This window comes from Spirosoma validum (assembly GCF_014699035.1).
In the GTDB taxonomy this organism is placed as follows: Bacteria; Bacteroidota; Bacteroidia; order Cytophagales; family Spirosomataceae; genus Spirosoma; species Spirosoma validum.
On the sequence record NZ_JACXAA010000003.1, the window covers coordinates 173,015 to 230,685 of the forward strand.

Consider the following 57,671-nt stretch of genomic DNA (forward strand, 5'->3'; position numbering starts at 1 on the left):
TATCTTCTGGTTATTTGGTAATTCGTTTCTGGTCAATGAGTTGGCTTTATGGTGGGAATATCCCATTCAACCAACACCTGCTGATTCATCGGTGCGGGTAGCGGTTTTATTGACTGGTGGCTTAGTAAACGGTATAAAAGAGATTCCCGGCGATAAACAACAGCGTGCTGATTGTTTTTTGCTGGGGCGCGAAGCTGACCGCGCTGGGCAAGCTTTGTATCTTTACAAGACTGGAGCGGTTCAGAAAATTCTGATCAGCGGTGGCTCTGGTAATTTGCCGTTTCAGACCAAAAGTCTGAATGATGAGGGGCAGATGACCGCTCAGTTTCTGCGAGTGGCTGGTGTTCGGCCTGATGATATTGTGTTGGAAAATAAGTCACGCAATACGCACGAAAATGCCCTGTTTTCAGCGCAGATGCTCCAGAAAACCTTCCAAACGAACCGGTGTGTATTGGTAACATCGGCTTTGCATATGAACCGGGCCGTAGGCTGTTTCAAGAAAGAAGGTATTGCGGTAATTCCGTTTCCAAGCACGTTTCTGAGCGGACGGCGGTCATTTGCCCCAGGCGAATGGCTATTGCCCAACGAAACCGCTTTCTTCAATGCGTATTACCTTACTCGCGAATTAGTCGGCTACGTCACGTATAAGGTGATGGGATATATGTAGACCTATAAGGTTTCAAAAACCCTATAGGTAGGGTGTCCAAAATAGAATAAAAAATTAGGCTGACTGGAGTTTTTTGGTTCGTTTAATCACCAGATTTTCAGTGAGGTTATTTCGCTCCCATTGTTGAATATCTTTCAGGAAAACGTTCTCTAGGCTTTTTTTGAAATTAAATGGAGCCGCAGTCGCTGAACCCAGGTAGGTATACAATGGCATGACCTGTACGAAGCCGGTTACCCCATAAAGTGGATTGGGCGATTTTTTTGCTTTATACATCCCGATAAGCGATTCGATCACATCAGAAGAGGCATGCCAACTAGGGCCCTCTGCTCTTGATTTACCACTCTCTTCACTTAGATAACGGTCAATCGCATGGATTAACTGGCGGGTTCTCTCATTGTTACAGTTTAGATGCCTGCCGATGATCGAGCGGCAAGTTTGGGCGGTCTTTCGACAAATCCCTTTTTGTTTGAGTTCGCGCTGCAACTGGTTGATACAGTCAATCACCTCGGTCAACTCCTCGATAAAAGAACCATAACGGGGAATGAAGCTAAAGATCTGCTGCTCGTGGCTGGTTAAGGTATGGAAATGCTGGAGCATCCGGACAGACCAGGCACAAATGGGCGACAGATTGAGGAAGCGGGCCAGGGTTCGTTGCTTGGGCGGCAGCAGATAAGCGATAGGCTTCATTATTTCACGAAACCGCACCTGCGAAACTTCCTTCATATAGGCAATGAATTCTGGATCGTTTTTGTAGACGCGCTCCAGTAACATCCCCAGAGTATGGCCCACATCCCGGATATGGACACAGCCCGAGTCTCGGATAGCCTTGCTCAGGCTGGATCCATTGTCACTGATAATGTAGCGGGGAGAAACTCCCAGTTTTTGGATGCTCTTGGCCAAGTCTTGCGCTATCTTTTGGCTGTTCCAGCTAGGTTGTACGCTGATGTTGAGCACGCATACATCTTGATGAGTAGTGGCAAGGGGCTCGGTCTTCTCAGCCTTTATGCCAAGGGTGAGCAACATTTTCTCGCTGCCTATCATCATGCTTTCATCCACAATCATGGCATAATCGCCCTCGTTTTCACCAATCGACCCAGGGGGCTCTTTGTAAATAAAATAGCCACTCTTTTTCACCCAGTTCTCAATCGAATTGCGGTTGGGTACACTGGCAAACTCCCACCCCAAGGTTTCTTTGAGAATGGAAAGCGTTTTGACCACTCCCCTGAACCCACAGCCGAGCTTTGTGTAAAGCTGTACGCTCAGCGAGACGACTAATTCAGGATATTTATGCCGCTTTATGGGCTGTAAAACCAGGCCTTTGTTTACTTTTTTTTTAACTCCAGGGCCAACACCTTATTCTTCTGCTGGCTGTCTTGTAGGTTCTGCTCCAGCTTGCTAATGGCCTTATCTTTCTGCTTGACAAGTAGTTTCAAGCGTGTATTTTCTGCCGCCAAATCTATATCCTTTGCCAAAATAGTAGCTTTGTTTATTGTGGGTGATAATAATAAACAAAGCTACTATTTTGGCTCAGATTCAAAGTAGGCTTTTGGACACCCTACCCTATAGGTCTGTCTTGATGCGTTACACACTCAGAATTTTTACCATTCGGAGTAAATCCTCACTAATTGGCTTGGGTAAGCGAATAGTATCCCGGAAGGGCGTGTAAACCAACTCATTGTTAACGATGCCTGCCATTACATTTTTTTCGCCATTCATTAAGCCTTCCAGCGCGCCCAAACCTAAACGACTGGCCAGAATCCGGTCGTAGGCGGTTGGAATACCTCCACGCTGAATATGACCCAGCGTGGTTACCCGCATATCAATTTCCGTTTGAACCTGCTGGCGAATCTTCTCTGATATCTCAACGGCATTGCCTTCTTCCTCACCTTCCGCAATGACAACAATAGAGGATGACTTCTGACGGCTCCAGCCCGATTTCAGTGCTTCAACAACTTCTGAGATAGGGGTTAGTACTTCGGGTACCATCACCATCTCTGCACCACCGGCAATACCCGATTGAATAGCAATGTATCCGGAATCGCGCCCCATTACTTCAATAAAGAAAATCCGGTCGTGTGAATCGGCCGTATCGCGAATCTTATCGATGGCTTCCAGAGCGGTATTTACAGCCGTATCAAAACCGATTGTGTAATCTGTGCCGTAAAGGTCATTATCAATCGTGCCCGGTGCGCCAACGGTTGGGATGCCGTATTCGTCATAGAAAAGGGTAGCGCCGGTGAACGTACCGTTACCGCCAATGGCCACCAAGCCTTCTATATCAAATTTTTTAAGCTGCTCGAACGCTTTCGCCCGACCTTCGGGCGTCATAAACTCTTTACTACGGGCCGATTTCAGAATGGTACCTCCTCGCTGGACAATGTTACTGACTGAGTGCGAAGACATCTGAAAAATATCGCCATTTATCATCCCGCTGTACCCCCGGCGGATACCGAACACTTCGATGCCGTGATAGACCGCCCCTCGGACAACCGCCCGGATGCAGGCGTTCATACCCGGCGCGTCGCCACCCGAGGTAAAAACAGCTATTCGTTTCATAGGTTGATTCTATTTTTAGAGAATTTCACAAAAAGGTTAGGTGGGTACCCGTAATAAACCCCGCAAATTTATCCGCATTTCCCAATCAAAAGATATGTATCCGGGAATTATCCCATTGTTTTCACACAAATTTCACAAAACATCACCAATTGACCTTTTATAAGCTTTTTGAGAGAAAATGTCAGCAATGTCTATGTAGAGCGAAATATTTTATCGGGGAAATGAAATTATACCAAATGTTTACCTCATATTGAACCTGCTGGCTCTTATAAGAATCTGAATATGATTACGTATTGTTGTCAGTAAGCCAAAGTGAGTTACCAAAACTTTAAACCGATCCATAAGTGATTTACGATGTTGTTGTACCGATAAACCGCCCATTAAATACCTGCACAAAATAAACGGCAGAAATTCGATGGTTTGAGCGGCTTTCAGACACCGGATTTCCCAGTCCAAATCAGCGCTTAGGTTATTTGTCAGATAATCAGGGGCAATCGACCGTTTCGGAACAAAAGCCTGATGACAAACTTTCATGCCAAGGCTCATATCCTGCCAGGTCAACTGTTGAGGAAGAACATGTGGAGTTACCTGGCTTCGTAAGCCAACCGGAACTGTTTCCCCTCCTTCATCCCGAACAAAAAGTGCATCGCTGTAGTAAACGTCAGCCTTTGTAGCACTAATTTGGTCTAACAGCTTCGATAGGGTTGTTGAATCATACAATTCATCACCCGCGTTCATAAACCAGACGTATTGTCCCTTCGCCCGATGCAATCCTTTGTTCATGGCCTCATAAAGGCCCTTGTCGGGCTCCGAAATCCAGTTCGTAATATGCGTTTCGTAGCGTTTAATGATGTCTATCGTCCCATCTTTCGATCCTCCATCAATCACGATATATTCAAAATCGGTTTCCTGCTGAGCCACAATACTTTGAATTGTGCGCTCCAGAAACCGCTCAGCGTTATACGTAATCGTGATGATGGAGACTGTTGGCATCGGCGAAAGAGTGAACGAGTAGTCTTACTCACTCATCAATTTTTGATACAGTTCAATATGCTGTCTTGCTACTACGTCTTCCGAAAACCGGCTTTCGGCGGATTGCCGGGCATTCTGACGTAAGCTTTCCGGATTCTGGTGAGTTAAGACAAAAGCCAGTCCGTCGGCCAGTTCCTGCGCTGACCCGGCATCAGCCAGATACCCGTTTTGTTGATGATCAATCATTTCGGGAATGCCGCCCGTACGAAACCCCACGACCGGCGTTCCACACGCCAGTGCTTCAATGACCGTATTTGGTAAATTATCTTCTAAAGAGGGCACCACCATTACGTCTGTTGCATTGTAAGCCGCTACAATGTCGTCTTCGGTGGTTAAAATGCCGAGGTGCCGAACTGGGTAAGGCAACTCATTAAATAAATAGGATCGTCCTTTGCCAAATATCAGAATTTCGGGGGTTAGATCGGGATGTTGCTGATTCAACAGTACCAGAGCTTCGGCGAAATACCGAAAGCCTTTACGCGTGTCCGTTACGTTGGCACTGCCAAATAATAGCCTTGGTTGGTCAGTGTTGGGTAAATCGAGTTGGGCATTCGCTTCCGTGCGGTCAATAGGGCAGAACGCATGTTGATCGATGGCATAAGGAATCACCGTAAAAGGAAAATCACGTAGCAACGTACTACGTTTGGCCTCGTTTGTCAGCCAGTGACTAGGTGGTGTAAAATGCACCTTAGCCTTTTTGAAAATTGCCTCTTTCTGTTTAAAAACGCGGTACGACAGATCTTTTTCGTCTGGTTTTTTAAGATACGGACAGTGATGGCAATGCGTTAGAAAATGATCGCAACCACGCGAGTAATGACAACCACCTGTAAACGCCCATTGATCGTGCAGAGTCCAGACGATGGGCTTACCTAAATCGAATAGCGAACGCAATCCGTCAAGTGACAGAAAACCGAAATTGATCCAATGCAGGTGTAATACGTCCGCTTGTTGAATGGCCGGATGAAAGTCGAGGTTTGCCCCGAATCGGGCTGGCGAAAACTGAAATCGTACAGAAGGATCGCGTTCCTGCGGCAAAAAATAGAGTCGTTCGGCGACAAAACGACCGAAAGCCGTTTGTTCCGCCAGAAAATTATTGGCCAGATACGTAACGCCGGGCGCTGGTCGGTGTGGTTCAAGCCGTTTGGCTGTGCCGACCAGTATCGTACTTTCGACCGCTGTACCTGTCCATATCTGCTTTTGCAGGGCCCGATGCAGCCGATTGGCGGCCACGGCGGCCCCACCAAACAGATGATACGTACTTAAGTGCGTGACTCTCACCGACCGAAGAGTTTATCGAATTTTTTGACTACCTCAGGCCAGAAACCCAGCCCGAATACTCGTCCCCAAATTCGCCGACGTGAGTAGCTTTCCATCTCGGCAAAAATCGGATCTGAAAACCGGCTTTTGGCTTTCTGCGTGAGAATGAGCGCGAAGCCATGCTGCTTCAGCGTTGTAGCAAATACCCAGCCCAGCAATAGATTCCGCTGAGTTAACGTAGCGCCATCGGCAAAGCGATTGAGGTACGTCATTTCACCCCAAACGGCGCTGTTTTTAAGTGAGAACAGGACGAACTTTTTCAACAACGGCTGACTCGTAAAACTGTCCAGCAGAGCAGGTGTGATACGTGGTGATCCTTTCGGAAGCAGTTCCGCGAGCCAATGACTCTTTGTTTCTTCCATGAATTGCAGGACCTGGTAAAGCTTGTCCTCACCATCATAAATCGACGCGATGCCGGGTTCAAATTCAGCGGTTAGCACACGCTGAATTCGGTTTTCCCCAAGATTACGAAACAGCCGGAGGTCGGTTCCCTGTGAGTCGGTTTTGAACCAGTCGACCTGTTTGATTTTCAGACCATCGAGCGTCGAGCGCAGGCTGCGCGTTTTGAGCTGAACGACCTTTGTCGGTTCGAACTTTGGCGCAAAGGCATATTCCTGAATCAGATCGGGTCGGGGACGTAACAAACTGGAACAGTGGGGCGATGCGGTCAGATAAAAATCGGACGTATCGTCTTCCGATTCCGTACCGGTAACAATATGGTTGAACGTGTACAGCTTACGAAAATGACTCGACTCACTTTCGACATAACCGAAATCGCGGTCGTCGGCGTCGAAGGCGATGCAAACGGCGTATTTGGCAAAGGGTTTCCAGCGCGCATGTAATTCGCCTGATGCACCAACATCCACCAAAACAGGTGGTTCGGTCTGGAATTCAGGGCGGGAAAGAATTTTATCAATCATCTAGTTAGACGTCATTGATTGTCATCAAATGGTCATTCGTGGTCACTGTTCGTCATTCTTTGTTTTGACGGTGCATGACAAGTAATGACTACCGATAACCACAAACGACTATTTTCTGTACGCAAAGATATTCAATTGCAGGTCCATGCTGTCGTTCCCTTTGTAACGATGATTGACCAATGGCGCGTGGCGGTACTGACTGGTGTTGATATAATACCGAAAACCGCTTTCTTCCAGCACCTGCATTACGTCGGCCAGCGTTTGGGGGTGATCGAGGTACGCGTGAAATTCAACGAACAGATTCTGAACATGGGCCAGCGCGTCGCGACAATCGAGTAATACGTCGGTTTCAGCGCCTTCAATGTCCATCTTGAGCATGTCGATACGTGTTTCACGCAACAGATAATCGCGAAGCCGCACAGAGGGCACCAGCTTCCGATCCGTTTGCGAGAAGATGGAGGCTGAATCAGCCTGATCGCTGCCAAACAAAATACCCTCGTCGTTCGTCCAGACGGCCTTGGTAATGACCTCAACGTTCGAAATCTGGTTTTGCTTCAGGTTATTCTGCAATAGCTCGCTGATGTGCTCATCCGCTTCGAATACCACGATTCGGGCAGTAGGATACGTCTGTCGGAAATACACAACGCTCGTGCCAATGTTGGTGCCACAATCGAAAATGACGGGAACTGAACTGGTTGTGTAGAATCGATAAAACTCATCGACGAAAATCTCCCGAAACTGCCAGATAAACGACAACGCATCAGGAACCCGAAATTGATAACGACCAAACGTAACGTCGGTAGACTGATTACGGGGCCTGTTTCCATATCGTAGTGCCAACCCCAGCAACCGACGTCCTTCCACCGAACGTAGCAGTCGGGCTGTTTCAGTAAATAAAAATCGAAAAACCCACATATATATTCTTGTTTTGTCATGCTGACGAAGGAAGCATCTTACACTTCGCTTATATGAACGTAATGAAGCTTTAAGATGCTTCCTTCGTCAGCATGACAAAAACAAATCAGTAGTTATTTCTGTAGAAACCGTTTTCTAAATCCCGCTACGGTCTGATTAACCTCTGACGATAGTTTCAACCCAACAATTAACCCACCAAACAAGGTTGTGATTAACGCTGACCGCCAGGCAATATCAAACACAAAGCGCCACTTTGGATCACCTGAACTCGGGTATGAAACCTGCACCGATAGCCACCAGACAGCAGCGGCCAGAACAATAACTGCTACGTTACGCCAGGTAAACGGCTGCATGCGAAACGCAAAGCCGACAAACAATGTCCGGGCGAGGTTATACAACAAGGTTGCCAAGGCACCACCAATAGCCGCTCCGTTGATGCCAAAACGCGGAATCAGATAATAGTTGATAGCGATGGTAAAAAACGTTAGCGCCACAAAAAACAGCGAATCGTAAATATAATACCGTGAGGTGTTCAGAATAATACCGTTAATACCTGTTGCCATATCGATCAGTTTGCCCAGACCCAGCCACAGAATGACATAGTAGCCGGCTTCGTAACCAGCAGGCAAAAACTGAAAGACGTTGGGTAGATTAGCCGCGACGCCCACGAAAACCAGGCAACCCGCAATGAGCTGATTTAAACAGCTTTTGCTATAAATCTTCGTAATGTTTTGCAGATCGTTACTCTTCCAGGATTCGGCAATGAGCGTCCCCGAGACTTTGTAAAGCGCCGTGGCCGGAACCGCAATAACCGTTGCAAAACTGGCCGCAATACTGTAAACCCCTGTAGCCGACAAACCCAGTTCCTTCGCGTTGTTAATCATCACCTTATCAATGGTCAGGATAATTTGCGATGATAGGGCGGTGGTAAGGGTCAGGGCCGCGTAGCGCGTCAAGTTTCGACGTAGTTCGGGGTCCATCGCAAAAAAGCGACGACGAAGAAATAACGATTCGTCGCGGGCAACGCTGAAAATCATGAGAACTGTTTGCAGAAAAAACGCCAGCAACCATAATCCTAAAAACTGCGGAAACGTAACCCAGCCTAACCAGTACGTTATCCCCGCCAGCAGAATCAGAACCCGTTGCACAAACTGTTGCAGCAACGTACCTGTAACAGGGTCGTAGAGCAGCCGGGCATAATTATCGAAAACGGTGAAATAGACCGTAAACAGCGTCAGCGGAATCAGTAAGTAATAATAATCAACGAACAAAGGCGACTGCCCCTGATTATTCTCGATAATCCACGGTCGGGCTAGCCACAGTCCCAATACGCATAGCCCAAAACCAATCAACGTCGTCAGGCTAGTCATGAACAGGTAGCCGTTATGCTGACGCTCGGCGTTTCGGAAATAAGGAAAATAACGTCCACCGGCTCCATTGGTACCCAGATTAGAGAGTTGAGCCAGCACCAGCGACAGCGAAATTAGCAAACTCAACAGACCGACCTGCGCCTTGCTGAACAGATTTGGAAAGAAAATTCCCTGCGTCAGAAAGCCGACGGCTACCCCGGCGTAGGTGTAAACCGAACTTTGAATCGTTTGCCGTTGGATGATACCCATGTAGTGAATGAGCGAAAGAGTGAAAGAATGAAAGAGCGAAGCCATTCGGCAGGTTTTCGCTCATTCATTCTTTCACTCTTTCGCCTTTAATTAAGCTCCACGCTAACGCCGTTCCGGCTTCAATGTCCTGCGTGGCAGTTTTGCCGATAATGTCGTCGTAATAGCGGGTATGCAAACCGTTGGCGGGACGGATGCTGCGGACGTTTTCAGCCGTAAATAATTCGCCTTCTTTTACGGGTTTCACTACGTACAGTGACCGCTTAAATTGCAGACTTTTTTCTTCTTTCGCTGTCAACGTATAACTGACTTGTCCCATCGCCAATTGCGCCCGTTCAGTTTCGATAACGAGGTTTTTTAATTCGTCAGGTTCCAGCGAAAAGGCTGAATCAACACCGCCATCTGCCCGACGTAACGTAACGTGTTTTTCCAGAACGACCGCGCCGAGTGCCACAGCCGCTACGGCCGCGCCAATGCCCATCGTATGGTCGGAAAGGCCCACGGGTACGTCGAATAGTTGGCGCATGTGCGGAATCGTGAGCAGATTAGTAGTCTCGGGTGTGGCGGGGTAGGTGCTTGTGCATTTGAGCAGGATCAGATCTTTGCAGCCATTGGCACGTAACACCTTTACGGATTCGTCCAGATCCGCCACCGACGCAACGCCCGTACTCATAATGACCGGCTTACCCGTCTGCGCTACTTTTTTGAGCAGAATATGGTCGGTATTTTCGAACGATGCGATCTTGTAAAGCGGTACGTCGAGTGATTCCAGAAAATCGACGGCAGTGGTGTCGAATGGCGAGCTGAACGCAATCATACCCCGCTTTTGAGCGTGTTCGAAAATGGGTTTATGCCACTCCCAGGGCGTATAGGCTTCGGCGTATAGTTTATACAGATTTTTATCGGCCCAGAGCGATTTGGCATCCCGAATGTAAAACTCCTCCGACGCGCCGTTGAACGTAATGGTATCGGGTGTGTAGGTCTGGAGTTTAAGGGCGTGAGCACCCGCATCCGCAACGGCATCCACGATTTCCAGCGCCCTTTCGAGCGACTGATTGTGATTCCCCGACATTTCGGCGATAACGAACGGTCGGTGTGCTGGACTAATTGTAAAGTGAGCAACCTGAATCGGTTGGGTATTCATCATAGTAAATCAAACCGCTTTGAACCGCAAACACACCGTCAGGAATGTTCAGTTCGATAAGGTTTTTATGTAGAGCAGACTCGGCTTTTCCTGGCCGGGCATCCCAAATTTACCGCTTTCGCCCGACAATCTGAAACCAGCCCGCTCGAAGGCACGTATCGACGCCTGATTCTCGGGTTTGATGTAGGCATGAATCGTGACTTCGCCCCATTGTTTGCGGCAGATTGTGCAGCCCCGTTCAATCAATTGACTTGCCAACCCTTTTCCTCGCTGGCTCGTAGCAACCGATACGCCAATGATCACTTCATCAGGCATGTCGGCGACGGGTGTCCGCTCAAAGCGCACCTGTCCAACGGCTTTTCCGGTTTCATTTTCAAACACCAATAACAACGTATTGGCATCAGCCAGTTTGCGCGTAAACCAGGCCGTATGCGTTTCTAATGAAATTGGCGCGGAGTTGAACGACTGCCGCCGGGTATCGGGGTCGTTGGCCCAGTCGAAATAAAGTTGGGCGTCGGTAAGTCGGGCGGTTCGGTACGTAAGCATGGCAGTAGAGGGACGATCCTGTCTGGCGAATTACGCACTTAATTCCTGAAATAATTCCCGGAATCGTTCGGGCGAATGACCGTCGAAAAAACGACGCTGATTGGCCAACGTTTCGTCAACCATTTCCGGCGAAAACTGAAACGACTGAATCGACAAACGGATCATTTTATCTAACGCAATGACCGGAATCGAACGGGTCAGCAGCGTCGGAAAATTAACCGAAAGCGCCAGTTTTTCTTCGGATAAAAATTGCGCTATCTGATTCTGGTTATCCGCTGTCACCACCGCAATCAGTGGACGATTCACGGCGCAGACTTCATACGCAATGGTGCTACAGGCCGTAATGGCTAAGCTGCATTGCTGCAATTCATCAACCATTTGTTCCGCCGTCAGATTTTGCAGAATCGTCAGATTTGGGAGTTGATTTTTAAACGATTCGATAGTTGTCTGATCTGGATGAAAAGGACCAAGAACAATATGAACCGGCAACGTAGCGTCAACCTGCCGAATGGCTTCCAGCACGGTTAGCGACGTATTGTTTGGGTCAGCGCCACCCAAGCTAACAAAAATATGACCGTCAGCTGGAGGTGCACCGAAACCTTCCGGCCGTAGAAATTCGGGACGAAGTAGCGCGTAGTGCGGACCTAGCTGAAATTTCGTGTAGTCTTCGGCGTCGTATTGGCTTTCGGCAATACTTCCCGCATGATTAATCACTACGTCGGCTACCTGATTTCCCTGGATCAGATCGTCAATAAAAACCAGCTTCTTCGCACGTGCCCGAACGGCCAACTGAAACGCTTCATCGAATGAGTAACCGTCCATTACGACAATATCTTTTTTCTTGATTTGCATTAAAAAGGCCACCTTGTCGGCCGAACCGGGTAACGCAATCACCTTCAACCCTACGGTTTCGATCAGTTTCCGAACCGTTGGCGTTGGCTCGGTAATGGCAAAGCACATCGAGAATTCGCCTTTCAGCATATCGGCCAGGGCCAGACAGCGCATTACGTGGCCCATCCCGATCTGGGCATTGCCATCCGCGCGAAAAAGAAGTTGAGTCATGGATTTATGGATAAGCAGGACCGCCCGTGCGGTAAAATGAATAACGATCTGTAGGGAAGATTATTCAATTTGGTTAGGATTTGGATTGTCCTGCATGGTTCATTTTATACTTGAACTCAGCCACTTGCCAATCGTCTTCTGTATCAATATCATGCGCGGCTAGTTCAGAGATAATAATGCCGCCCGAATTACCGGTAATCAGGCGGTGGCTTTGCTGAAAAGACGCTACGTTGACAAAATAAAACTGTCCTGCGTCGTGATAAGTGGGTTCCAGATCCTGTGAGCGTGTCAGCGCGTGTTCAGGATTAACCCAGTTCACCTTCTGATCGCGCAGAAACACCGCCCGCTGAATAGGAAAACCGAATCGTTGTACGGGATAGACGGTATCGAATTTTTTTTCGGTTAGTGTCGAAAAGGCCTGACGTAGTAAATCAGACGTAATAAATGGAGCGGTCGGGTAGAGGCAGCAGGCATAATCGAAAGTCTGATTTTGCTGTTCATACTGACGTAGCACTTCGGTCAGTACGTCGGCGGTGGTAGCAAAATCGTCGGCGGTTTCGGTGCTGCGTAAGAACGGAACGGAAGCGCCAAAGTCCTGGGCAATCGCTGCAATCTCTTCGTCATCAGTCGAGACCATCACCTCTGTGAACAAACCTGATTGTACAACCGCGTTAATCACGTAGCTAATAATCGGTTTACCCAGAAACGGACGGATGTTTTTACGCGGAATGCGTTTGCTGCCACCCCGCGCCGTAATGATCGCTACGTTGCTCATCAAGCGGTTTTTTCGAGCAGATACATGTAATCGACGTTGCCGCTTTCACTGGTGTTGACGTACGGATACAGCTCCTGTTTAACCAGCTTCAGCGATGGATGCCGTTGCTGGAACAGAGCCGCATAATCCGCTTTCCAAAGAAACCCTTCGTTACCCCGGTATGGAATAGAACTTAGCTCAGGACTGTAGTACTCAAATCCCCAGATGTATCGACGGCTACACCGAACCATCTCGTCCATGATCTTGGGCAAATCGTCGGGGGCAATGTGAATCAGTACGCCATTGGTACAAACGACATCGAAAAAATCATCCCGAAACGGCAAATCGAACCCCGATCCCTGAATGATATTGATATGCTGCGTAGTCTGTTTCGCTTTCTCGACGGCATAGGGCTGGAGTTCAACGCCATACAAGTTCGTAAAGCCAGCATCCTGCAAACCACGTAGCTGCATACCCGTATTGCAACCCACTTCCAGAATACGTGTTTCCGACGACCAACCCGACGCAAAACGGGCGTTCATTTCCGACTTGGTGAGGCCCCAATTTTGTTGGTAGAAGTTGTCCCATTCTTCGCGGTCGCGGGTGTTGCGGTCGGTGTATTGCTGGCCGAATTCACCAGACCAGAAAGTTTCCTGTTCAGTTTGTTTCATGAGTGGAGTGGGTTAAGATTTTACGATATAACAGGGCGTTACGGCAAATGGCAGTCGTTTCACCACTACGTTCTTGCCTGTCAGAAATTCTTCAACGGCAGCATTGGCGCCCGGAAATACGTTGGCATAATCGTCCAGCATAATGACGCCACCCGGCACAACCCGATCATACAAATGGTCAAGCACGGCTTTAGTCGGCTCATAGACATCGACGTCAATATTCAGCAGACTGATACGTAGTTCGGGGTGTTTTTCCAGATAAGCGGGTATCGTCTGACGAACATCGCCCTCTACCAGGTCAACGTTCTGGCCGACACCTTTATGATTCAGTACCGTCGTGAGTTGGTCTACGCTAATACCTTCGTCGCCCGAGTCGCTAATGAATTTCTCCCGCCAGGTTTTGTCTGCTGTAAAATCAGTGTCAGGAAAACGGCCAAACGCGTCAAAACCGATAATCTTTTTCGCCGTCGGATTGCTCATCAACTGCCGGAACGTAGCGAATCGAATCAGTGATGCGCCTTTGAATACGCCACATTCAACGATAGCACCGGGAACGTCAAGCGTCAGTTTATACAGTTCATAATGGGCCATCACTTTAGCCATTCGGTTCACATCCGACGCCCAGTAATAATTATTTTCGTACTCGAACGAACGCGAAAAATCAGGAAGTTGAATCATTAGGTATCGCGGACTTCAGTCCGCACTTAGCTATAAAAATACGGACTGGAGCCAAACGCGGCCCGCTCCGTGGTATCTTTAAAATAAATGGTCGGCGGCTACGGCACCGTTTGGATGAAAATCAAAATAATACCCGTTTAGAAATGGGTTGTCGGCACGTGCGGTCAGCCAGCCGCTGGCCTCGCCAAAAAAATGCCGAAGCTCATCATCCTCAGCCATCCGTATGGTGTACAAACCGTTGGGTGAAACAACGGCTGTGCGCTCCAGAACTTGAGCATCGGCTTCCCGATAAAACGACAGCGTTACGTTAGCCAACCGGTCGTATTGCTGCAACGGAGCCGAATTAGTGAGCACAATCTCCGAGTTGCCAACGTTGACAAACGGCGCCCATTTGAACGTACCGGGTTTATTCAGACTGTTTGGATTGCCGACCTGGGGGGCAAAACAAACATTGCTTGGCAAGACTGATGCGCGTCCGTGCTGGCCTACGTTCAGGCCAAATTTTAAGCGCGTCGGAATACGTGTCGCATCAGTCCAGTGAGCAATTAATTGGGCAGTTTTAGCGGCTTCAGTCGAAATGCCTATCTGTTTTGCCAATTCCCCCAGATCAATCTGAACGTACTGACTATCAATTGAACGGAATTTATACGCGTCTAACGCTTCACCCAAGAACGTACCGTCAGCATCGAAAAACCGGAACGACAGCGTAAAATCCGATGGCGAGAAAATGGGATAAACGACCAGTTTTGTAAAAAAGTCGTTGGTCAGATAAAGCGGAATCGATGTCGACGAATCCAGAAACCGCTCATCCTGTCGTGGCCAGTATGCTCGCTTATCGTCTACGCCCGAACTGTCGTAATACGAGTGTGTAATACTGACGCTCTGGGCGTTTTGGTCAAGATTACCTACTAGAAACCGCGGAAAGAATCCCGAAAAATTATGCCCGAACCGAATCATACCCGGCTCATCGCCTAGAATGCTTTGCAGATCGAGGTAATCTTTTAGATACAAAAAAACAGTTTCATAGGGTTTTAGTGAAGGCAACGTAAACGTACCGGACGTAGTGTGGTGTTGCCCATCCACAATTTCATAAGTCACCTTTGGTTCTTCAGCAGGCAATGGCCCATTGGTAAAACTCAGAAAGGGCGCTAGTCCATCACGACCGTAAATATCGAAACCCGATTCGCTGACCTGATATTCGTTGTTCTGTTGCAGGTCTTCGATGTCGTTATAAATCCGGCCTACCGTGTGAACAACGCTGCTGGAATTTTCATTGAAATAAACCAGCACAAAAGCCGGATACGGAAACACAAGATCCTGCGTCGAGAAAACTTCCAGTTCCAGTGAGCCTGTAAACTCCGAAGGTTCGCCTGCCTCTTGTAACAGCTCTGTATATTCGCTCATCTGTACCGACCAGGCTTTAGCCGAATCGATCAGTACATATTTCCGAGAGAGCAACGTACCAGCCGCATTTCGTAGCGTATAGAGCAGGCCTACTTCCCAAATGTTCCGCTTCAGGAGCCAGTAGCCCATGAAAATGACTTTGCTGGAATACGTATCGGTGTGCATCACCGGGAAAATGGCTGATGAACGTAGTACAGGTTTGCGGTTGGCGACTAACGTTTCGCCCGCACTCTGGGTAGCCTGAAGATGACTTTGGTAGGAACGCATCGTGTTTACGTAGTAAGATTCTACCGAACAGATTTAAGAAACGTCATGACGTTTTCAACAACGTAATCCTGCTCATCGTTCGTCAGCGTTGGGAACAACGGCAGACTCAGGCAGTGCGCATAATAGTTCTCCGCATTCGGGAAATCGCCCGGCTTCCCGCCCAGCTTTTGGTAATACGGCATCAGATGAACCGGTACGTAATGTACCTGCGCCAGAATATTTTTGGTCCGCAAAAAGTCATACAACCCTTTGCGGTCGGGCGTCTGCACTACGTATAGATGATACGCATGGCCAACCTCCGTTGGTGGAACGATAATCTGCACCGGAAGACCATTCGCTGCGGCTTCCGCAAACGCAAAATCATAGCGAGCAGCCAACTCACGACGACGGTCGAGCATCGCATCGGCGCGGCTTAATTGACTTAAGGCCAGCGCTGCCTGAATATCAGTTAAGCGGTAATTGTAACCCAACTCCGGCATCTCCATGTACCAGCCACCCCGTTCGGGTTCGCCTTCATAGGGCGTTGTGAAATCCGCAGGTTTGTTGGTAATTCCGTGCGTACGGAGACGTAGCAGGTGTTTGTACAACGACTCGTTGTTCGTGGTAATCATCCCGCCTTCGCCAGCCGCAATGTGTTTGACTGGATGAAAACTGAAAATCGCCAGATCAGCCAGCGAACCATCGCCACAACGGTGTTCGGGTCCGGTTTCACTGATGAACGTAGCACCCGGCGCATGGCAGGCGTCTTCAATGATCCACAAACCAAACTCATCGGCCAGTTCCCGAAACGCAACCATATCCACCGGATACCCTGCAAAATCGACCGGAATAATGCCCGAAAAATAACCTGCCGGATGGCTTTCTAGTAGAGCACGTACTGCTGTAGGGTCGAGCAGGACTGTATCGGGATTTACGTCAGCAAAATAGACGTCACCTCCGCAATACCGAACGCAATTGGCCGAAGCCGAGAACGTAATGGGTGTCGTAATGACCCGCGTACCCGGACCAACGCCTAATGCCATACAACATAGATGCAGGGCAGCCGTCCCATTCGATACGGCAACGGCATATTCCGAACCGATATACGTAGCAAATGCCTGTTCAAGCTCGCCAATTTTCGGACCTTGTGTCAAATAAGGTGATCGTAGTACGTCGTTTACGGCGGCAATATCCTCGTCTGTAATATGCTGACGACCGTATGGAATGGGTTGATGCATAGTATGTAGAACGGGTCTTTAGCCCGTTCAGCCGCTGAAGGCGGCTAAAATAATGAATCGGAAATTAGCCGCTTTCTGCGGCTGAACGGGCCAAAGACCCGTTCTACACTTGAAATGTTGGGTCAACGTGTTCCCGGATTTGCTCCCGTAACTGTTCAACGTTAAGCCAGTCTGTATTCGTGCCGGAGTTGTATTTGAAGCCCATCTCAGCCCGTTTGCCATTGAACGCTTTTAAATAATCGTCTACATTCCACGAAGGTGTGGAGGGCGTAATAACGTAGTACCGATCCGTTTCTACCGTGTTTAGCGAGTCGGTTTCAGTAATCATTTCCTCATGAAGTTTTTCGCCCGGTCGAATGCCCACAATACGTTGTTCAGCGTTAGGCGCAATGGCTTCCGCTACGTCAGTAATGCGGTAGGAGGGGATTTTCGGAACAAAAATCTCGCCACCCCAGGCGTGTTCCAGCGCGTAAAGCACCATTTCGACCCCTTCTTCCAGCGAAATATTGAAGCGGGTCATATCGGGATGGGTAATGGGCAGTATGCCATCTTTCCGCTTATCGAGGAAAAACGGTACGACTGATCCGCGTGAGCCGATTACATTACCGTAACGTACCACCGAAAACCGCAGATCGCGGCTGCCGCGCATGTTGTTGGCGGCCACAAACAGTTTATCAGAGCAAAGTTTGGTGGCTCCGTACAGATTAATGGGTGCGGCTGCTTTATCGGTCGACAGGGCTACGACGCGCTTCACGCCATTGTCGAGGGCGGCATTAATTACGTTTTCGGCCCCGAACACGTTGGTTTTAATGCACTCCATCGGGTTGTATTCAGCCGCCGGAACCTGCTTCAGCGCAGCCGCGTGGATAATAATGTCTACGCCTTCGCAAGCGCGCTTGAGTCGTTCGGCATCGCGCACGTCGCCAATGAAAAACCGGATGGATTTGTATTTCGATTGCGGGTAATACTGGGCCATCTCGAACTGTTTCAGTTCATCGCGGGAGTAGATGACTAAGCGTTTTAAGTCTGGATAGCGCTGGTACACCATCTCGACAAATTTCTTGCCGAAGGAGCCGGTACCGCCCGTAATCAGAATGGATTTATTAGTAAGATCAAGCATGAATCAAGCAAATACAATGGAGCCAGTCAATTGGCGATTTCCAGATTGCTCTAGTTGGTTAGAAAAAGACCATCGTCCAATTGGGTTGGCAAAGTTAGCCTATCTGAATCGCATGAAAAATAATTGGTTATGAATAAGCGGCCAGGCAACGTCGACTTTAGGGAGTTAGTTAGCTGAAAGTCATCGAAAAGCCAAAAAATAAAGCCAGACGACCTAAGTCACCTGGCTTTTGGGTTTCGCTCTTGATCTGTATTTTATCACTAAACTATTTTCTCTTGAGCGAAAGACAACGATATAACGCAGTAGCCTATCAGATTGTTTTCTGTTTGGGGGAAATTTGTGATTTTTTTGTGATTTAGTTTGACGGATCGCCTGCTGCCTGACTAAGTGGTTGGTTAATAACAACTCGCTCCAGAGCATCGATATAACTTTTGCTACTGGCATTCAACACCCGAACCTTGCGGTAATCAGCATAGTCACGCAGAACTTCATAGCCCTTGAATACTTTGTGCAGCGATAAAAATTGGCTGGCCATTGAAAAAGTTTTGGTGCGGTGAGCATCGCTATAAACGGGCATATACGCTACATCTTTGGCTTTGTCATAGAAATGGATCTGCTTGATCTCTAGCTGATTCGTATCACTGATCCGTATCTGTTCGTGCCAGGACGTATCAGCACCAAACAGGAAAATCTCGTCGAATTTCCGGTTAACCATCAGAAAGAGAGCCGCAACGATAACGGTCTGCGCCTGAAGCATGCCCAGATTAGTGTCATACAACCAGTACCGAAACCATTGAAAACCCTGAATGACGGTCGGGTTAAAATAAATCAGTTTAATGCGTGGATTCCCTTTTTCGATTTGCTGAATAAAATACGATCCCTTCGCCAAATTTGGAATGTATAAGCACATAGGCCAGTCGACCTGCGTGATCAGTGCTTTTAAGATTTGGTGCAGATCCTCACGGCCAGTAGTCGCGTCATGAAATGTAAATGCGTTGGGATCGGCAATAATGTAGTTGGCCGGACGTAGTCGGGTAAAATACTCTGTGATGGCAAAACCATTGACGACGATCAGTTCGGTTTCCAGTAAAAAATCGAGGTGATTAGCGAGCGAATCATTTAATGATGGACCATTGCCAAGCACTGAACAGCGCGCGTTTTGACGTTCGGGCAATTGAACTCCCCACCGTGACCGGAGCAGCACTTTCGCAAAGGATAAGATTGATGTTAACAGGTTGGAAACGAAAGCCGCAACCGAATTAAAAACCGTTTCAAGCATTATAATCGACCGAAAAAAAAGTCATTTTATCCGGTAAAATTAGCCAATAATGAAAGGTTTCAATATCAGAAATGCTTTTCAAAAACAAACTTTGGCGACTCCTGTGCGCCAAGATTCCGTTTAAAGCGCATTAAGCTATGTTTGGGTTGATTGTTCTCGTCAAGTGACGTCCCTAAATCCAGTAGTCGTATTCCCTGCTGCTGACAGTACGTGTATAATCCATACGTTAGCATAACCATCGGGCTGAACGTTCGATAATTGGAATGGGAAGCGGGCAGAAACGAATACAAAATATCCTCACGTACACGTACTGCTACACTTAAAGCAGCCAGTCTTGGACCATCGTTGACCATAAAAACCAGAAATTGGTTGGGAAATGTCTGTAGCAAATTAGCCAATTTATCAGGGCAAATGGTGAGTTCGTATCCTTGTTGCTGTCGAGTTTCCTGTAAGAAATTCACTATGTTGGCTACGTTTGGCGATGACCAGTATTGAAAGTTAAGACCGGCTTCAGCACATTTGCGTAGACGCCGACGTTCGGCTGGTATGAGATTGTCAGTAAAAATTTCAGTAGTTACTGGCAGATAGAATGTCTGGTTCGTTTCAACTACCTGAAAACCAAGGGTCGATAGTTTTGCCAATAACTGTTTCATTTGCTGGGGCGCATAGCAATATGGATAATTGACAACGCGTAACGTAGTGGCAAAAACGGATTGAGCGGCTTCGATTATCGTCTGTAGAAAGGTATCCAGGACAGATTCGGGTAAATTTTCGGCAAATTCAATCGAGCCAAACGGAGCCGCTTTGGGGCTTACTGCTACGTTATTATCCAGGAAAAAAGCACAGCGCGCTTCGGCTTGTTGGCTACGTTGGTTTACGGCTGTGAGTAGATAAAACGGTTGCGTAGACTGTTGCTGGAGATGTTCAGTTTCGTTAAAGAAAAAACCGGGTTGGCAGAAGTTGGGAATATCGGAAGGTTTTGGATTACACTGGCAGATAATTTGGTAACCAGTCATGCACAGATAAATTTCTTAGAAATTTGGTTTACAGCGTTTTAGCTGGCCATAAACTAACTGAATAATGCCGTCTTTCAGGCCCAGGTCGGGTACGACGATTTTGTCGGCTCCAGCCCATTTCATAACGGCAATGTAAATTCCGGCAGCGGGCACGATCACATCGGCCCGGTCGGCGTTCAGGCGAAGTTTGTTAATCCGATCCTCCAGACTAAAACCGGAAATAAAACTCTGCATCCGTTCGATTTCGGCAAGCGTCGTTTCTGTATCCGATATTTTTGACGCTAGATTGAACAGTTTGCTGATGTTGCCACCTGTGCCTACAGCCGTGATTTCCTGCGACGTATCAATGTTATCCTCGACCCAGTCTTCCATTTTTCGCCAGGCGCCTTTCGTTTCTTTGCCTTCCAGCAAACGTACCGAACCAATCTTGAACGACTTGGAATTGATCTTCTGACGATTGACGTACACGTTCAACTCTGTACTACCACCGCCCACATCAATGTGCAGATACTGCCGGTCGTCCAGCGCCTGTACTACTACGTTGTTGATGAGTTCGGCTTCTTTCTGACCGTCAATGATGTGAATCTTGATTCCTGTCGTAGCTTCAATACGTTTGGCAATCTCATGCCCGTTGTCGGATTCGCGCATAGCCGACGTAGCACAGGCCATGTATCCTTCTACCTCATGTAACTCCATCAGCAGCTTATAAGCCTGCATCAGTTTCGTGGTGCGGACCTCGCTTTCTGGCGTTAATGCGCCAAAATTAAACACATCATGACCCAGACGTAGTGGAAACCGAACGTACTCGACACGTTTAAAGCTAACAATACTGTCGTTGTGCAGGACGGTGGAGATTTGCAGTCGAGCTGCGTTAGAACCGATATCAATAGCTGCTAATTTCATTTGTCAATGAGTGATTAAATGAATGAGGGATTGGGTGAGTAGCTAAGGCAACCCTTATTCGCTCATTAAAATCGGCCAAAGATAGTCTATTTTAATGTTGTGCGAACCAGGCACGCAGATGCCCATTATTTGACCAGAAACTAAGTCCGTGTGGGTGCCGTGCTACGTTTGCCAGAAAAATCCCTTACTTTTGACCCTGTTTTTCAGTCTACCATTCCATGACCATATTAGGTATTTCTGCTTTTTACCACGATTCGGCAGCTGCATTGATTGAAGACGGCCGGATTATTGCCGCTGCTCAGGAAGAGCGGTTTACCCGTAAAAAGCATGATCCGGGGTTTCCTACAGAAGCGATCAAGTACTGTCTTCAGTATAGCGGTGCCGATATTAATAAATTAGATGCCATTGTTTTCTACGATAAGCCCATGCTCAAATTTGAGCGGCTTCTGGAAACCTACTATGCATTTGCCCCTAAAGGAATTCGGTCATTTTTGATGTCGATTCCGGTTTGGCTGAAAGAAAAGTTGTTTCTGAAACGGCTGATCCGGGAAGAGTTAGAGAAAATAGGATACAAATCGGCTAGTAAAGTCAAATTACTTTTTCCTGAACACCATCTCTCTCATGGGGCCAGTGCCTTTTATCCGTCTCCATTCGAGCGGGCGGCTATTCTGACCATCGATGGCGTGGGCGAATGGGCTACAGCGTCGATTGGTTTAGGGGAAGGCAAAAATATTTCGATTCTGAAAGAGATGCGGTTTCCGCACTCGCTCGGTCTTCTGTATTCTGCGTTTACGTATTTTCTGGGTTTCCGGGTTAACTCGGGTGAATATAAGCTAATGGGCTTAGCGCCCTACGGTGATCCGTTTTCACCGGATATAGACCGGTATATCAAAATCATTAAAGATAAACTAGTCGATCTGCGGCCCGATGGGTCGATCTGGTTGAATCAGGAATATTTTGATTACGCTACCGGCCTGAAAATGGTGGATGAAGGCAAATGGGCCGATCTGTTTGGCTTCCCAAAGCGCCAGCCCGACGATGAACTAAAAGATTATCACTGCAATCTGGGGCTGGCCATTCAGCAACTGACCGAAGAGGTCGTGCTCAACATGGGGCGCGAAGCCAAACGACTGACTAATGCCGATGCGATCGTTATGGCGGGTGGGGTAGCCCTCAACTGCGTATCGAATGGTAAGCTTCAGGCGGCTGGCATTTTCAAAGACATCTTTATTCAACCCGCTGCGGGTGATGCGGGTGGTGCATTGGGCGCAGCCCTGGCAGCCTACCACATTTATTTTGGCAAAGAGCGAGACGTAACGACCGAACGCGATGCCATGCGCGGCTCTTATTTAGGGCCAACGTTCTCTGATCTGGATGTGGAGCTGATGGCCTTGAAATACAAAGCTGTTGCCAAGCATTACGACGATTTCGATGAATTAAGTCGGGATGCCGCTAAATTACTCTCCGAAGGAAACGTAGTGGGTTGGGTGCAGGGCCGGATGGAGTTCGGGCCAAGAGCCCTGGGTGGACGTAGCATTCTGGGCGACCCTCGTAATGCTGAGATGCAGAAAAAGTTAAACCTGAAAATCAAATACCGCGAGTCGTTCCGTCCGTTTGCGCCCTCGGTGCTGGCCGAAGACTGCGCGGAGTATTTCGATTACGATGGTATTTCGCCCTACATGCTGCTTGTGCATCCGGTCGCTGAAAAACGACGGACGCCCGTGCCTGCCGATTACGCCAGCTTTCCGTTACGCGAGAAACTTTACTACCAACGCTCTGATCTGCCGTCGATTACGCACATTGACTACTCCGCCCGGATTCAGACTGTCCATAAAGACACGAATCCACGGTATTATCAGTTAATTGACTCATTCAAGAAACTGACGGGCTACGGCGTGATTGTGAACACCAGTTTCAACGTGCGGGGGGAACCCATCGTTTCGACGCCAGATGACGCTTACCGGTGTTTCATGCGTACCGAAATGGATTATTTAGCAGTTGGGAATTTCCTGTTCGACAAGCGGCAACAGCCAGAATGGCAGGACACGGACAACTGGAAAGAAGAATTTGTTTTAGACTAACCAAACGCGCTCACCGAACAATTTGTCCTGATGGGTTCAAAACTTGTATCCAGTGTTATTCGCTTACTGTTTTTAGGTTTCTTAGCCTTTCTATTTTACTACGGCGATCATTTTCAGGTGCGTCTCGATTATCCACATCGGGGTGTTTTTGATAATATTTTCGTTAGGCTAGGTAAAATCAGCGTTATTCTACTCCTGCTGATTGAGTTACTGCGCATTTATTACTATGGCATCGTGAAAAACGATAAAATGCCAAAACCCCTGAGTAATCTGGCTACGTTATTTGTCCCAATCGTATTATTATTTGCGGCTCTGGAAATAGGGTTTATGTTCATTGCGCAAAGCCAGGAGGGTGGCCTAACGCTGGCCTCTCACATCTGGTTTGAACGCTACTGGCCACCGATGACAGGCGACTACCGGGATACTCCCAAAACTGATACGTTGGGGAAAAAGAGAGTATTGGTCGTAGGGGATTCATTCACGGCAGGGCACGGTCTCAAATCGCCCAATGATCGTTTTGGTAACGTATTGGGTGAAAAATTGGGCGATAAACAATACGTTACGTATAATCTGGGGATATCGGGCTCCGATACACGGGATGAATACAAACGGCTGGCGAAATTCGGAGTAAAGCCCGATGTGCTGGTCCTGCAATACTTTCCAAACGACATTGAAAAAGTGGCTCACGATCATGGGCTAGTCCCATCGGGGTTCACGCCTTATTCCGACGTACCGCGGGCTTTCCAATCGTTATTTATTAAGTCGTACTTATTTAATTATTTGTATTGGCAGTTCCCTCACGGTAATTTTGCTCCGTTTGATAATTATGCTCGCACGGCCTACGGTACGCCAGCCATTATCAACGACCATTTAAGCGACCTCAATCAGTTTGTTGAGTACGCAAAAGCGAATAATTCCCGGCTTTACGTTGTGTTGTTTCCGTTTGTTCATGACATCAAACGATCAGCGGAGTACACAAAGCCCGTCGTTGATTTCTTTCAGAAAAACAACGTACCGGTTCTGGAAGTCGGTAAGCTGATTGGCGATATAGACATAAAAGATCGGGTGGTAGGCCGTAATGACGGACACGCCAGCCCGCTGGTAAATCAGCGTGTTGGTGAAGCTTTGTTTAAACTGGTGCAGTCAAATCCAGGTGTTGCTCAATCGTCCTCAGTTAATTAGTTTTAAACATAACGAACGAATGGAATTCTTACAGGATATTTTCAAATTTCTGAAACAACGCAAAAAGTGGTGGTTGGCCCCAATGATTATTTTATTGTTACTCATTGGCGTTCTGATTGTTATCGGTGGTGGATCGGCCGTTGCTCCGTTCATTTACACGTTGTTCTAAGGTATGGATGTTATCGAGAAAGTAAAAGCCCAGTTGGTTATCGTGACTGGCCTGGTTGTCTTGTATTTTGTGTTTAAGTCGCCCTGGTGGCTGTACGGTGCCGCTGCTGTTGGGATATTGAGTATAGCCATTCCTGCTGCGGGTGACCTGATCGTAAAAGCCTGGTTCAAGCTGGCGGAGATACTGGGGAATATCAACGGCAAGATTATTCTGTCGGTCATGTTCTTTGTGTTTTTATGGCCCATTGCTATGCTGTATCGCCTGACGGCGAAGAATCCGCTGGCCATAAAGCGTACCAATGATTCGTCATTTTACACGGAACGAAATCATCTTTATAACAAAGAGGACCTGGAACAAACCTGGTAGCCTAGCTACCATAGAGTAGAAATTGAATTATTTTGGGCACATCACTTGTTGGTGTGCCTTATTTTTTGTTTACTTTTGTTTCGAGCTTATCCAGAAAGACGGAGGGAAAGGACCCGAAGATGTCTTGGCAACCAACCAATTCGAGGGAATGGTGCCAATTTCCGCCCGGTCGATAACCGGGATAGATAAGTTAGCCATCGTTGCTACCTATCTCTCTTTCGATAAGCCCTCTTTGTTTTTTGGACTTTTTTAAGCGTGCTGGTTGTTGTTAATGTCAGCAACTATGCTTTGCACTACTGGCTTTGAAAACTATATACGAACATCTCCGCGAACGTATCCTCGTCCTTGATGGGGCGATGGGGTCCATGATTCAACAGTATAACCTCACCGAAGCCGATTATCGGGGTGAACGGTTTCAGGACTGGCCCCACGATCTGAAGGGGAATAATGATCTGCTGTCGCTAACGAAACCGGAAGTCATTCAGGAAATACACCGCCAGTATCTGGAAGCGGGAGCCGATATTATTGAAACCAATACGTTCAGTGGTACGACCATTGCCATGGCCGATTACCGGATGGAGGGACTGGCTTATGAGCTTAATTACGAATCGGCTCGAATTGCCAAAGAAATAACGGATGAGTTTACACGTCAGAATCCGGATAAGCCGCGTTTTGTGGCTGGGGCTATGGGCCCAACAAACCGTACGGCTTCGCTATCCCCTGATGTCAATAACCCAGCGTACCGGGCCGTTACGTTCGATGATCTGGTTGAAGCGTATTATGAGCAAGTGAGCGGACTGGTCGAAGGTGGGGCTGACTTGTTACTGGTCGAGACTATTTTCGATACGCTCAATGCGAAGGCGGCTATGTTCGCCATTGACAAATATTTCAATCTAAATCCGCAGCAAACGGTACGTCCCATCATGATTTCCGGGACGATTACGGATGCCAGCGGTCGGACACTATCCGGGCAAACGACCGAAGCGTTTCTGTATTCAGTATCGCACTTACCGTTGCTAAGCGTGGGGCTGAACTGTGCGCTCGGTGCTGAACCGATGCGGCCGTATATCCAGACACTTGCTAAGGAATCGCCCTTCTTTACGTCGGCATACCCAAACGCAGGTTTGCCAAATGAATTTGGTGAGTACGATGAAACGCCGGATATGATGGCGTTGCAAATTGAGGATTTCATTAAAAGCAGCTTCGTTAATATCGTTGGCGGTTGCTGCGGGTCTACACCCGATCACATCCGGGCTATTGCGAAGGTGGCGGCTAAGTACCCGCCCCGGCAGTTGCCTGATCCTGAACCGTATCAGAAGCTGAGCGGTCTGGAACCTCTGAAAATTACGGAGCAAACGAACTTCCTGAACGTTGGCGAACGCACGAACGTAACGGGTTCGAAGAAATTTGCCCGACTGGTCAAGGAAGGCAATTACGATGAAGCACTAAGCATTGCCCGCGGGCAGGTCGAAGGTGGTGCACAAGTGATTGACATCAACATGGATGAAGGGATGCTGGATTCCGTGGAGGCTATGACCACCTTCCTGAACCTGATCGCTTCGGAACCTGATATTGCCCGCGTACCGATCATGGTCGATTCGTCGAAATGGGAGGTAATCGAGGCCGGTCTGAAGTGCGTGCAGGGCAAAGCCATTGTGAACTCGATCTCGCTCAAAGAAGGCGAAGAAGCGTTCATCGAACGGGCTAAACTGGTGAAGCGTTACGGGGCAGCTGCGGTCGTGATGGCGTTTGATGAAACCGGCCAGGCTGACTCCTACGAACGACGTATTGAAATCTGTGAACGAGCGTACCGAATACTGGTCGATAAAGTTCAGTTTGCGCCCCAGGACATTATTTTCGACCCAAACATCCTGACTGTTGCGACGGGAATCGAAGAGCACAACAACTATGCTGTTGACTTCATTAACGCTACGCGCTGGATTAAAGAAAACCTGCCACTGGCGAAAGTAAGCGGGGGCGTATCGAATATATCATTCAGCTTTCGGGGGAATGATGTCGTTCGGGAAGCCATGCACTCGGCCTTTCTGTACCACGCCATTCGCGCTGGCATGGATATGGGTATCGTAAACGCCGGGCAACTGGAAGTGTACGACAACATTCCGAAAGAGCTGCTTGAGCGTTGCGAAGACGTATTACTCAACCGTCGGGATGATTCGACAGAGCGATTAGTTGAGTTTGCAGAAACGGTGAAAGCCAAAGGCAAAGTATTTGTTCAGGATGAAAGCTGGCGGCTCGAACCCGTTCGTGAACGGCTTAAATATGCGCTTGTCAAGGGTATCACGGATTATATTGATCAGGACGTAGAGGAAATTCGCCAGCAAGTTGAACGGCCCCTGCACGTGATCGAAGGTCCGTTGATGGATGGCATGAACGTAGTCGGTGACCTATTTGGCGAGGGTAAAATGTTCCTGCCCCAGGTCGTGAAGTCAGCGCGGGTAATGAAAAAAGCAGTTGCTTATCTGACGCCGTTTATTGAAGCGGAAAAGTCAGGGGGCGGCTCGTCAAACGCAGGAAAAATTCTGCTGGCTACGGTCAAAGGCGACGTTCACGACATTGGCAAAAACATTGTTGGAGTCGTTCTGGGCTGTAATAATTACGAGATTATTGACCTTGGGGTAATGGTACCGACTCAGAAGATTCTGGACGCAGCGCGTGAACACCAGGTGGATATTATTGGTCTAAGCGGTCTGATTACCCCCTCGCTCGATGAAATGGTTGGCGTAGCGAAAGAAATGGAGCGGCAGGGCTTTACGTTGCCGCTACTGATCGGTGGCGCCACTACGTCGCGGATGCACACCGCCGTTAAGATCGATCCTCATTATTCAGGGCCCGTTATTCACGTACTGGATGCCAGTCGCAGCGTGCCCGTTGCCGGACGACTTGTGAGCGATACGGAAGGGACAAAAGCAGAGATTTTTCGTGAAATCAAGGCTGAATACGTTAAAATGCGGGATGACCACGCCCGACGTCGGCAGGAAAAAGCCAGTCTGACAATTGATAAAGCCCGCGAGAATCGTACGAAAATTGACTGGAGCCAGTTTGAGCCAACCAAGCCGACATTTCTGGGTAATCGCTATTTTGAGGATTATGACATTGCTGAATTAGCAAAATACATTGACTGGACGCCATTTTTCCAGACGTGGCAACTGAGCGGTAAATACCCCGCCATTTTCGAGGATGCCGTTGTTGGTAAGGAAGCTAAACTGTTGTTCGATGATGCGAATCGGCTTCTGAAGGAAATCATTGACGGAAAACTGTTGAAAGCAAAAGCCGTCGTTGGATTTTTCCCCGCTAATTCAGCCGATGACGACGTATTGCTTCATGATTTTGACGAGCAGACGCGCGATATTCCCTGCGAACGGCATGGTTCTCATCGACATATTGAATATAAAATCAGTCGTGCAGAGTCGAAGGCTTCCGTTAGTCCGGCTGGTGAGTTGATTTACGATACCAAGACGGTGTTGCATTTCCTGCGTCAGCAAAACCAGAAAGCGCCGGGTCTGCCTAACTTCTGTCTGTCGGATTTTATAGCTCCGCTCGAAAGCGGACGGGAAGACTACATCGGTGGCTTTGCCGTAACGGCCGGTATCGGTATTGAAGCGTTGCTGGATAAATACGAACGCGACCACGACGATTACAACAGCATTATGGTAAAAGCCCTTGCCGATCGCTTAGCCGAAGCGTTTGCTGAACGAATGCACGAACGCGTTCGCAAGGAATTCTGGCCGTATGCTACGGGGGAAGTGTTGAGTAACGAACAGCTTATCAAGGAAGATTATCAGGGTATTCGGCCAGCACCCGGTTATCCTGCCTGCCCTGACCATACCGAAAAAGGTACCTTGTTTGAGCTATTAGATGCTGGCAAAACGGGAATTGAACTAACGGAAAGCTACGCTATGTATCCCGCATCGTCGGTTAGCGGGTTCTACTTCTCACATCCTGAGTCGAGATACTTTGCCGTTGGTAAAATCAATAAGGATCAGGTCACTGATTATGCGCAACGAAAAAATATGCCTCTTGAGGAAATTGAGCGATGGCTGGCTCCGGTGCTGAGTTACGATGCGTAATTTATTGAGAAGACATAAAAAAATCCCCCGTGACAGGCCATATCACGGGGGATTTTTTTTATGCTGGATTGAACGCCGAATCCAAAGTTTAAAAATTTATAGCATAGATTCGCATTCATTGCGTCTCTCTTTTTTACTATCAACTTATGTCAATTAACAAGTGGCTGATTATTGGCTTGGTGTATTGTGTTGTTACGTTGATCAACATCAATAAAGCCTATCACATCGATGATACGTTCCATTTAGAAGCGGCCAACTGGATCAGACAGCACCCGTTACGTCCCATGTCGGGATTTATTAACTGGGACGAAAACAAGGAGCCGATGTACATGGCGAATCAGCCACCTTTATATTTTTATTGGGTAGCAATTGTGAGTAGTTTATTCGGAACGGGCGAACTAATTCTACACTTTTTTCAATCAATTTTTACGCTTCTAGCATTAGTCGCTTTTTTCAAAATAACTGAACTTTTAAACCTGAAAAAAGGGCTATTATTAACATCGCTTTTGGCGTTTTGCCCTGCGTTTTTAATCAATCAGAATTTGATGGTGGATATTCCACTCTTGTGTTTTGACTTATGGTTTCTTTACTACCTACTTCAACAGGACGTTCCATCTGAATCGGGCCGTTACTGGAAAGCCAGCCTTATTTTAGGTTTCAGTTTACTGATCAAATACACGAATATTCCTTTATTGGTTGTTCTGTTGATTACGCTGCTCTGGCGCAGGCAATATCGCCTTTTATACGTAGTACTTATTCCTGCTGCTATTTTAGGCCTTTGGTCGTTATGGAACTACGTTGAATTCTCATCAATTCATATTGTTAACAGACCACAAAATCAGAAAACACTGGCCTTATTTACTAAAAATTTACTTGATTTTATTACGTGTCTGGGGGCTATTTCTCCATTTTCACTAGCTTTTTTTGCGGGTTATTTATCCCGGTATAAACTCAGTACGTTACTAATTCCTGTTGTCGCTTTATCATTTATTGTCTTAACGATTGCCACGGTTAAAGATCGGATATTCATTTTAACATCGAATGATATTTTATCCACAGTTTTTTTAATAAATGGTCTACTAACTATAGTATTCGTAGTCGGCAGTGTCTGGCAGAACAGTTTTGTTCGTAATACGTCAATTGATTCGGTAGATGTAATACTGATTATCTGGATAGCTGCGGTGAGTGGATTTGTTATTCTATTCGCTCCGTTTATTGCCAGTCGCCACGTTCTATTAATCATTCCACCCGTACTATTATTGGGAGGCCGTTGGGTCGATACAATTTCTGCAACGAATGCTGTGCAAACGGTTTTGGCTACGGCTTCTATTACAATAATCCTCGCCGTATCTGATTGGCGATTTGCGGATTTTTATCGTCAAAAGGCGAAAGAAGCCGCAAGTATAGTACCCCGTCAACATCGTATCTGGACCGCTGGGCATTGGGGTTGGCAATGGTACGCTCAACAGAACGGGTTTAAAGAAGTGCAGGCCGATTCAATGCAATTCCGGACGGGCGACTATTTAGTGCAACCCCAGGGAATCGACAGCCAGCGAATTCCTGACGGTGTTCGTCTTCAACAGGTCAATTATCTAACCTCTCCTTTCAGTTGGCTGACCTTTATTTCGACCAGTTACTACAACTGTTTTTACGGTCGTGGAGCGGCCTGGGCTTATTCCCGGTTTCCGATCGATACGGTCAAAATATACAGAGTTGCCGTAGTGCCCATTAAACAGAGCCCGGCAGTAGAGTAGGCCATACAGAAACGAGACTTATGGTGTAAAAACACCTGCATATATGGTCCGTGTCATAAGTAGTCTATTCGTCGTTCTTCTACTGGTTGGTCTGACTGCTCCTGAACCCACGCTTCAATTCAAACGCTATTTTGTCGCTGCTGAGAGCTACGAATCAGTCGGTGTATTCGACGTAGACAAAAATGATACGCTCGATATTGTGTCGGGCGATTTCTGGTACGAAGGGCCTGACTTCCGGCGTCGGCATCTGATTGGTAATGAGCCGCGTAAGGATCAATATTTTGACGATTTTTCGACTATTCCCATGGACGTCAATGCCGACGGCCGTATGGATTTCGTAACCGGTGGCTGGTTTGACCAAACGCTACGTTGGGTGGAGAATCCAGGCAATGGCAAAGCCATGTGGCCATTGCATGAAATTGGGAAGGTCGGTAATGTCGAGACTACGCGCGCCTGGGATATCGACGGCGACGGCAAACTCGAAATTGTACCGAACAATCCCGGACATCCTCTGAAGTACATCAAGCTGGTCAGTCCAGGTGAATTTAAAACGATTACGGTAGCCCCAAAGCAGGGGCATGGCCTTGGCTTTGGCGATGTAAATGGAGATGGTCGGGGCGATTTGATCATCAGTGATGGCTGGCTCGAGGCTCCTCAGGATCGTACGTCCGGTTCCTGGACACTCCACGCTGAGTTTGCTCTCGGAACGGCGAGTGTTCCCGTTATCGTCACCGACGTTAATGGCGATAAACGTAACGATCTGATCGTAGGGCAGGGGCATGGCTATGGATTACACTGGTATGAACAAACGCAGGATGGCAGTGGCAAACGCAACTGGACGAAGCATCTGATTGACGATAAAAACTCGCAATACCACTGTCTTGAGTGGACCGATATTACCGGCGATGGTCGTCCGGATCTGATTACGGGCAAGCGGTACCGCGCCCACAACGATGGCGATGCTGGTGCTTATGACCCGGTAGGTCTATATTATTTCACCTGGGATACGTCGAAAAAACAATTTGTGAAGCACGATATATCCTACGGTCCAGCTGGCGTTGGAAAAGGTACGGGCATTTACTTTGCCATCGCTGATTTGCACAAGACAGGTCGTAAAGACATTGTCGTGGCTGGTAAGGACGGTTTGTTTGTCTTTTACAATGTCGGAAATCTGAAAAAATAATAGTCTTTTAACCTATCTATATAGTAGTTTTCTTGTAATTTTATCATTCGTACAATTTCTCTTCCGTAACTTATCTATTTATGCAACGTGCTCAATTAAAGGAGTTTTATGGCTATGGCCTCATCTTACTTGTACTGATAAGCGTTCAGATTTATTCCGTCTATGTGGCTTATACCACTGACCTATCGCTGACCTGGCAGCATTATTTGGGCTTTGGCGCTACTACGTTGGCAGGCATACTTTGGGCGTTTCGCAAACCCCAATACTTGTTTTATGCGCTCGGTTTGACCTTGATTCTGGGCTACGAGAATCTGCTGGGTTTTACACCAACGCTTGATTTTACCTCGACACGCTACTACGTCAACAGCATTGCTTTTCCGATATCGTATCAGGATTTTTCGATGTATATGCTGCTCATCTGGGCTTACGTAGCGCATAGCCGTCTGCGAACGATGATGCAGTCACTATTTGTAAAAAACCTTTAAGAACAGCACATTTACAGCAGGCTTGTTGACCACGTAGTATTTCTGTCCTAAAACAATGCGTCGTTTGGCTCATAAAGGCTGTTATCTTTTATTACGTTGACTGTACAACCAATGTTGACCGCTTACGTAATGAATTGAATTGAAAATGTAAGTATGCGTATCTTCAATTCTGTATGAGTCGGTCAGGTCAATCATAAGTTCGACTTACATGAATGATGAGGAAAGCCAGCGGTTATCATCAAGTAGCCTTAAAGATTATCCTGGTATTGCTTGTTTTGCGAACTATATCCGCGCAGGCCGATCATATCATTGGCGGAGATGTAAGCATGCGCGCTATTGGAACAACACCCGGTCTGTTCCGCTTGCAGCTAAACCAGTATTGGGATGCTACAAAAACCAGTACTGCTAACCAGGATCGCTCGGTAAGATTGCTGATCTATCGCAAACAGAATCCAATACTCGTTGATAGCGTTACGTTGCTTTTACGGGAAACACTACCCCTTACATTTGATAACGCGGCTTGTGCAAAGCTACGTCAGCTAAGCTTTGTGCAAGCATTATATTATGATACGCACCAATTTGATTCCAGGCAGTTCACCGATCCGGGGGGGTACTATATTGTGTGGGAAAGGTGCTGCCGGAACAGTGCGCTGACGAACGTAGATGCAGCTGCAACGGCCGGGGTAGCCATGACATTTTATCTGGAATTTCCTCCCATGATTAAAAATGGGACAAACTTCAAAAACTCGGCCCCTGATTTCCGCTTACCTAATGGCAGTTACATTTGTATCGATAAGCCATTCACGTTTAACGCCGATGCCACCGACGCTGATGGTGACCAACTGCGCTATTCTCTGGTAACACCCCTGAATGGATACACCAGTCGTTCAAACCCAGTCAGCACAAACCTCGCTCCCCAGACTAATTACCCTGCTGTTATGTGGGCACCAGGGTATAGCCTTACCAACATTATTCCGGGAAATCCAGCACTAACAATTAATCAGGGTACTGGGCAACTAAGCGTCCGCGCTTCTCAGGAGGGTTTATTTTTGTTTACGGTGCAATGCGAAGAATTCCGGAATGGCGTACGTATCGGTGTGGTCCGGCGTGATTTTCAACTGCCTGTCGTTGACTGTTCGAAAAATACCCCACCTCCTGCTGTTGTTGTAGCTAACGGGAAAGTAGCGACTGAATTGACCTTGTGCAAAAGCCAGCCGTTAATACTCAGTGTTGAAAAGAATTCGATATGGGCCTATCAATGGCAGAAAGACGGAACAAACCTGCGTGGTTCAACGGCTGATACGCTACAAGTTAGTGAGTCCGGGGTATACACGGTCATTAAAAGTCAAGCGAGTGTATGTGCCAATGACACCATATCGCAGGCGATAAAGGTGACACTGCTGGAAACCCGATCTGTCAGTCTCTCACTAACCGCAAAGCCTTACTGTACAGGTGATACTGTCACTATACAAGCAGAAGGGACCCCCGACACTCAGTTTCGATGGCGCAGGAATGGAACTGAACTAGTAGGGGAGCGGTGGTCTTCAATACGTACTACGCAATCGGGTTCATACAGCGTATTTATAACTTCCGCGTCATCCGTTTGCAATGGGCAGGATAGTGTTAATGTAGTCATTAATACTCTACCAGCTGTTCGGCTTAACGCATCGGCGCTGGTATTTTGTCCAGGTGCAACCGTTCAACTAATTGCCAACAGTAATCAGAGCGGTTCCCGATACGTCTGGCAAACAAATAACGCCAGATTAACGGACACGACCAGCCGCATCGACGCAAAGCAGGCAGGAACGTATCAGGTAACTGTAGCAGCACCATCGGGTTGTACAGCTATATCCGACAAATTAACCCTTACCCAGTACAGTACGCCTGCTGTACAACTGGATTCCATTGCGCCAGTATGTGGTACGGGCGGCCCCATTGTGCCACTCAGTGGACAACCGGCGGGCGGCACCTTCTCGGGGGACGGGGTGCAGGGTAATCAGTTCAATCCGGTAACGGCAGGGGTGGGTCAGCACAAACTAATCTATACCATCATCTCGGATAAGGGATGCCAGGTTACCCAAAGCCGTTCTGTTACTGTGTCATCTGGACCGACAATAACTGGGCAGACTACTTACGGTATCATGAAAGGCAACAGCGTGCAGCTAATTACCCAGACTAACGAGCCTGTTCGTCAGTATTTCTGGGAACCGCCTGCATCGCTGTCACAAACCAATGTGGCTAGCCCAGTGGCTACGCCAACAGTGACAACCAGTTATCAGCTAACTGCCGTTGGTCAGATAGGGTGTCCATCAACATTTACTACGGTGGTCGAAGTAACGGAACCACTCTACATTCCATCGGCATTTTCGCCGAACGCCGATGGCGTAAACGATTCATGGGTGATCCCGAATATCAGTGCTTTTCCCAAATGCGAAGTGTCGATTTTTAACCGCTGGGGCGAACTGGTATTTTATTCAAGGGGCTATTCGCAACCCTGGGATGGCACCTATCAGCAGACTTTCGCTCCGATGGGCAGTTATACGTATCAGATTCAAACGGGAGCTGTTGCTCAACCTTTCACGTATCGGGGCCAGCTGAGTGTTATTCGGTAAACGAATGACGTCATGGTACCAACTGGTTCTTCAATCATAACGTCGTTCGTTTATGAGCCTCATTGTCGCCAGTACGGCATCTCGGCTGAGCTAAATAGCAGTTTACGGGTGATTCCTCCCTGTACCTGCCGATTGATTTCGACCGAGTAAACAGATCGCGTTTCAGTGCCTGTATTGTCGGTATTCGTAAAAATGATTTGCGCACCGTTCGGCGAAAAGCGAGGTTCTAAATCATTCGTACCCGATGGTTTATTCTGGTTGTTCGAATTCTGGGAGGTCTGGTAAGACGACAAGTTGACCAGGCGATTTGTTGTCAGATCGAGCAGGTAGATCCGGGCATCGAGCTGGCGACCCTGCTCGTTCATAAAGCCACTTGAGTCTGCGGAAAAAGTCAGCTGTCGGCCATCGACCGAGAAAACAGGATTTCCAACCCGGTTCGTTTTCTGGCTGTAGACTATTTTGTAGTCGGACCCATCGGCCTGCGAGGTTGCCAGTTCATTATCGTAGATGCTGGTGCCTGTGGTGCGGGTAACGATTCGATTTCCTTGGGGCGTCCAGTCGCAACCGGCAAACACGCGTCCGGAGGGAGCCTGAGATACGACCCGCAGGCCTGTTCCGTCAGTGCGCACAGTAAATAGCCGATCATTGTTCGGGTACAATAAGTAAGTGCCATCCGGTGACCAGCTAAACGACAAGTCGGTCGGGTAGAGCCCGGCGATCGGAACTGTCGTGACCTGTCGCTTGTTGCTGCCATCCGAATTCATCACGAACAAATGCAGATCAGTATTGACGTTGGAGATATAAGCGATCTGCTGTTTGTTCGGGCTGACGATCGGACGCCAGTTACTGCCTTCGCTCGTAAACTGGGCTGCATTACCTGTGGCGTTCGACGCAAATATTTGATACCGTCCGTTTATTCTTCGGGCGAACAGGTAGCTGTAGTCAGGATAAGCCCCCGTAGCAAACGACCAGATAGACCCATTCACGGTATTCACACCGTCTTTCACGATCACCTGCCATAAATAGGTTGTGTTGTATTCCAGATTCGATACAACCAGCGTATCAACTTTCAGTCCCGTATACGATGAAGTAGGCGTAGAGACGCCGGACTTGTACAGCAATACATCATACGTTAAACTATCGCGGTTGGGGTCTGTCGCTTTCCATTTAAGCGTCAGCGTCGTCGATTGCGTAGAGCTGTTGAGACCTGGTGAAACAAGAGTGGGTGCCGTAGGAGGACGATTCTGTGATTTATCGTCGCTGAGCTGAATCGTGATCAGAGGAGACGCATCCGCCGTAGCCGAAACTGTGGCGACCTGTGTTACGTAGCCTGTTTTAGAAGCTTGGAGGGTGTAACTCCCCACCAGTACGCTGTCGAACCGAAAGTTACCGGACGAATCCGTACTGACGACCCGGCTGGTGGGCGAAAGGGTGACCTGTGCATTTCGGGCAGGCTGTTGATTGGCATTATAGACCACCCGACCCCGCACGTTGGTGTATTGAACAGGGTCTACGTATATGTCTTCATTACAACCCCAAAGGACCAGCAGTCCAACAAAAAACAGGGATAGATAGTGTAGCGATTTCATTGGAATCATGACTTTATGAGCTTGATGCAAACGATTATTTTTTGGGAGCGGCCACGGGCTTAGTGACTACGGGGCGGTTTTTGGCTGGGAAACGACCGACATGGATGACCAGGCCAAACGTACCGCGCAAATAATAATCGTTGCGGGTGCCAGCTACTCTACCGTCTAAAGCATCGGTAAAAGGCTGGTTGTACGACAGGGTAGACCGAAAACCGATCACTTTACTGGCTGAGAACTGAATGCCTGCCCCTGCCTGTGCCTGTAGATAGCTGGCCCCCTGCAAATCGAGCGCTGAAGAGCCTGCGCGTGATACAACCCCCGCACCGGCGTAGAGTAGGGGAGTCCAACGCTGATAAGGCATCATTCGAAAAATCAGGTTTCCTTCAAGGGAGGTGATGTTGGCAGAAAAAGCACCTTCACTGGCCAGTGTTCCGGTAGCGGCATTGAGCTGAATCCCAACAACAGGCGTAATGTGAAAATCCAGCGACGCTCCATAAGCACCCTTGTATGTACGGCGGGCATAATCGCCATAATAGCGCATGATACCCGTGTAAGCAGAAAGCGTCAGGAAGGGGGGAGCTACTTCCGGGCGCACGCCAAATACATCGGTTTCGCTCATGACGGCTTTGTCTTTGTCATAAGCGTCAATCACAGTTTTCATGGCGCCCATCGATTTATCGGCTGCTGACCAGAGACCGTCTTTGGTGCCTTCGATGATGAGTCCTTCAACAGCTTTCTCGATGGCTTCCGTAACCGCCATCTGGCCCGGCTCGGTCGTCGTGAATCCGGTCTCGGTTTCGAGTAGCCGTTTGAAACTGACGTACCGAAAAAGGGTAGCGTTAACTGTTTGTGACAGGATGGTCTTGGAGGTGTATATCGTTTTCAGAATCTTACCCGACTTAGTCGATACGGCTCGCAGGTAAACAGTCACCCGGTCCTGACGGTACTGCGTGGCTGCGCCAGCTCCGAAATACTGCAGACCAGCGCCCCCCGTAATAACGTTCGCATCGTATGATACGACCCCACCCTCAAGGATAATCCCGGCGAAGAGCAGCGGAGGAAGGTTTTCGCCCTCTTTAAACTGGGCTACGCTCGAGCGAACGATTTTCCGTTCGTTGAGCAGATTACTGATGTTCTCCCGTTCAATGGCCACGAACCAGCCGCTTTCTTCGAGGGCTTTCAGCAAAATATTCGTAGTACCCTGGGTTACGGCTGTGGAGAAAGTTGATCCAGATTCGATCTGTTTGTATTGACCTGTGAGGTCACGAAACTTATAGACAGCAGCTACGATTTTTTCCTTGACAGGGGGTAGCTGGTGCAGGGTTGTCGTGCTTGGTGTTTCTTCACCCAGACGGGCCCGACGAGCTTTTGTTGGCTGATGAAAATAAGCCGTACAGCCCGATAACAATCCAATTAAGCTGCTCAGGATAAGTGCCTGAACCGCTCTGGCCAGATAGCTTTGCATGGTATGGTAAAAAGAGGCAAGTGGCCGGATAAAGCCACGTAGCAAAGGAGTAAAAGGAAGTAGATCAGAAGTAAGGAATGGTAACGGACGTTTCTCCTCCTTTTCCATCAACAATCCGAACGATTACGCCTGCTGCATCATTGGAAATATCGACCTGAAAATCACCGAATTTGTACGTGCCGGGCTGTAGGGTTGTTTCGCCAAACTGCTTGTTTATCAAACTGCTTGTGATTCGACTAAGTAGCTGGCTCTGAAGGCTCTGAGCAAAATTATTCAGCGTATTATTGCTGGATGAGGACGAAGTCGTCGTTCGTCTGGTTGACGGATCAACGTTTCGGTCCTGCGCCTGCGCCTGGCTAAGCATCCAGGAATAATTAAATGTGTTACCCCCGAAATTAGGATTGTTCGGGTGGTAGACAAACGCCTGAGCCAGTGCGCAGACCGGCACACTAATCAGGAGAAGAAAAGAAAGGACAAGTTGTTTCATGGTTGAAAAAGAATATTGATGACGTCTGCATCAGAACATGCCGCTGCCACGCTGATCTTCACTTTCAAGTGAGCGTTGCACTTCCTGATAATTCAATACATATTGATTGATTGTTTCAGCCGCATTATTGGCATACAGTTCAAGAATTTCCTGTCGTATCTGAACGTAGTTTTGCCAGATCAGCTGGTCGTTCAATGACACAGATATGATGCTGGTGCCAACGCCGAACGCGGGTAGTTCGTCGATAGTAACGATGAACGCATTGAGATCCAACTCAAGGTTTGGCGTTATTTTCTGAGCTGTATCAGCGGCTGCAACTGGTCCGACAGCCTTGGGTAATTCGGCATAATGCCTGAAGAACGCTTCGTAAAAATCACGACCAATTTTCGATCGGGTATTATCCAGCAATAAGGTTTCTGTTCCTTCTTCAGTGATCACAGCCTCATTCATGGTCTCCTCGATGAGCTTCCCATCAAGCTCAGGGTCCTGGGCGTAGCAAACAGACGTAAAGCTTAGTAAAAAACTGAAAAAAATGTAGCGTAACGAATGCATGATTAATTGCCAATAACTTTTCCCTGCTGTATGGTAATGGATGCTCCCCCCGTCTGTTCGATGTGCAGATTCGGAATACCACTCCCCTGAAACAGGTTTGTATTGTCGAGGGTCAGTGAGTTGTTCCCGTATCCCTGTTTTACTTCAAGGCGTTCGTTATTTTTCTGGAGGCCCTGCATCTGAATCCGATCGCCCCCATCCTGCGCTAATACGTACTGATTGTTACTGCCGTTCAGCCCGAATGAGATCGAATTTCCGGTACCTGTCTGGTTAAGAAGCACGCTGTTATTGACTCCGGTCAAGGTTGCATCTACAAAATTCAGGCCTGTATACTGATTGACCTCTAGTCGATTTTGCGCACCAGACAAGACCGACAGCATCGCCGTATTGGCGCCACCTTCCTGCCGGGTGACAACTTCATTTTGCGAAGAGGCCGCAGGAAGACTGGCCGTACTCAAGCGTAGTGTAGCTTGTGTCTGGGTCGGAATTGTCGGTAAATTCCAGTAGGCATCCAGCGTACCACCTGTTACCAGATTGGTCTGAGCTTCAGCAAATAAACTAAAAAAGCAGAAGACAACTAGAAGGTGGCGGCTCATAACGATGAGGCATATTTTTTAGACTATAAAGATAATAAATATTAGAAATCATAAGAAAAAAATAGAACGATCGAATGAAATAATCTTCCGGTAAGAACTACGCTTATTTATTGATTACGGTATAAACAACTATTTTCCATGACCAGTTGTCCGAGTTCAGACTAAGCGGGTCATGGAAAAACTAACAAGTCAGTTTATTTAGCTAATTCGTTCTACTCTTTCGGCTTTTTTCGATCCACCTTCTTTTTCCGATCAGTTACGTTGCCGCTGGATTGATAGACACTGATGGAGTTGCCATCTTTTGTCTGATTGATGATCGTTTCGCCTTCGCCTGACTGAGTCGCGTTGACTGAATTCTGGGAATCGGTCGTGTTGGTATCGGCATTTCCCTGATTGATGGTAGCGACATTGCCCGAGCCTGACTGAACGACCGATACGTGGTTTGAAGGACGAGCACTTGCCTGATTGATAACCGACGTATTGCTGGCCCCCTGCTGAATAACAGAAACTTCATGAGGGCCGCCTTGTTGATTGATTACAACTGAATTTTGTGCTAGAGCCGTTGTGCCGCTCAATGCAGCTAGGCCGAGAAAGATAATACGTTTCATGATTATTGTTTGTTGTTATGGTTAAAAAGCAAAAGTATGCTTTAATTACTCGACTGGTTGATCATCAGCATGTTACCAGACCCAGCCTGGATTACATGCGCTGCGTTCCCGGTTCCGGTCTGACTAATATACAACTTATTATCGGACCCTATCTGTCGGGCCATTGTATCCGCATTCAGTCCGGCAACAATATTTCCATTTCCTGATTGGTTGATCATGGCCATGTTATTCGCGCCGATCTGCTGATTCCGGCTGATGTTGTTCAGCTTCTCCTGTATGACCGATGTGATATTCCCGCTCGACAAACCGTCTTCATAAGACCCCTGGAATACTTCCGCCAGATTATTACCATTCCCTCCGCCGAAACTGTTCTGATTCTGCACAATGCTGGTCTGACTGGCTGTGCTCCGGGTCTGACGGATCAGTGCTGTATTTGCCGAGCCCGCCGGATACTGATCGACGTAAGCGTTGCTGTTGCTGACCGATAGCGTCTGATAAATCTGGGCATTATGTCCATCACCAGACTGCCCAATACGGGCTATGTTATCGTGACTATTGATGCTTTGGTCAATAACCGCTGTGCCGTTGTTGACGGGTATCCAGCCATTTGGGTATTGCCCTGTCGGGCCGTCGCCCCCCATGTTGATCGTTGCCGTATTGTTATTGGAGCTTTGAAGCTGGCTAATTCGGGTTTCTTTATTGTTATTTCCGTATTGATTTAAATACGCTTTGTTATTAGAGCTGAAATAGTTTTGTAAGATGCTGGTAATTAAATTGTTGTTACCCTGCTGATATAGAGTAGCCGTGTTGCCAACCGCGCTTCCGCCACTGGTACTTTGCTGTTCGATCGTTCCTTTGTTGTTGTTTCCATGTTGCGTGAGAGTCGCTTTATTTTCTGATGATGTGTAGCTCTGTTCGATCTTAGCCTGAGAGTTAGTGCCCTGTTGACTGATGGTGGCTGTGTTGTAGGAACTGGAACTACGCTGCCAAATCTCAGCAGTGTTACCATGGCTGGACTGGTCGATCTGAGCATCATTGAAAAAGCTTTGTTTTTCTTGAGCAATGGCCGCTCTATTATCCGAAACGGCATTGTTCAAAGAGCCCTGTCGGATCTGTGCGTTGTTGCCTTCCGCTTCTTTGCTTTGGCTGATGCTTGTCTCCCTGTTGCCGGTACCGTATTGATCTATAGAACCGTAATTGCCACTGCTGTAAATCTGCTGATCGATTACAGAAGCATTACCCGCGCCCTGTTGGAAAATAGTGCCGTAGTTTCCTGTTCCTACTATGCCTAAACCCGGCGACGTACTGCGAAAAGTCGTTCCTCCGCTGTTGCTCGCCTGATTGATAGCGGCCGAGTTAGCTAGAGATGCTAAAGGGCCGCCCCCTTTCTGGACAATAGTTGCTTGATTATAAGCCGACCCATAATCCTGAAGAACGTTGGCAATCTGATAGCTACCCGATTGGTCTGTCTGCATCTGATTGTTTTTGTTACGTATATTATTGGGGTTACTGCCCTGCGTAACTGTAGATATTAGATTCGCACCAGACTGACTTTGATGGCTGGTCTGGTTAGTACCAACCTGATTAAGCGTAGCGGTATTCTGCGCATAACTCTCGGCCACAAAAACCAACAAGGCGAAAGCAGTAAGAACCTTTTTTTTCATGATAGGGAGACTATAAACTAAATATAAAGGCCGCTAAATCCTTCAGACTGCTTACTGACACTGTTTCGATTTGTTGCTTAAATGACTTGGTGAGAATCCTGTTGAAAGGCGCCGTTTTGTGTGGTCGTGCTTTTATGCTCTGTGCCAGACTGGTCTATAGTAGCTTGTTTCGACTGGCCAATCTGCGAGCTTGATGAGTTGTTATTGTTCCCATTTTGATTCAAAGTCGCGTTGTTATTTTGAGCGAAACTGCTTGTAGCAACAGCAATCGCTGCTATACCGGTGAGGATTATACGTTTCATGGCAAAGTTTGGAGAAAGCAGCGATCTGCTGCAAAAGGAGAGGATAAGGAACCAAACGCTGTACCCAGGAAGAGCAGTAAGTTAAACCAAAGCCTTTAGCTACGTTTACGCTGACCAGGGGGCCAGTTACTTTAAAAGAGTACCCGTAAAGAGTACCCTTTTAAAGCGAATTATAGCAAAAGCAAGTATTTCTAATTAGGGAGCAACACTGCCTTGTGTGATTTTGCCGACGTTACCCGTACCATTCTGACCTACCGAAGCCGTGTTAAAATTACTGTTCTGGCTAATCATGAGGCTGTTAGACGTGCCGATCTGAGTAGCGATGTCGCCACTCAACCCTTTGATTACGTTGTTGTTGCCAATTTGAGAGAGGTCAGCAGTATTCAGAACGCCTGTCTGCCCAAGCTTAGCTGTATTCAAATTGCCTTTCTGCGTAATGGTAGCCGTGTTCCCATCGCCAGTAGTCGCATCACCCTGCTTAATATATGCTACGTTTTTTTCACCGGTTTGAGTAAATGTAGCATACGTGCCTCCCTGACCGCTAACGTTATCGGCCTGGTCGAGTGTTGCTTCGTTGCTCGTACCGTTTTGGGTGAAGTTAGCCGTAGCCGCCGACCCGCTGTAGCTCGCCTGCTCAGACGTGATCTTGTTTGACGTTCCCGTTTGAGTCGAGTAAGCGTACGAACTTCCCTGTAATTTCTGAGTAAAGCTGGCCGAGTTCGTTGTTCCGGACTGCGTAGACTGCAGGTAATTACCAGATCCTATCTGGCTAGAGGTCAGGATATTACTACCCGCTCCAGACGAACCGTTGTTTTGTGTAACTAAGGCCTGGTTTTGGCCAGCTTGTTTTATTGTTGCTTGTTGGCTATTTCCAGATTGATCGAGCGTAGCTTGGTTTTGAGCAAAAGTAGTGCTGATTGCACAAGCGATAGCGAGGGAAAGAAATACTTTTTTCATGATTTGTAAAAGGAGTAAATAAAAATGGTTAAAATGAAAAAGATGATTTTTGGGCGGTTATCCGCCACACCGTAGGGATACTTCACTCAGCAACCTGATTGTTGACCAATCAATCCGGGTACTTTAATTGTCGTCCGTTCCATGTAGTCCTTTGGTAAGGGTTCAGGCTTGATCATTCCGTAAGTAATTCTCCCTGTTTGGGCTGATTGATACGTAGTGATCGTCGTTGGGAAACCATGTCGGCATCCGCATGCTCATCTTACTTTCTATATAATTTGATAACGAAAGTTCTATTTTGTAAATAAGTTCTATAGATTTTGTATGATGTAGTTGTAATTGACTAGTCAAAACCAGTATATCACATGGGTTCTCGAACAGGTAGGCGTGTGATTACTTAGGGAGTATTATATCCCATTGAACCGCTCAGGCCAAAAAATAAATCAGGAAACAAATTGATGAAACGATGATTCTACGATCAGAGAGATACGAGAATGGAGTAAGGCAAGCGCCAGGCTTTGTACCTATAAAGCAAATGATTGCAGTCAGAAGTTGTCAAGGAAAGTTTCATAAAAAAAGAGGATGTATAAGCCAAGTCAATTGTAACTTATCTGTATTAATACTGAGTAATGCAGATTTGATAAACTGATTTAGCTTTTGGTTATGTCAAAGGTATACAGCCTTTTTTGAAAAACAATTGTTATATTGAATCTAGGTATTTTCATAAAATTATAGACATGCCTGCTTTTGCTGAATAGTCTACACCATTTTTTTATTATATGAAGAATAACCATTTCTATAACTTACTGACTTTCAAGTCAGATAATCATTTAGTCAATGTTCATCTATGTATACTATAATAAGATAATAAATTAGTTATTAGTGTACTCGTACCAGGCTATGTAGGTAAAATCTAGTGACCAAATTTACTAAACGGTACTACTTTTATAAATTAATGCATACTGTTTTCAAACAAAATGAAAAGATATCTGTATGTATAAGGGAAGTGATAATTTGTTAATTAAAACTACTTTTATTGTTAAAAAATAACTTAACAATAAAAGTAGTTTTCTAATTTAAATAACAATAGACAAAAAATGGTGCCAATCATATGCTACTATTAGTATTAGTTTTAGGGAAATTTTGTTTGAATTTTACACTTACGGAGCCAGTTGTTTTTATCAGAAATAGATATGAGTTTGCCTGAGATTTAAATCTGTTCAGTAGCAAATGTTTCTTACATTATATGAATAAGCGAAAGCCGTTTGTTTATAGACCACGATCGGCACTTGACGAAAAAATCAGCCTAACACAGAGCAGACAATCTGTATGGTGTTGGATTAAGAAAATAGCGTCCAAACGAAAAGCAGATCATACTGGACAATCTGCTTTTCGTTTGGACGCTGGACGCTTACCAACAGCACTGATCAATGTAAATAACTGTATTAAAGATACTGTGGTATTTACCAGGTTCGTTTGCTCATTACTTTGTCCAGTTCGGGGCGGGTCATCGTGCCCAATTCTGGATGCTGCCCCAGCCATTTAAGAAATTCCGTTTTGATTTCGTCGGTCCACTGGCTGTCGATCTGTCCGGTTGTATACCGTCCTGACTTGACTGTTTCGAAGCCAAACTGATCTTTGCGGGTAACAAACTCACAGGTCGTAACTACCTGTTCGGCCATATGCGCCGGAACAAAAAGCACGCCCTCCCGTTGCGCAATCACCAAATCGCCTGGCAATACCATCGTGCCGCCAATACGTATCGGCGAATTCAAGCCCATTAATACCATTTCTTCCAGAAAAGACGGGTGAAAATCGCGGACGAAGGCATTGAATCCTTTAATGTTCTGCAACTCCTGTAAATCTCTGGCGGCTCCGTTGAAAATGACGCCATTGCCGGTTTTGCTAAAAATAGCATTCCCTAACGTAGCGCCGACGAGCGTTCCGCCACCGATTTTACCAAAGCCGTCTGCTACGTAGACATCGCCCCTGGTAAGCACTTCGATGGGCCAGGTATTGGTGTTCCCCTTCCTACCTTGTTTGCTTATGCCACGCTCTTTGATGTTTTTTTCAACGTCGGGTCGACTGGGCATGAACATAGCCGTAACGGCTCGACCTGCAACCACTACGTCGTTGTGAATGACTTTCCAGTTGCCTTCAAACTGATTGGTGTAGCCTTCGTTTTTTAAAACCGTCCAGGCGTCGTCAATGCCGATATTCCTGGCCCGTTCAATTAGCGCATCCGGAATTTTAGGACGCCCATCCGGAAAGCGCTCGCCTTTCCACTCGGAGGTTAAAAACGTCAATTCATCTTTCGGCATTGTTTGAGCGAACGTAGCACCTTTGACGAAAAAAATGGTAATGAGAGAAACTAAGAGAGCAATTCTGGACTTCATCGATCGGATAAATTAAGTAGAGGGTAACCAGTAAATACGAAACACAGAGCCACAAAGATCATAAAGGAATGGTTCGTATTTTGTGTTCTCCGTAACTCTGTGCTGAAAATCGGATGCTACTAATGACCTTTTGCTAAGTAGGCTTCTAAATCTTTTTGGGTGATCGCTAATTTCTTGGGGTATTTGGCAACCCAGGCCCGGAACTCATTCTTGATTTTGTCTGACCAATCGCCGTGGATCTCGCCCGATGGGTATTTGCTTTGCTGAAGAAGCACGCGTTCAAACTCGTCACGTAACCCCGTCATCTCCGAAGCGGATACCAGTCCTTCAACCAGATGGGCCGGAATGAACACGACACCATATTCGTTCGCAAATACGATATCGCCGGGCAGCACCGTAACATCACCGACACGGATTGGCGCGTTGATGGAGGTAGGGGTCATGTCTTTGATGTATGACGGATCATGGCCTTTTACCCATGCATTGAAGCCTTTCGTGTCTTTCAACTCCTGCATATCCCGAATCGACCCATAAAAGATGACGCCCTTTCCCGTTTTGCCGTAAATCGCATTCCCTAAACTCGAACCAATCAACGTACCGTCTTTAATTTTTCCATACCCGTCTGCTACGTAGACATCGCCTTTGGTTAAAATATCAATCGGCCAGATGTTAATACCGCCTTTCTGCGAACGACCTTCGGCTTTACCCTGGGCCCTTACCAGACTGTCGAGATCGGGGCGAGTAGGCATAAATTGCGCCGTCACGACGCGGCCGGTCATGGTTTCGCCGGGCTTAAGAATGACCCAGTTCTTCTCGACCTGATTCCGGTAGCCTTTGTTACCCAGATAGCCCCAGATTTGCTCCAGTGTGCAATTCTGTAATCGTTCCAGTACTAAATCCGATACTTTCGGACGGCCATCGGGTGTCCGTTCACCTTTCCAGTTGGCCGTTAAGGCGGTTACGTGTTCGGGCGATGAGCCTACCCGTTGGGCCTGGGCGAAAAGGCTGCCCGAAAGAGTGAGTGTTAGTACAAATAAAGTTCTTTTTATCATCGCTTTTTGGGGTCAACGAAACGAAGTTCAGTGGCTATTGAGATGGTAGAAACAGGGCTATACTGCGTTAAAAGAAACGTGGTTTACACCCACAAAAGACGGCTGGATAAGTAAAATACTGCCACTCGCTTATTTTATAGAGGAATAGCCAAAAAACAGACGACCTTTTGCCATGAAAAACTTTTTATCACGCTTAACCCCACCACCATCGGCCTCCGGCGACGCGCCCAACCGCCGGGATTTCATACGTAACGCGGGCTTAGGTGGTCTTTCGCTGGGGCTGATGTTCGACAAAATGCCCGGACGATTCGCTGCTGAGCAGGAAATGGAATTTATCACCCAAAAGGTAAACCGCTTTGCCAAACCGTCGGAATTGAAAATTACGGATATGCGGGTGGCTGTCTTGCAAGGTGTACCCTTTAGCAGCCCGATTATTCGGATTGATACAAACCAGGGACTTGTTGGCTGGGGCGAGGTTCGCGATGGTGCCAGCGCCAATTACGCGCTGATGCTGAAAAGCCGGATTCTTGGCAAGAACCCCTGTAATGTAGAGCAGATATTTAAGCAGATCAAGCAATTTGGCGGACAAAGTCGTGCCGCTGGGGGCGTTTGTGGTGTTGAGATGGCTCTTTGGGATCTGGCTGGTAAAGCCTATAACGTACCGGCTTATCAACTCCTCGGGGGTAAGTACCGTGATTTTATCCGACTCTATGCCGACACGCCTGAAGCAGATACCTATGAGGGGTTCGCCCAGAATATGAAGAAGCGTAGAGATCAGGGCTATACGTTTCTGAAGATGGATTTCGGTATTGGTATGCTGGCCGACCAGCCTGGTTTGTTGGTAAACGCCAATAACTGGAGCGTAAAACGGCAATGGAGTGATAATGAGCCTGGTAAACTTGGTAACTATGCCAACACAAAACATCCGTTTACGCGTATTCAGGTTACCAAAAAAGGACTGGATAAATTGGTGGAACACGTGGGTAAAGTGCGCGACATTGTAGGCTACGATATGCCTTTGGCCGCTGACCACTTCGGCCACTTTGACGTAAACACCGCTATTCAGATTGGTAAAGCGATGGAACCGTTCCGACTGGCGTGGCTCGAAGATCTTGTTCCCTGGTTCTATACCGATCAGTGGAAGCAAATTACGGACGCTATCGATACGCCAACGCTGACCGGCGAAGATATTTACCTGAAAGAAGGGTTTATCAAGCTGATCGATGCAAAAGCGATTGATATGATTCACCCCGATCTGGCATCGTCGGGTGGTTTGCTTGAGACCAAGAAGATTGGTGATTATGCCGAAGAAAAAGGGATTCCAATGGCCATGCACTTTGCCGGTTCGCCAATTTCGATGATGGCCAATGTTCATTGCGCAGCTGCTACCGAAAATTTCGTAGCGCTTGAGCACCACGGCGTCGACGTTGTTGGCTGGGAAGATCTGATTACGGGTATGAAACCGATTACGGAGAAAGGTTTTGTTAAGGTTCCCGATAAGCCCGGCCTCGGTGTTGAACTGAATGAAGAAGTGGCTAAGAAATTCCTCAAAAAAGGAGCAACCTGGTTTGCGCCAACTGATACGTGGAATACAAAAGATTCGGCGGATCGGGAGTGGAGCTAGAACGTTGGTAATTTGCAAAAGCAATCAGGGAGCTGCATGTGCAGCTCCCTGATTGCTTTTTAAGGCTTATTTCAACAGATCTTCCAGCGCGTTCGTCAGGTCGCTGAACTTGTAATTAAATGACGTTTCTTCAGCGATACGCTTATTCAGTACGTAGTTGCCGCCAGTAACCACAATCGCCATTTCGCCGTAAAGCAGTTTAATCGCAAACGTTGGGATGTTGGGCAATAGCATCGGGCGATGTAATACGTTGGCAATGGTACGTGTCATGGTTTCATTTGTGACGGGATTGGGAGCTACGGCATTATAGACCCCTTGCCAGGTGTCGTCGGTTAGCGCGGTGCTGAACAATCGACAAAGATCATCAAGGTGTATCCACGAAATGTACTGCTGACCTGATCCAATCGGTGCGCCCGCGCCTAATCGAACGGGTTGGGCTAATTTAGGTAAGGCACCTCCATCGGTCATCAGCACGACGCCGATCCGAAACTTTACGGTACGTATGCCCAAGGCGGCTATCCGATCTTCTGAGCGTTCCCAGGCCCGTACGACTTGCGCCAGAAAATCAGTGCCTGCAACGGTCGTTTCGGTGAGCGGGCGGTCGTCGGTGTCGCCACCGTAATAGCCGATGGCCGATGCGCCAATGAAGGCTTTTACCTTATTGGGGTGTTCTTTTAGTGCTTTTGCCAGCAATTCAGTTGATTGCAGCCGACTGCCAAGAATTTCATCTTTTCGCGTGTCAGTCCACCGGGAATCGGCAATACCTTCCCCCGCCAGGTGAATAATATAATCGGCCGTAGTAATAGCTTTCGGGTCAATAGCTCCCTTCTTTATATCCCACTGATACACCGTTACATCGGGTATCTGTTTGTCGGATCTACTAAGCAGTGAAATCTGGAATCCCTGTTGACGAAGTACCTGGGTAAGTCGGCGACCGATTGAACCGGTGCCGCCTGTGATTAAAACGGTTTGACTCATAATTACATAGGGCGGGTATGTAAACGAATAACCGAGGCAGGGGGGATAGGGTTTTAGTTAAATTCTAAACTTCATATAATCAGATTAGTAGCCGCCAGACAGGTCGTTTAGTTTTGATTAAGCTTCATAAGCTATTGACAGAATGGTTCGCTTAAGCAACAGGACGTAGCTGACCTGTGCAATGACTTACTGTCGCTGCGTTCCTGACGATTCGTTTTTCTGGCTGTATTATCAAAAAAGTCAGGCTAGATCCCACTCTTTAGGTAAGCTCATCTGGCGGGCATAGTGCGCTGGAGCCGCATAATTAACCCAGCTAAGAAGTTTATTAATCTCGTCGGCAAATTCGATATGATAATCCGGATCGAGTTTAGCGACTTTTTTTAAAACCTGCTCGGTACGTTTGGCAACGTATTCGGCGGCCTTGTCGGTGCGTGAATTGTATTTTTGGAGTAGGTGAGCGTTCCGTTCATAGAATGTATTGAGCATGTAGAGCATTAACTCAACTTCACCGTATTTATCTTTCGTAACCTTCAGATGGCGGCTGATATAACCACTAACGGTCCGCATGTCCATCATGAGCCAGCCTGCCGAATCGGCGTGGAGGTTTGCCGTACGATCGATAAATTCCCGAATCATAGTACGTCTTTCGTCAACGGTTTTTCCCTGCTCTACCAGCTCGAACTGAAGTCGTTCGGTCAGCACGGCGTCTTTCGTAATCAGCCGTAGTAATAATTTATCTTTTTCCGTGCCCGGCATCCGGACAATGGCTTTTTTGAGATCAGGATCAAGCGCAGGCATCTTTAATGAAGAATGTAGAATGAATAGTGAAGAATATGATAGCGAGTACGGATTGACAAAAGTATTTATTCTTCACTATTCATTATACATTCTTTACTGTGCTAAACGCCCACCATGTCGCCTTCGTCGGCGCGGATTTTATCTTCGATGTAGGCGATGATTTCGGAGGCAATGTCAATACCAGTAGCCGTTTCAATGCCTTCCAATCCCGGAGATGAGTTGACTTCCAGCACCAACGGACCTCGTTCGGACGGAAGCATATCGACACCCGCCACTTTCAGGCCAAGCGCACGGGCCGCTTCGATCGCGGTTTGTTCTTCATCGGGGGTAAGCTGAATCATCATGGCATTCCCACCCCGATGGATGTTGGATCGAAATTCACCTTCGAGCCCCTGCCGTCTCATGGCACCGATCACGCGCCCACCGACCACAAATGCCCGAATGTCTGATCCTTTCGCTTCGGCCACAAATTCCTGCACCAGTACGTTTTTTTTCAGCCCGTAAAACGCTTCGATGGTCGATTTGGCTGTTTGTATCGTTTCTGCAAGCACAACACCGATGCCCTGGGTACCTTCCAGCAGTTTAATAACAACGGGTGGCCCGCCGACTAGCTTGATAAGCTGCGTTACGTCGCCATTTCTAGGATGGTTGGCAAAGATCGTTTTGGGTAAACCGACGCCTGCTTTTGAGAGTACCTGCAAACTGCGTAGTTTATTTCGTGACCGGGTTATGGCTTGTGATTTCGCAGTTGTGAAAACTTTCATCATCTCAAACTGTCGGACTACGGCGCAGCCATAATCGGTCACCGAAGCGCCGATACGGGGAACAATCGCATCCAGGTTGTCCAGCTCCTGCCCTTCATACAGAACAGAAGGCTTGCCCCCTTCAATCATGACCTGGCAGTTCAGATGATTGACCACAAGCCCTTCATGGCCGCGCTTTGTGACAGCTTCGAGAAGGCGTTGGGTCGAATATAAATTCGGTTTAGCCGATAAAATGGCAATACGCATTGGAGTAGTTCGTGGATAGTCGTCGGTCAATAGCATCCCTGGTGATTACTTTTTTTTGCTATCGACTGACAACTGTTGACTAGTGACTTTCTCTTGATAGGATAGGTTCTTTTGCGATACGTCTACGATAAAGCGGTTACGCAGGAGTTTACGGCCAAGTAATACAGGATTTTTTAGTTGATCACGGTCGGCAAGGGTGAACTCGGCCCGAATCGTGCGCCCAAACAAAACAATTCGCGTTGTAATCACATAGCGTAGTTCGGCCACACCGAACGAGTTGCGGATCATGCGCTGGCTGAACTTGTCGCTATAAAACTGTCGGGCGGGCTCGCCGGTTTTGTCGATTAGCCAAAAACTTAATTTCTTTCGCAAACCAGTTCGCTTTACCTGAACATCTTTGCAGTGAAGCGCTGACGTATAAGCACCCGTATCCACCTTAGCCTGCACGTCGAACAGTTCCAGATCCGGAAAATCAACCAGATCCGTCATGCCGATGATCTGCTTAGGCTTTGAGGAGAGGAAGTTCATAAAGGAATTGTAATGTTATAGAGCCATCTAGTTGTAAAGTCATAGTATGAGTAGATAAGGCGGAACGTTAAAACTCTACGACTTTATAACTGTATCGGTGCTACGTTCGTATTAATCGACTGAACGTGAGTGACATATCGAGCATAATCATTTTGGCCCGGGCGTTACGTTCGAGGTGATAAGCGGCTTCATTGAGGTCGGTGACAATCCGTTCGATATGGTGAATGGTTAAGACTTTAACAAAGTTTTTGACGAACGCCATTTCTTCATCGGGCAAGCGTAATAACTCACCGGCGCCCTGCTGCCACAGAAATAAATCGCGGTACATGCGGATGCTATAATCAAGCAAACCCTTCTGCTTTTCCTTACTGAAACCGTCGAACTGATCGGCCTGCCGGACCAGCGTAAGTAAATCCTGCCGATAGCAAGTCCGCATCCAGTCCGCGAACCAGGTATGCTGTTCCGATAGATTCGTACTCTGATCGCTTAGCTGGAGAGCCTCAGCCAGATTGCCATCGGCCAGATACGCGTTACGTCGGGCGGTGGTTTCGTCGAGATTCAGATGCTGTCGCAGGTACGTAGCGACTTCTTCATCCGTAAACGCACTCACGGCAATACGTTGCGTTCGCGACAAAATCGTGATGAGCAGCTTATCGGGCTGGCTTGTCACTAACAGAAAAAGAGTCTGAGCAGGGGGCTCTTCCAGCACTTTCAGCAGTGCATTGGCCGACGCTACGTTCATCAGTTCGGGCAGCCAGATCAGCATGATTTTGTAGGCTCCTTCGTACGCTTTCAGCGAGAGTTTCTGCAAAATATTTCGGGCCTCTTCCGCCGAAATGTTTCCCTGCTTATTATCGGCTCCTACGGTTTCAAGCCAATCGGGTAAAGTTCGATACGGCTGCTCAAGCAGAAACTTCCGCCAGTCGGTCAGGTATGCTTCCGAGGTCTTTCCCTTCGCCAGATTCGCCACTGGGAAAACCATGTGCAGATCGGGATGGACGAGTTTCCGGGTCTTTATACAGGACGCACACCGCCCACATGAATCCGTTGCTTGCTTGTCTTCGCAGTTGACGTATTGAGCCAGCGCCAGCGCCAGCGTCAGATTAGCGCTCCCGGCCGGACCGTCAAACAACAGTGCGTGAGCCAGGTGATTGCTTTGCACCGCCCGTAACAGTAACTGCTTGGTTTCATCCTGACCAATGATTTCAGAAAATTGCATAAGCTAATGTATACCAGCACGGCTACTATACCGGGTTTAAATCCGGTGCAGTAGCCGTACTGGCTAAAAATTGAACGACGACGTAGTATCTATAGGTCGGGAGCGTTCGAGAGAGAAGATTTCTCTCAATATGTCTTCCTCCTGCTTATCAAACTCTTTGTTACGTCGCTTAAACGCTTCTGCCGCTACCTGAAGTGCCTTCTCAAGTCGATACGTTGTAAAACCGTCAATGGCCCCGCCCCACGAAAAGGAGGAAATATGCTTCGGCTGAAAATTACTTCCGAATACGTTGGCGCTTACACCCACTACAGTGCCGGTATTGAACATGGTACTAATCCCTACTTTCGTAAAATCACCCATCATCAGGCCACAGAAAATACGACCTGTATCTTCCAGTTGACCCGTCGCATAGGAGTGGAGTTTAACGTTGCTGTAATCGTTCTTAAGATTCGAATTATTGGCATTCGCGCCCAGATTACACCATTCACCGATGACCGAATTACCTAGAAAACCATCGTGCCCTTTGTTGCTGTAGCCAAAGAAAACAGAATTTCCCACTTCGCCCCCAACTTTACAAAAAGGACCAATCGTTGTGTTGTTTCGCATTTTTCCGCCCCAGTTCACGGTCGATCCTTCGCCCAGCGAAAAAGGGCCAATCATGATGGTGCCTTCACTAATGGTAGCGTCCCGACCGATATAAATAGGCCCACCTTCGGCGTTCAGCGTAGCTGCCCGAATGGTAGCGCCTTCTTCAACAAAGATGTTTTCGGGCGCGTAACAGCGTGTGAAGGGGTCCGTGATGGGTTGTGATGTTCGCCCAGCGGTTATTCGGGCGAAGTCAGCGCGAATCTGGTCGCCGTTGTGGACGAAAATATCCCATGGATTATAAATGATCGTCAACGGTTCAGCGAATGTCTGAAAGTCATATTCTTCGCTGACGGTCGGGGGGGCTGCTAACGGATGATCTGTCCGCACAGCCAGCACTAACCCACCGGATGTAATGAGTCCGCTACCCACAGCGACTGCCGAAAGCGCTTCCTGCAAGGCAGGCGTTGGGCAAACCGCGCCGTTGACATACCAGTTGTCGGTAGTCGCTACTTGCGGAAATTTTGCCTGTAAATAATGTATTGTCAGAAAAGAAGGCGTCAGTTTCAGGAAATCGGCCCATTTCTCGGCCAGTGTTTGAATGCCGATGCGGATGCCTGCCACGGGTCGCGTGAAGGTAAAAGGCAGCAGCGCTGTTCGAATGCCTGGATCGTCGAATAAAATCAGGTTTGCCATGGCTTGCGTCAATGAAATCAGTGGGCAAATATCAACTCTTAATCTGGAAAAAAGCACGTAGCAAGCTGTACTTTTACTAAACTTATGACTGCCTTATCCACAGACGCCAGTATCCGACGCATTGCCCGATTGCAGGATAAAACGGGGTTATTTCCCTCGGTACGCAGCAATTCGATGATTGGGTATCGGCGGGCGGATACAAACGTGTTCTTTACCGCCAGTACAGTATTTACGCTAAAAAATCTCCAACCAGACGTATCGTCAGAAAGCCAGGCGCTGATTGATGCCATTCAGCAGAGAGCTGTAAAGGCTTATCCGATTTTCCAGAATAAAGATGGGCTGAATACGTATAATTTCTGGCCTACGCGCCCATCGCGTCACTTTTCGAATGGCTATATCTTCCATCGGTTCGAGCACTTTCGGATTCCCGATGATATTGACGACACGGCTATGGTTTACCTCACTACGGAACCGTCGCGTACCGATCAACTTTGGTTGAAGGATAAGCTGGCGCAGCATGCCAATGGAAGTCAGCCGCAACGAATACGAAATACTTACGACGAGTATCGTCAGTTACAGGCATACTCAACTTGGTTTGGTAAAAATATGGGAGTCGATTTCGATGCCTGTGCACTCAGCAATATGTTGTACTGCATCTATCAGTACAATCTGCCTCGAAATCAGCATGATACCGATTCGCTAACGTATTTACGCTCCATTGTTGAGTCCAGGCGCTACGTTACGGAACCCTTCCGATGCGCTCCGCATTACGCCCGAACTTCACTGATCATCTACCATTTGACGCGCTTGATGGCCGCTTTCGCTATTCCTGAACTGGAACCCCTTCGCCCGCAATTGATCAGGGACACGTACCAGGAATTGGCCAAAGTCAAAAACCGCGTTGAGCAGATGATTCTGGCAACGTCCTTAATACGTCTTGGCGAAGCGGTTGCTACGTCTGTGAATACGGAGGGTATTGAACGTGATATCAGTACGTTCAATTTTTTCATTGCGGGGCTGCTGACTGCTTACGAACAGCCGTTACTACGTCGCTTTGCCGACCGCTCAATTGTACAGATGCGCTGGCACTGCGAAGCCCATAGCTGGGCACTGATAGCAGAATATACTTCGTTAATGGCGTACAAATAACTCATTATAAGCTCATTCCTCCATCCACAAAAATTGTTTGGCCCGTAATGTAACGGCCAGCATCGGAGCTGAGGAGAACGGCCATTGCGGCAATATCGTCCGGTTGGCCGGCGGAGCCGTTGGGGATCGTCATACGCTTGCCAATTTCTTCGGAGATCGGTGGGGTGGGTTCCTCGATGCGGGGGGTGTCGATAACGCCGGGCGACAGGTTATTGACCGTTACGCCCGTTGCGGCAAGCTGTAGTGCCAGATTCCGTACGGTGTTGGCAATGGCCGCTTTCGTACCCGCATAGACGATCATGGCTGGATGCGGTTTCTCTTCCTGTACGCTCCCGATGGTCAGAATTCGTCCCCAGCCGCGCTCGATCATACTGGGGGAAAATTGCTGCATCATCAGCAGTGTCGATTTCCAGTTGGCGTTCACCTGCTGGTCAAACTGATCGGGGGTTGTTTCATCCCATTCCTCAGGTAATTGAACGGATGCGTTAGCCACCAGAATATCGATTGGACCAAACGGTTTTGTGGCCTGGTCAAATAACTGATCAATAGCACCAGGTTCCGACAGTTCGACGCCGATAACCGCACTTTTGCCACCCTGCTGCCGAATCTGATCCGCTACTTTCTGGGCCTCTTCGTCACCCTTTCGGTTATGAACGATTACGTTAGCGCCAAATTCGGCTAAAGCCAGTGCAATGGCCTGTCCAATCCCCTGGCTCGAACCTGTCACGAGTGCATTTTTACCGGTTAAATTGAATAAGTCTTTAATCATATAGAGTACGTTTCATGCCCAGTCTTTCAGTACCGTTTGGTGAAAGAGTTTGATCATTGAAACATAGTGTAGTTAGAAAAATCCCAAAAACTTATCGAACGAAACGCTTAATACGTCTTGGTCATATCGGCCGGAATCGCCAGAACAAAATCGGCCAGGTTTTGATTTTCGCGTTCTGGCTTGTCAGGATCGGGTGTTTCGACGGACGATAGGGTGACAATCTTCAAGTCAGGACGTTGTTTCCGCAGATACCAGACAATGCCCTCGAAGTTTTTTGAATGATAATCGCCGTTGAAATGAAGCATGGTCTGACCCGGCTTCAGATTTTGCAGGATAAAATGGGCCATCGTGGCATCTTTAATGGCCTGAGCACGGGCAAAATTAGCGGTCATGTCGGTAGTTGCGCCCTGTGGATTTGCCGCTGATGAGCTCGAGCTGCCACCATGCGCGGATTCGGACATCATCTTCATCATACCCTCATAACCCGGCAATGTCAGATCGACGGTTAATGGAAGTGGAGCCATTTGGCGCTTCCCCTCAGCCGATATGGTATCAAGAGAGGCCAACCCCTGGCGCGACACCTGACGGGCGTAGCGACGTGGTACGTTGGTGGCTATAAATGGAATGTGCTGTTCGCGGGCAAAATCGGCAATGGGTTTATAATCGGTATCATAATTTTGCCAAAGCCGGGCCTGCTGAGCTAATTCCTTACCGGTGGTACGTCCCTGTACGTAATCACTTAAGGCCGTTTGATTATCGGCTTCAAACATTTCCGCTCCCAGCACCAGGTTGCCTTTTTTCTCTGACTGAAGATCCTTCGTCAACTGCAATTCCAACCAGTGGCAAATTGGGTTGTTATGTAGCTCACCAAATAACACAACGTCAGCGTCGGCAGCCTGACGCAACAGTTTTATGTACGTAGTAGCTTTTAATTTAGGGGTGTATAACCGGTACGCGGGTTTGTCGGGGCCGTCCAGTCGGGTTCGGAAGGCAAAAGCGGTTAGACAGAGTAGCAAGAGGGCAATGCGCATGCGATGGGCGGAGATTTTAAAGGTTGTAAGTCAGCAATAAAGCAGCAATAATCTGCAAAATGAGGAGAATATAGCGGATCAGATTCGTTCTGTAACCAATTGCGTGTATATTTAGTTGGTTGTCTGGCAGAAGCCGGTCTTTTCCTATAAACATGAATTTAGTAGAAAACCTCCGTTTATTTCCGGCTTTTGAAGCTGTTCCCGACGAACAGCTTCAGTGGTTTATTGACCGCGCTGAAGAGGTAACGTTTCCCCGTGAGACGGTTATCCACAAAGCGAATGAGCCGGTCGATTATTTGATTCTGCTTCTGGACGGTCGTATTCGAATTGATGTCGGCGCCAACGGGGCTGGCGATGAAATCATCTACGAGACTCAGTCCATTCTGGGGATGCTACCCTTTTCGCGGATGAAGAAGTTCCCGAGCCGTCTGATTGCGGAGAAACAAGCTCACGTTCTCCAACTGCATCGCGATCATCTGCGGGACTTGATCCATACGTGCTACGAACTGACCGAAGCCTTTGTGCACCAGATGACGACCCGCGTTCGTGACTTTACAAAAATGACGCAACAGACCGAAAAAATGGCTTCGCTGGGACGATTGTCGGCGGGTCTTG

At 47.8% G+C, this 57,671-nt stretch carries 52 protein-coding genes and 1 riboswitch (2 of these 53 running past the window's edge); of the genes, 13 read left to right on the plus strand and 39 right to left on the minus strand.

Annotated features, from left to right (window positions below):
- Positions 1–667, plus strand: the 3' portion of a protein-coding gene (locus IC230_RS09455; RefSeq protein ID WP_191038747.1) for a YdcF family protein. The gene continues 131 nt to the left of window position 1, outside the view; only the last 667 of its 798 coding nucleotides appear in the window; the start codon falls outside the window, past its left edge; its stop codon occupies positions 665–667.
- Positions 668–721: 54 nt separating this feature from the next.
- Here the strand turns inward: IC230_RS09455 and IC230_RS09460 are convergent, their stop codons facing one another.
- From IC230_RS09460 to IC230_RS09555, 20 genes are all read right to left on the minus strand, one after another.
- A complete protein-coding gene (locus IC230_RS09460; protein ID WP_191038748.1) occupies positions 722–1,885 on the minus strand; it encodes a hypothetical protein in 1,164 nt (387 codons plus the stop codon).
- A 104-nt stretch (positions 1,886–1,989) separates the two neighbouring features.
- Positions 1,990–2,139, minus strand: coding sequence for a hypothetical protein (locus tag IC230_RS09465; RefSeq protein WP_191038749.1), 150 nt, complete (start codon positions 2,137–2,139; stop codon positions 1,990–1,992).
- Between the two features lie 109 nt (positions 2,140–2,248).
- A complete protein-coding gene (gene pfkA / locus IC230_RS09470; protein ID WP_191038750.1) occupies positions 2,249–3,223 on the minus strand; it encodes a 6-phosphofructokinase in 975 nt (324 codons plus the stop codon).
- 240 nt (positions 3,224–3,463) lie between these two features.
- Positions 3,464–4,216: a glycosyltransferase family 2 protein gene (locus IC230_RS09475; protein ID WP_191038751.1), complete on the minus strand. Its 753-nt coding sequence runs from the start codon at positions 4,214–4,216 to the stop codon at positions 3,464–3,466.
- Positions 4,217–4,240: 24 nt separating this feature from the next.
- The gene (locus IC230_RS09480) at positions 4,241–5,533 is read right to left on the minus strand and encodes a glycosyltransferase family 4 protein (protein WP_191038752.1); all 1,293 of its coding nucleotides are present in this window, start codon (positions 5,531–5,533) and stop codon (positions 4,241–4,243) included.
- On the minus strand, positions 5,530–6,492 hold the full coding sequence (locus IC230_RS09485) for a hypothetical protein (RefSeq protein WP_191038753.1): 963 nt from the start codon (positions 6,490–6,492) through the stop codon (positions 5,530–5,532). Before IC230_RS09485 ends, IC230_RS09480 begins: the two co-directional genes overlap by 4 nt.
- Before the next feature lie 108 nt (positions 6,493–6,600).
- Complete coding sequence (locus IC230_RS09490) at positions 6,601–7,407, minus strand: FkbM family methyltransferase (RefSeq protein WP_191038754.1); 807 nt, start codon at positions 7,405–7,407, stop codon at positions 6,601–6,603.
- Positions 7,408–7,520: 113 nt separating this feature from the next.
- Positions 7,521–9,026, minus strand: a complete 1,506-nt coding sequence (locus IC230_RS09495; RefSeq protein ID WP_191039288.1) for a lipopolysaccharide biosynthesis protein — start codon at positions 9,024–9,026, stop codon at positions 7,521–7,523.
- A 64-nt stretch (positions 9,027–9,090) separates the two neighbouring features.
- The gene (gene pseI, locus IC230_RS09500; RefSeq protein ID WP_191038755.1) at positions 9,091–10,170 is read right to left on the minus strand and encodes a pseudaminic acid synthase; all 1,080 of its coding nucleotides are present in this window, start codon (positions 10,168–10,170) and stop codon (positions 9,091–9,093) included.
- Positions 10,171–10,215: 45 nt separating this feature from the next.
- Positions 10,216–10,713: a GNAT family N-acetyltransferase gene (locus tag IC230_RS09505; protein WP_191038756.1), complete on the minus strand. Its 498-nt coding sequence runs from the start codon at positions 10,711–10,713 to the stop codon at positions 10,216–10,218.
- Between the two features lie 30 nt (positions 10,714–10,743).
- On the minus strand, positions 10,744–11,775 hold the full coding sequence (gene pseG, locus IC230_RS09510) for a UDP-2,4-diacetamido-2,4,6-trideoxy-beta-L-altropyranose hydrolase (protein ID WP_191038757.1): 1,032 nt from the start codon (positions 11,773–11,775) through the stop codon (positions 10,744–10,746).
- A gap of 73 nt (positions 11,776–11,848) precedes the next feature.
- Entirely contained in the window at positions 11,849–12,550 is a 702-nt protein-coding gene (pseF, locus tag IC230_RS09515; protein WP_191038758.1) for a pseudaminic acid cytidylyltransferase, read from the minus strand.
- Positions 12,550–13,200 carry a pseudaminic acid biosynthesis-associated methylase gene (locus IC230_RS09520; RefSeq protein WP_191038759.1) on the minus strand — a complete coding sequence of 217 codons (651 nt, stop codon included), beginning with the start codon at positions 13,198–13,200 and terminating at the stop codon, positions 12,550–12,552. Before IC230_RS09520 ends, pseF begins: the two co-directional genes overlap by 1 nt.
- Before the next feature lie 12 nt (positions 13,201–13,212).
- Entirely contained in the window at positions 13,213–13,878 is a 666-nt protein-coding gene (locus IC230_RS09525) for a TylF/MycF/NovP-related O-methyltransferase (RefSeq protein WP_191038760.1), read from the minus strand.
- 78 nt (positions 13,879–13,956) lie between these two features.
- Positions 13,957–15,549: a hypothetical protein gene (locus IC230_RS09530; RefSeq protein WP_191038761.1), complete on the minus strand. Its 1,593-nt coding sequence runs from the start codon at positions 15,547–15,549 to the stop codon at positions 13,957–13,959.
- Between the two features lie 20 nt (positions 15,550–15,569).
- Complete coding sequence (gene pseC / locus IC230_RS09535) at positions 15,570–16,766, minus strand: UDP-4-amino-4,6-dideoxy-N-acetyl-beta-L-altrosamine transaminase (RefSeq protein ID WP_191038762.1); 1,197 nt, start codon at positions 16,764–16,766, stop codon at positions 15,570–15,572.
- A gap of 103 nt (positions 16,767–16,869) precedes the next feature.
- Positions 16,870–17,886 (minus strand): UDP-N-acetylglucosamine 4,6-dehydratase (inverting), encoded by a 1,017-nt coding sequence (gene pseB / locus IC230_RS09540; protein WP_191038763.1) that lies wholly within the window; start codon positions 17,884–17,886, stop codon positions 16,870–16,872.
- A 355-nt stretch (positions 17,887–18,241) separates the two neighbouring features.
- Complete coding sequence (locus tag IC230_RS09545; protein ID WP_191038764.1) at positions 18,242–19,165, minus strand: hypothetical protein; 924 nt, start codon at positions 19,163–19,165, stop codon at positions 18,242–18,244.
- A 65-nt stretch (positions 19,166–19,230) separates the two neighbouring features.
- A complete protein-coding gene (locus IC230_RS09550; protein WP_191038765.1) occupies positions 19,231–20,181 on the minus strand; it encodes a GNAT family N-acetyltransferase in 951 nt (316 codons plus the stop codon).
- Between the two features lie 15 nt (positions 20,182–20,196).
- Complete coding sequence (locus tag IC230_RS09555) at positions 20,197–21,084, minus strand: Ppx/GppA phosphatase family protein (protein WP_191038766.1); 888 nt, start codon at positions 21,082–21,084, stop codon at positions 20,197–20,199.
- A 218-nt stretch (positions 21,085–21,302) separates the two neighbouring features.
- Here IC230_RS09555 and IC230_RS09560 point away from each other — a divergent pair, with 218 nt between their 5' ends.
- The 9 genes from IC230_RS09560 to IC230_RS09600 all read left to right on the plus strand — a co-directional run bounded on the left by IC230_RS09560 (position 21,303) and on the right by IC230_RS09600 (position 35,004).
- The gene (locus IC230_RS09560; RefSeq protein WP_191038767.1) at positions 21,303–23,165 is read left to right on the plus strand and encodes a carbamoyltransferase family protein; all 1,863 of its coding nucleotides are present in this window, start codon (positions 21,303–21,305) and stop codon (positions 23,163–23,165) included.
- A gap of 30 nt (positions 23,166–23,195) precedes the next feature.
- Positions 23,196–24,347: an SGNH/GDSL hydrolase family protein gene (locus IC230_RS09565; protein ID WP_191038768.1), complete on the plus strand. Its 1,152-nt coding sequence runs from the start codon at positions 23,196–23,198 to the stop codon at positions 24,345–24,347.
- A gap of 19 nt (positions 24,348–24,366) precedes the next feature.
- A complete protein-coding gene (locus IC230_RS09570; protein WP_191038769.1) occupies positions 24,367–24,516 on the plus strand; it encodes a DUF5989 family protein in 150 nt (49 codons plus the stop codon).
- Between the two features lie 3 nt (positions 24,517–24,519).
- Positions 24,520–24,882 (plus strand): SxtJ family membrane protein, encoded by a 363-nt coding sequence (locus IC230_RS09575; protein WP_191038770.1) that lies wholly within the window; start codon positions 24,520–24,522, stop codon positions 24,880–24,882.
- Between the two features lie 83 nt (positions 24,883–24,965).
- A riboswitch (SAM riboswitch) is annotated at positions 24,966–25,074 on the plus strand.
- A gap of 110 nt (positions 25,075–25,184) precedes the next feature.
- Positions 25,185–28,970 (plus strand): methionine synthase, encoded by a 3,786-nt coding sequence (metH, locus tag IC230_RS09580; protein ID WP_191038771.1) that lies wholly within the window; start codon positions 25,185–25,187, stop codon positions 28,968–28,970.
- Positions 28,971–29,116: 146 nt separating this feature from the next.
- Positions 29,117–30,724: an ArnT family glycosyltransferase gene (locus IC230_RS09585; protein ID WP_223860553.1), complete on the plus strand. Its 1,608-nt coding sequence runs from the start codon at positions 29,117–29,119 to the stop codon at positions 30,722–30,724.
- 43 nt (positions 30,725–30,767) lie between these two features.
- Positions 30,768–31,907 (plus strand): FG-GAP repeat domain-containing protein, encoded by a 1,140-nt coding sequence (locus IC230_RS09590; RefSeq protein WP_191038772.1) that lies wholly within the window; start codon positions 30,768–30,770, stop codon positions 31,905–31,907.
- 80 nt (positions 31,908–31,987) lie between these two features.
- Positions 31,988–32,392 (plus strand): hypothetical protein, encoded by a 405-nt coding sequence (locus tag IC230_RS09595; protein ID WP_191038773.1) that lies wholly within the window; start codon positions 31,988–31,990, stop codon positions 32,390–32,392.
- Between the two features lie 212 nt (positions 32,393–32,604).
- Entirely contained in the window at positions 32,605–35,004 is a 2,400-nt protein-coding gene (locus IC230_RS09600; protein ID WP_223860563.1) for a gliding motility-associated C-terminal domain-containing protein, read from the plus strand.
- A 59-nt stretch (positions 35,005–35,063) separates the two neighbouring features.
- On the opposite strand, the gene IC230_RS09605 is transcribed toward IC230_RS09600, so the two are convergent.
- The 11 genes from IC230_RS09605 to IC230_RS09655 form a co-directional block, all read right to left on the minus strand.
- Complete coding sequence (locus tag IC230_RS09605) at positions 35,064–36,593, minus strand: carboxypeptidase regulatory-like domain-containing protein (protein WP_191038774.1); 1,530 nt, start codon at positions 36,591–36,593, stop codon at positions 35,064–35,066.
- 34 nt (positions 36,594–36,627) lie between these two features.
- Positions 36,628–38,058 (minus strand): CsgG/HfaB family protein, encoded by a 1,431-nt coding sequence (locus tag IC230_RS09610; protein ID WP_191038775.1) that lies wholly within the window; start codon positions 38,056–38,058, stop codon positions 36,628–36,630.
- 64 nt (positions 38,059–38,122) lie between these two features.
- Positions 38,123–38,545: a curli production assembly/transport component CsgF gene (locus IC230_RS09615; protein ID WP_191038776.1), complete on the minus strand. Its 423-nt coding sequence runs from the start codon at positions 38,543–38,545 to the stop codon at positions 38,123–38,125.
- Between the two features lie 30 nt (positions 38,546–38,575).
- A complete protein-coding gene (locus IC230_RS09620; RefSeq protein ID WP_191038777.1) occupies positions 38,576–39,097 on the minus strand; it encodes a CsgE family curli-type amyloid fiber assembly protein in 522 nt (173 codons plus the stop codon).
- 2 nt (positions 39,098–39,099) lie between these two features.
- On the minus strand, positions 39,100–39,693 hold the full coding sequence (locus IC230_RS09625) for a hypothetical protein (protein WP_191038778.1): 594 nt from the start codon (positions 39,691–39,693) through the stop codon (positions 39,100–39,102).
- A 212-nt stretch (positions 39,694–39,905) separates the two neighbouring features.
- On the minus strand, positions 39,906–40,301 hold the full coding sequence (locus IC230_RS09630; protein WP_191038779.1) for a hypothetical protein: 396 nt from the start codon (positions 40,299–40,301) through the stop codon (positions 39,906–39,908).
- Between the two features lie 41 nt (positions 40,302–40,342).
- A complete protein-coding gene (locus tag IC230_RS09635; protein WP_191038780.1) occupies positions 40,343–41,965 on the minus strand; it encodes a hypothetical protein in 1,623 nt (540 codons plus the stop codon).
- 77 nt (positions 41,966–42,042) lie between these two features.
- Positions 42,043–42,267 (minus strand): hypothetical protein, encoded by a 225-nt coding sequence (locus IC230_RS09640; RefSeq protein WP_191038781.1) that lies wholly within the window; start codon positions 42,265–42,267, stop codon positions 42,043–42,045.
- Between the two features lie 195 nt (positions 42,268–42,462).
- Entirely contained in the window at positions 42,463–43,224 is a 762-nt protein-coding gene (locus tag IC230_RS09645) for a hypothetical protein (RefSeq protein ID WP_191038782.1), read from the minus strand.
- Positions 43,225–44,684: 1,460 nt separating this feature from the next.
- Entirely contained in the window at positions 44,685–45,617 is a 933-nt protein-coding gene (locus IC230_RS09650; protein ID WP_191038783.1) for an RraA family protein, read from the minus strand.
- A 119-nt stretch (positions 45,618–45,736) separates the two neighbouring features.
- Positions 45,737–46,669, minus strand: a complete 933-nt coding sequence (locus tag IC230_RS09655) for an RraA family protein (protein WP_191038784.1) — start codon at positions 46,667–46,669, stop codon at positions 45,737–45,739.
- A gap of 172 nt (positions 46,670–46,841) precedes the next feature.
- Here IC230_RS09655 and IC230_RS09660 point away from each other — a divergent pair, with 172 nt between their 5' ends.
- Positions 46,842–48,293, plus strand: a complete 1,452-nt coding sequence (locus IC230_RS09660; RefSeq protein WP_191038785.1) for a mandelate racemase/muconate lactonizing enzyme family protein — start codon at positions 46,842–46,844, stop codon at positions 48,291–48,293.
- A gap of 66 nt (positions 48,294–48,359) precedes the next feature.
- On the opposite strand, the gene IC230_RS09665 is transcribed toward IC230_RS09660, so the two are convergent.
- From IC230_RS09665 to IC230_RS09690, 6 genes are all read right to left on the minus strand, one after another.
- Complete coding sequence (locus IC230_RS09665) at positions 48,360–49,271, minus strand: TIGR01777 family oxidoreductase (protein WP_191038786.1); 912 nt, start codon at positions 49,269–49,271, stop codon at positions 48,360–48,362.
- Positions 49,272–49,511: 240 nt separating this feature from the next.
- Positions 49,512–50,069 (minus strand): hypothetical protein, encoded by a 558-nt coding sequence (locus IC230_RS09670; protein WP_191038787.1) that lies wholly within the window; start codon positions 50,067–50,069, stop codon positions 49,512–49,514.
- A gap of 101 nt (positions 50,070–50,170) precedes the next feature.
- Complete coding sequence (gene rimK, locus IC230_RS09675) at positions 50,171–51,079, minus strand: 30S ribosomal protein S6--L-glutamate ligase (protein WP_191038788.1); 909 nt, start codon at positions 51,077–51,079, stop codon at positions 50,171–50,173.
- Positions 51,080–51,124: 45 nt separating this feature from the next.
- Positions 51,125–51,607, minus strand: coding sequence for an ATP-dependent zinc protease family protein (locus IC230_RS09680; RefSeq protein ID WP_223860571.1), 483 nt, complete (start codon positions 51,605–51,607; stop codon positions 51,125–51,127).
- Positions 51,608–51,707: 100 nt separating this feature from the next.
- On the minus strand, positions 51,708–52,826 hold the full coding sequence (locus tag IC230_RS09685; protein ID WP_191038789.1) for a DNA polymerase III subunit: 1,119 nt from the start codon (positions 52,824–52,826) through the stop codon (positions 51,708–51,710).
- A 63-nt stretch (positions 52,827–52,889) separates the two neighbouring features.
- Positions 52,890–54,107 (minus strand): GlmU family protein, encoded by a 1,218-nt coding sequence (locus IC230_RS09690; RefSeq protein WP_191038790.1) that lies wholly within the window; start codon positions 54,105–54,107, stop codon positions 52,890–52,892.
- 84 nt (positions 54,108–54,191) lie between these two features.
- Between IC230_RS09690 and IC230_RS09695 the strand changes: the two genes are divergently transcribed.
- Positions 54,192–55,256 carry a hypothetical protein gene (locus IC230_RS09695; RefSeq protein ID WP_191038791.1) on the plus strand — a complete coding sequence of 355 codons (1,065 nt, stop codon included), beginning with the start codon at positions 54,192–54,194 and terminating at the stop codon, positions 55,254–55,256.
- Positions 55,257–55,260: 4 nt separating this feature from the next.
- Here the strand turns inward: IC230_RS09695 and IC230_RS09700 are convergent, their stop codons facing one another.
- Both IC230_RS09700 and IC230_RS09705 read right to left on the minus strand, forming a co-directional pair.
- Positions 55,261–56,025, minus strand: coding sequence for an SDR family NAD(P)-dependent oxidoreductase (locus IC230_RS09700; RefSeq protein WP_191038792.1), 765 nt, complete (start codon positions 56,023–56,025; stop codon positions 55,261–55,263).
- 107 nt (positions 56,026–56,132) lie between these two features.
- A complete protein-coding gene (locus IC230_RS09705; protein WP_191038793.1) occupies positions 56,133–57,056 on the minus strand; it encodes a ChaN family lipoprotein in 924 nt (307 codons plus the stop codon).
- Positions 57,057–57,208: 152 nt separating this feature from the next.
- On the opposite strand from IC230_RS09705, the gene IC230_RS09710 reads away from it, so the two are divergent.
- Positions 57,209–57,671, plus strand: the start of a protein-coding gene (locus tag IC230_RS09710; RefSeq protein ID WP_191038794.1) for an ATP-binding protein. Its footprint extends 947 nt past the window's final position; 463 of the gene's 1,410 nt are visible here — the first part of the coding sequence; its start codon is at positions 57,209–57,211; its stop codon lies off the right edge, out of view.

What these genes read in the sequence shown, in the direction of transcription:
- IC230_RS09525 (WP_191038760.1), bottom strand. Translation starts at nt 13,878, where the DNA reads ATGATTCAACTTCCTGATTTTTCGCGTTCGTTCGAGTACGAAAATAAT.
- IC230_RS09495 (WP_191039288.1), bottom strand. Translation starts at nt 9,026, where the DNA reads ATGGGTATCATCCAACGGCAAACGATTCAAAGTTCGGTTTACACCTAC.
- IC230_RS09600 (WP_223860563.1), top strand. Translation starts at nt 32,605, where the DNA reads ATGATGAGGAAAGCCAGCGGTTATCATCAAGTAGCCTTAAAGATTATC.
- IC230_RS09505 (WP_191038756.1), bottom strand. Translation starts at nt 10,713, where the DNA reads ATGCTTACGTACCGAACCGCCCGACTTACCGACGCCCAACTTTATTTC.
- pseG (WP_191038757.1), bottom strand. Translation starts at nt 11,775, where the DNA reads ATGACTCAACTTCTTTTTCGCGCGGATGGCAATGCCCAGATCGGGATG.
- IC230_RS09570 (WP_191038769.1), top strand. Translation starts at nt 24,367, where the DNA reads ATGGAATTCTTACAGGATATTTTCAAATTTCTGAAACAACGCAAAAAG.
- pseI (WP_191038755.1), bottom strand. Translation starts at nt 10,170, where the DNA reads ATGATGAATACCCAACCGATTCAGGTTGCTCACTTTACAATTAGTCCA.
- IC230_RS09565 (WP_191038768.1), top strand. Translation starts at nt 23,196, where the DNA reads ATGGGTTCAAAACTTGTATCCAGTGTTATTCGCTTACTGTTTTTAGGT.
- IC230_RS09695 (WP_191038791.1), top strand. Translation starts at nt 54,192, where the DNA reads ATGACTGCCTTATCCACAGACGCCAGTATCCGACGCATTGCCCGATTG.
- IC230_RS09485 (WP_191038753.1), bottom strand. Translation starts at nt 6,492, where the DNA reads ATGATTGATAAAATTCTTTCCCGCCCTGAATTCCAGACCGAACCACCT.
- IC230_RS09475 (WP_191038751.1), bottom strand. Translation starts at nt 4,216, where the DNA reads ATGCCAACAGTCTCCATCATCACGATTACGTATAACGCTGAGCGGTTT.
- IC230_RS09635 (WP_191038780.1), bottom strand. Translation starts at nt 41,965, where the DNA reads ATGAAAAAAAAGGTTCTTACTGCTTTCGCCTTGTTGGTTTTTGTGGCC.
- IC230_RS09490 (WP_191038754.1), bottom strand. Translation starts at nt 7,407, where the DNA reads ATGTGGGTTTTTCGATTTTTATTTACTGAAACAGCCCGACTGCTACGT.
- IC230_RS09545 (WP_191038764.1), bottom strand. Translation starts at nt 19,165, where the DNA reads ATGCTTGAAACGGTTTTTAATTCGGTTGCGGCTTTCGTTTCCAACCTG.
- IC230_RS09660 (WP_191038785.1), top strand. Translation starts at nt 46,842, where the DNA reads ATGAAAAACTTTTTATCACGCTTAACCCCACCACCATCGGCCTCCGGC.
- IC230_RS09665 (WP_191038786.1), bottom strand. Translation starts at nt 49,271, where the DNA reads ATGAGTCAAACCGTTTTAATCACAGGCGGCACCGGTTCAATCGGTCGC.
- IC230_RS09670 (WP_191038787.1), bottom strand. Translation starts at nt 50,069, where the DNA reads ATGCCTGCGCTTGATCCTGATCTCAAAAAAGCCATTGTCCGGATGCCG.
- IC230_RS09585 (WP_223860553.1), top strand. Translation starts at nt 29,117, where the DNA reads ATGTCAATTAACAAGTGGCTGATTATTGGCTTGGTGTATTGTGTTGTT.
- IC230_RS09520 (WP_191038759.1), bottom strand. Translation starts at nt 13,200, where the DNA reads ATGAAACAAACTGAACAGGAAACTTTCTGGTCTGGTGAATTCGGCCAG.
- IC230_RS09640 (WP_191038781.1), bottom strand. Translation starts at nt 42,267, where the DNA reads ATGAAACGTATAATCCTCACCGGTATAGCAGCGATTGCTGTTGCTACA.
- IC230_RS09685 (WP_191038789.1), bottom strand. Translation starts at nt 52,826, where the DNA reads ATGCAATTTTCTGAAATCATTGGTCAGGATGAAACCAAGCAGTTACTG.
- IC230_RS09690 (WP_191038790.1), bottom strand. Translation starts at nt 54,107, where the DNA reads ATGGCAAACCTGATTTTATTCGACGATCCAGGCATTCGAACAGCGCTG.
- IC230_RS09610 (WP_191038775.1), bottom strand. Translation starts at nt 38,058, where the DNA reads ATGCAAAGCTATCTGGCCAGAGCGGTTCAGGCACTTATCCTGAGCAGC.
- IC230_RS09605 (WP_191038774.1), bottom strand. Translation starts at nt 36,593, where the DNA reads ATGAAATCGCTACACTATCTATCCCTGTTTTTTGTTGGACTGCTGGTC.
- IC230_RS09625 (WP_191038778.1), bottom strand. Translation starts at nt 39,693, where the DNA reads ATGAGCCGCCACCTTCTAGTTGTCTTCTGCTTTTTTAGTTTATTTGCT.
- pseF (WP_191038758.1), bottom strand. Translation starts at nt 12,550, where the DNA reads ATGAGCAACGTAGCGATCATTACGGCGCGGGGTGGCAGCAAACGCATT.
- IC230_RS09655 (WP_191038784.1), bottom strand. Translation starts at nt 46,669, where the DNA reads ATGATAAAAAGAACTTTATTTGTACTAACACTCACTCTTTCGGGCAGC.
- IC230_RS09595 (WP_191038773.1), top strand. Translation starts at nt 31,988, where the DNA reads ATGCAACGTGCTCAATTAAAGGAGTTTTATGGCTATGGCCTCATCTTA.
- IC230_RS09705 (WP_191038793.1), bottom strand. Translation starts at nt 57,056, where the DNA reads ATGCGCATTGCCCTCTTGCTACTCTGTCTAACCGCTTTTGCCTTCCGA.
- pseB (WP_191038763.1), bottom strand. Translation starts at nt 17,886, where the DNA reads ATGCTTGATCTTACTAATAAATCCATTCTGATTACGGGCGGTACCGGC.
- rimK (WP_191038788.1), bottom strand. Translation starts at nt 51,079, where the DNA reads ATGCGTATTGCCATTTTATCGGCTAAACCGAATTTATATTCGACCCAA.
- IC230_RS09650 (WP_191038783.1), bottom strand. Translation starts at nt 45,617, where the DNA reads ATGAAGTCCAGAATTGCTCTCTTAGTTTCTCTCATTACCATTTTTTTC.
- IC230_RS09555 (WP_191038766.1), bottom strand. Translation starts at nt 21,084, where the DNA reads ATGAAATTAGCAGCTATTGATATCGGTTCTAACGCAGCTCGACTGCAA.
- IC230_RS09590 (WP_191038772.1), top strand. Translation starts at nt 30,768, where the DNA reads ATGGTCCGTGTCATAAGTAGTCTATTCGTCGTTCTTCTACTGGTTGGT.
- IC230_RS09615 (WP_191038776.1), bottom strand. Translation starts at nt 38,545, where the DNA reads ATGAAACAACTTGTCCTTTCTTTTCTTCTCCTGATTAGTGTGCCGGTC.
- IC230_RS09700 (WP_191038792.1), bottom strand. Translation starts at nt 56,025, where the DNA reads ATGATTAAAGACTTATTCAATTTAACCGGTAAAAATGCACTCGTGACA.
- IC230_RS09620 (WP_191038777.1), bottom strand. Translation starts at nt 39,097, where the DNA reads ATGCATTCGTTACGCTACATTTTTTTCAGTTTTTTACTAAGCTTTACG.
- IC230_RS09680 (WP_223860571.1), bottom strand. Translation starts at nt 51,607, where the DNA reads ATGAACTTCCTCTCCTCAAAGCCTAAGCAGATCATCGGCATGACGGAT.
- IC230_RS09530 (WP_191038761.1), bottom strand. Translation starts at nt 15,549, where the DNA reads ATGCGTTCCTACCAAAGTCATCTTCAGGCTACCCAGAGTGCGGGCGAA.
- IC230_RS09645 (WP_191038782.1), bottom strand. Translation starts at nt 43,224, where the DNA reads ATGAAAAAAGTATTTCTTTCCCTCGCTATCGCTTGTGCAATCAGCACT.
- pseC (WP_191038762.1), bottom strand. Translation starts at nt 16,766, where the DNA reads ATGCATCAACCCATTCCATACGGTCGTCAGCATATTACAGACGAGGAT.
- IC230_RS09550 (WP_191038765.1), bottom strand. Translation starts at nt 20,181, where the DNA reads ATGACTGGTTACCAAATTATCTGCCAGTGTAATCCAAAACCTTCCGAT.
- IC230_RS09575 (WP_191038770.1), top strand. Translation starts at nt 24,520, where the DNA reads ATGGATGTTATCGAGAAAGTAAAAGCCCAGTTGGTTATCGTGACTGGC.
- pfkA (WP_191038750.1), bottom strand. Translation starts at nt 3,223, where the DNA reads ATGAAACGAATAGCTGTTTTTACCTCGGGTGGCGACGCGCCGGGTATG.
- IC230_RS09560 (WP_191038767.1), top strand. Translation starts at nt 21,303, where the DNA reads ATGACCATATTAGGTATTTCTGCTTTTTACCACGATTCGGCAGCTGCA.
- IC230_RS09630 (WP_191038779.1), bottom strand. Translation starts at nt 40,301, where the DNA reads ATGAAACGTATTATCTTTCTCGGCCTAGCTGCATTGAGCGGCACAACG.